At 42.2% G+C, this 57671-nt stretch carries 48 protein-coding genes and 1 riboswitch (1 of these 49 running past the window's edge); of the genes, 2 read left to right on the top strand and 46 right to left on the bottom strand.

Annotated features, from left to right (window positions below; genetic code table 11):
- The 3 genes from BM398_RS15000 to BM398_RS14990 all read right to left on the bottom strand — a co-directional run.
- Positions 1-677 carry the 5' portion of an IS3 family transposase gene (locus tag BM398_RS15000; RefSeq protein ID WP_304528538.1) on the bottom strand. 178 nt of this gene lie to the left of the window's left edge, so 677 of the gene's 855 nt are visible here — the first part of the coding sequence; the start codon lies at positions 675-677; its stop codon lies beyond the left edge, outside the window.
- The gene (locus BM398_RS14995; RefSeq protein ID WP_092336557.1) at positions 641-1210 is read right to left on the bottom strand and encodes a transposase; all 570 of its coding nucleotides are present in this window, start codon (positions 1208-1210) and stop codon (positions 641-643) included. Before BM398_RS14995 ends, BM398_RS15000 begins: the two co-directional genes overlap by 37 nt.
- An 83-nt stretch (positions 1211-1293) precedes the next feature.
- Positions 1294-2604, bottom strand: coding sequence for a sensor histidine kinase (locus tag BM398_RS14990; protein WP_092338806.1), 1311 nt, complete (start codon positions 2602-2604; stop codon positions 1294-1296).
- A 156-nt stretch (positions 2605-2760) separates the two neighbouring features.
- Between BM398_RS14990 and BM398_RS14985 the strand changes: the two genes are divergently transcribed.
- On the top strand, positions 2761-3285 hold the full coding sequence (locus tag BM398_RS14985) for a peptidylprolyl isomerase (protein WP_092338804.1): 525 nt from the start codon (positions 2761-2763) through the stop codon (positions 3283-3285).
- 91 nt (positions 3286-3376) lie between these two features.
- Here the strand turns inward: BM398_RS14985 and BM398_RS14980 are convergent, their stop codons facing one another.
- The 42 genes from BM398_RS14980 to thiW all read right to left on the bottom strand — a co-directional run bounded on the left by BM398_RS14980 (position 3377) and on the right by thiW (position 54642).
- Positions 3377-4411, bottom strand: a complete 1035-nt coding sequence (locus BM398_RS14980; protein WP_092338802.1) for a hypothetical protein — start codon at positions 4409-4411, stop codon at positions 3377-3379.
- A 197-nt stretch (positions 4412-4608) separates the two neighbouring features.
- Entirely contained in the window at positions 4609-5391 is a 783-nt protein-coding gene (locus BM398_RS14975) for a tetratricopeptide repeat protein (protein ID WP_175531974.1), read from the bottom strand.
- Positions 5392-5393: 2 nt separating this feature from the next.
- Positions 5394-6350, bottom strand: a complete 957-nt coding sequence (locus BM398_RS14970; RefSeq protein WP_175531973.1) for a vWA domain-containing protein — start codon at positions 6348-6350, stop codon at positions 5394-5396.
- The gene (locus tag BM398_RS14965) at positions 6347-7456 is read right to left on the bottom strand and encodes a vWA domain-containing protein (RefSeq protein ID WP_092338796.1); all 1110 of its coding nucleotides are present in this window, start codon (positions 7454-7456) and stop codon (positions 6347-6349) included. The genes BM398_RS14970 and BM398_RS14965 overlap by 4 nt, the downstream gene beginning before the upstream one ends.
- A complete protein-coding gene (locus BM398_RS14960; RefSeq protein WP_092338794.1) occupies positions 7447-7947 on the bottom strand; it encodes a hypothetical protein in 501 nt (166 codons plus the stop codon). The genes BM398_RS14965 and BM398_RS14960 overlap by 10 nt, the downstream gene beginning before the upstream one ends.
- On the bottom strand, positions 7913-8812 hold the full coding sequence (locus tag BM398_RS14955) for a DUF58 domain-containing protein (RefSeq protein WP_092338792.1): 900 nt from the start codon (positions 8810-8812) through the stop codon (positions 7913-7915). The genes BM398_RS14960 and BM398_RS14955 overlap by 35 nt, the downstream gene beginning before the upstream one ends.
- Before the next feature lie 12 nt (positions 8813-8824).
- Entirely contained in the window at positions 8825-9865 is a 1041-nt protein-coding gene (locus BM398_RS14950) for an AAA family ATPase (protein WP_081670741.1), read from the bottom strand.
- 18 nt (positions 9866-9883) lie between these two features.
- A complete protein-coding gene (gene metF, locus BM398_RS14945) occupies positions 9884-10747 on the bottom strand; it encodes a methylenetetrahydrofolate reductase [NAD(P)H] (RefSeq protein WP_092338790.1) in 864 nt (287 codons plus the stop codon).
- 17 nt (positions 10748-10764) lie between these two features.
- Complete coding sequence (purB, locus tag BM398_RS14940; RefSeq protein WP_092338788.1) at positions 10765-12198, bottom strand: adenylosuccinate lyase; 1434 nt, start codon at positions 12196-12198, stop codon at positions 10765-10767.
- Positions 12199-12307: 109 nt separating this feature from the next.
- Positions 12308-13753, bottom strand: coding sequence for an amidophosphoribosyltransferase (gene purF / locus BM398_RS14935; RefSeq protein ID WP_092338786.1), 1446 nt, complete (start codon positions 13751-13753; stop codon positions 12308-12310).
- Between the two features lie 395 nt (positions 13754-14148).
- The gene (locus BM398_RS14930) at positions 14149-16413 is read right to left on the bottom strand and encodes a DUF2339 domain-containing protein (protein ID WP_092338784.1); all 2265 of its coding nucleotides are present in this window, start codon (positions 16411-16413) and stop codon (positions 14149-14151) included.
- Between the two features lie 291 nt (positions 16414-16704).
- Positions 16705-17268 (bottom strand): SprT-like domain-containing protein, encoded by a 564-nt coding sequence (locus BM398_RS14925; protein ID WP_092338782.1) that lies wholly within the window; start codon positions 17266-17268, stop codon positions 16705-16707.
- Between the two features lie 456 nt (positions 17269-17724).
- Complete coding sequence (locus BM398_RS14920) at positions 17725-18912, bottom strand: hypothetical protein (RefSeq protein ID WP_092338780.1); 1188 nt, start codon at positions 18910-18912, stop codon at positions 17725-17727.
- 82 nt (positions 18913-18994) lie between these two features.
- Positions 18995-19849 (bottom strand): hypothetical protein, encoded by an 855-nt coding sequence (locus BM398_RS14915; protein ID WP_092338778.1) that lies wholly within the window; start codon positions 19847-19849, stop codon positions 18995-18997.
- An 18-nt stretch (positions 19850-19867) separates the two neighbouring features.
- Positions 19868-21166, bottom strand: a complete 1299-nt coding sequence (locus BM398_RS14910) for a DUF5716 family protein (protein ID WP_092338776.1) — start codon at positions 21164-21166, stop codon at positions 19868-19870.
- 14 nt (positions 21167-21180) lie between these two features.
- The gene (locus BM398_RS14905) at positions 21181-24780 is read right to left on the bottom strand and encodes a DUF5717 family protein (protein WP_139233835.1); all 3600 of its coding nucleotides are present in this window, start codon (positions 24778-24780) and stop codon (positions 21181-21183) included.
- A gap of 152 nt (positions 24781-24932) precedes the next feature.
- A complete protein-coding gene (locus BM398_RS14900; protein ID WP_092338772.1) occupies positions 24933-26153 on the bottom strand; it encodes an ABC transporter permease in 1221 nt (406 codons plus the stop codon).
- A 4-nt stretch (positions 26154-26157) separates the two neighbouring features.
- On the bottom strand, positions 26158-27366 hold the full coding sequence (locus BM398_RS14895) for an ABC transporter permease (protein ID WP_092338770.1): 1209 nt from the start codon (positions 27364-27366) through the stop codon (positions 26158-26160).
- Entirely contained in the window at positions 27359-28906 is a 1548-nt protein-coding gene (locus BM398_RS14890) for an efflux RND transporter periplasmic adaptor subunit (RefSeq protein ID WP_092338768.1), read from the bottom strand. The genes BM398_RS14895 and BM398_RS14890 overlap by 8 nt, the downstream gene beginning before the upstream one ends.
- A gap of 12 nt (positions 28907-28918) precedes the next feature.
- Entirely contained in the window at positions 28919-29620 is a 702-nt protein-coding gene (locus tag BM398_RS14885; RefSeq protein WP_092338766.1) for an ABC transporter ATP-binding protein, read from the bottom strand.
- 228 nt (positions 29621-29848) lie between these two features.
- Positions 29849-30697, bottom strand: a complete 849-nt coding sequence (locus tag BM398_RS14880) for a carbohydrate ABC transporter permease (protein WP_092338763.1) — start codon at positions 30695-30697, stop codon at positions 29849-29851.
- Positions 30698-30716: 19 nt separating this feature from the next.
- On the bottom strand, positions 30717-31640 hold the full coding sequence (locus BM398_RS14875; protein WP_242949828.1) for a carbohydrate ABC transporter permease: 924 nt from the start codon (positions 31638-31640) through the stop codon (positions 30717-30719).
- Between the two features lie 3 nt (positions 31641-31643).
- Positions 31644-33050, bottom strand: coding sequence for an ABC transporter substrate-binding protein (locus tag BM398_RS14870; RefSeq protein ID WP_092338761.1), 1407 nt, complete (start codon positions 33048-33050; stop codon positions 31644-31646).
- 191 nt (positions 33051-33241) lie between these two features.
- Positions 33242-34423 (bottom strand): esterase/lipase family protein, encoded by a 1182-nt coding sequence (locus BM398_RS14865; RefSeq protein WP_092338759.1) that lies wholly within the window; start codon positions 34421-34423, stop codon positions 33242-33244.
- Between the two features lie 41 nt (positions 34424-34464).
- Positions 34465-36540, bottom strand: a complete 2076-nt coding sequence (htpG, locus tag BM398_RS14860; protein ID WP_092338757.1) for a molecular chaperone HtpG — start codon at positions 36538-36540, stop codon at positions 34465-34467.
- Between the two features lie 813 nt (positions 36541-37353).
- A complete protein-coding gene (locus BM398_RS14855) occupies positions 37354-38115 on the bottom strand; it encodes a response regulator (protein ID WP_092338755.1) in 762 nt (253 codons plus the stop codon).
- A complete protein-coding gene (locus BM398_RS14850; RefSeq protein WP_175531972.1) occupies positions 38099-39880 on the bottom strand; it encodes a cache domain-containing sensor histidine kinase in 1782 nt (593 codons plus the stop codon). The genes BM398_RS14855 and BM398_RS14850 overlap by 17 nt, the downstream gene beginning before the upstream one ends.
- A 157-nt stretch (positions 39881-40037) precedes the next feature.
- Positions 40038-40865 (bottom strand): carbohydrate ABC transporter permease, encoded by an 828-nt coding sequence (locus BM398_RS14845; RefSeq protein WP_092338751.1) that lies wholly within the window; start codon positions 40863-40865, stop codon positions 40038-40040.
- Positions 40865-41779, bottom strand: a complete 915-nt coding sequence (locus BM398_RS14840) for a carbohydrate ABC transporter permease (RefSeq protein ID WP_051199223.1) — start codon at positions 41777-41779, stop codon at positions 40865-40867. Before BM398_RS14840 ends, BM398_RS14845 begins: the two co-directional genes overlap by 1 nt.
- 107 nt (positions 41780-41886) lie before the next feature.
- Positions 41887-43257 carry an ABC transporter substrate-binding protein gene (locus BM398_RS14835; RefSeq protein WP_092338749.1) on the bottom strand — a complete coding sequence of 457 codons (1371 nt, stop codon included), beginning with the start codon at positions 43255-43257 and terminating at the stop codon, positions 41887-41889.
- Between the two features lie 78 nt (positions 43258-43335).
- Entirely contained in the window at positions 43336-43917 is a 582-nt protein-coding gene (locus BM398_RS14830; protein ID WP_092338747.1) for a hypothetical protein, read from the bottom strand.
- Between the two features lie 254 nt (positions 43918-44171).
- Positions 44172-45269 (bottom strand): peptidylprolyl isomerase, encoded by a 1098-nt coding sequence (locus BM398_RS14825; protein WP_242949827.1) that lies wholly within the window; start codon positions 45267-45269, stop codon positions 44172-44174.
- 21 nt (positions 45270-45290) lie between these two features.
- Positions 45291-47285, bottom strand: coding sequence for a 2-isopropylmalate synthase (locus tag BM398_RS14820; protein WP_092338745.1), 1995 nt, complete (start codon positions 47283-47285; stop codon positions 45291-45293).
- Between the two features lie 188 nt (positions 47286-47473).
- On the bottom strand, positions 47474-48781 hold the full coding sequence (thiC, locus tag BM398_RS14815) for a phosphomethylpyrimidine synthase ThiC (protein ID WP_092338743.1): 1308 nt from the start codon (positions 48779-48781) through the stop codon (positions 47474-47476).
- Between the two features lie 56 nt (positions 48782-48837).
- Complete coding sequence (gene thiH, locus BM398_RS14810; RefSeq protein ID WP_092338741.1) at positions 48838-50091, bottom strand: 2-iminoacetate synthase ThiH; 1254 nt, start codon at positions 50089-50091, stop codon at positions 48838-48840.
- Positions 50092-50101: 10 nt separating this feature from the next.
- Positions 50102-50869, bottom strand: coding sequence for a thiazole synthase (locus BM398_RS14805; RefSeq protein ID WP_092338739.1), 768 nt, complete (start codon positions 50867-50869; stop codon positions 50102-50104).
- A 27-nt stretch (positions 50870-50896) separates the two neighbouring features.
- A complete protein-coding gene (gene thiF, locus BM398_RS14800; RefSeq protein ID WP_092338737.1) occupies positions 50897-51532 on the bottom strand; it encodes a thiamine biosynthesis protein ThiF in 636 nt (211 codons plus the stop codon).
- Position 51533: 1 nt separating this feature from the next.
- Positions 51534-51728 (bottom strand): sulfur carrier protein ThiS, encoded by a 195-nt coding sequence (thiS, locus tag BM398_RS14795; protein WP_092338735.1) that lies wholly within the window; start codon positions 51726-51728, stop codon positions 51534-51536.
- Between the two features lie 23 nt (positions 51729-51751).
- A complete protein-coding gene (gene thiD / locus BM398_RS14790) occupies positions 51752-52531 on the bottom strand; it encodes a bifunctional hydroxymethylpyrimidine kinase/phosphomethylpyrimidine kinase (protein WP_092338733.1) in 780 nt (259 codons plus the stop codon).
- Between the two features lie 89 nt (positions 52532-52620).
- Entirely contained in the window at positions 52621-53253 is a 633-nt protein-coding gene (gene thiE / locus BM398_RS14785) for a thiamine phosphate synthase (protein ID WP_092338731.1), read from the bottom strand.
- Entirely contained in the window at positions 53244-54029 is a 786-nt protein-coding gene (gene thiM, locus BM398_RS14780; RefSeq protein ID WP_092338729.1) for a hydroxyethylthiazole kinase, read from the bottom strand. The genes thiE and thiM overlap by 10 nt, the downstream gene beginning before the upstream one ends.
- Positions 54010-54642, bottom strand: coding sequence for an energy coupling factor transporter S component ThiW (gene thiW / locus BM398_RS14775; protein WP_092338727.1), 633 nt, complete (start codon positions 54640-54642; stop codon positions 54010-54012). Before thiW ends, thiM begins: the two co-directional genes overlap by 20 nt.
- Positions 54643-54763: 121 nt before the next feature.
- Positions 54764-54866: riboswitch (TPP riboswitch) on the bottom strand.
- A 212-nt stretch (positions 54867-55078) separates the two neighbouring features.
- On the opposite strand from thiW, the gene BM398_RS14770 reads away from it, so the two are divergent.
- A complete protein-coding gene (locus BM398_RS14770) occupies positions 55079-55987 on the top strand; it encodes a PD-(D/E)XK nuclease family transposase (RefSeq protein ID WP_092338725.1) in 909 nt (302 codons plus the stop codon).
- 177 nt (positions 55988-56164) lie between these two features.
- Here the strand turns inward: BM398_RS14770 and BM398_RS14765 are convergent, their stop codons facing one another.
- Complete coding sequence (locus tag BM398_RS14765; protein WP_026655762.1) at positions 56165-57484, bottom strand: IS4 family transposase; 1320 nt, start codon at positions 57482-57484, stop codon at positions 56165-56167.
- Positions 57485-57671: the final 187 nt, after the last annotated feature.

The following is a 57671-nucleotide window of genomic DNA, read 5'->3' as shown; positions in this document are numbered from 1 at the left end:
AAAGTCTCCATAATACAATTGTCATAACAGTTACCTTTTCGAGACATGGATTGAATAATTCCATGTTCTTGTAAAGCAGTTCTATAATAAATATGTTGATACTGCCAGCCTTGATCAGAATGGAATATAAGGCCGCTGAGATTAGGAAATTTATCAAATGCTCTATTTAACATTCTGGATATCTGCTCAAGATTAGGGCTCTTAGATAAGTCATAGGAAATGATTTCATTTGTATTCATATCTAAAATTGGCGATAGATAACACTTACCCCATGAAAAATTAAACTGAGATACATCCGTTGTCCATTTTTGTAAAGGCGCAGTTGTACTGAAATCTCTATCTATCACGTTATCAGCAATTTTTCCCACTTCACCCTTATAAGAATGATATTTTTCTTTTGGTCGTTTCCCAACTAATCCAGCTTCATGCATAAGACGCTGAACTCGCTTATGATTTATCTTATATCCACGGTTTATCAATTCATGATGGACTCGTCTGACCCCATACCTGTTCTTGTTTGACTCAAAAATACTTTGTATTTCTTTCAGTATTTCTTGATTACGTTCAGCAACAACATCTTTCTTATTAATCTCAAAATAGTAAGTTGATTTGGCCATATTCATAGCCTTAAGGAGATATTTTAATTGGAATCCGTTTTCTCGGAGTTCCTTGATGATTGCTGCTTTTTCGCCTTGAGTCGCGCAGCTTCCTTTTCTTCTCTCAAGGCGATCTCTTTTTTTATTACTTCGATTTCAGCTTTCATGTATGCATTTTCAGCTCTTAATCGGATTAGTTCTTCATATTCAGACTCATTAGGTTTTGGTGGCTTTCTTGTTCCTACTTTTTTCATGTTGGAATTCTTTGATTTACGCCCTTTCTGTTTTGGGATAAGACCATTGTAACCATAAATCTTATATTTGCGAACCCAATTTCTTAATATTGAATCCTTAACTCCATTAGAAAGAGCAACTGCTAGATATGAACTTCCAGCTAAAACTTGGCATACCAATTCATATTTTTCTTCTGTCGACCATTTCTTTTGAATATGTCTAGGTTTTAATGCCTCTGGCCCTAGAGCATCTTCAATTCTAGCCCACTCGCGAACTTTGTTCCTGAAGCAGGCTTGTGAAATTCCATCGGGAGTATTGGGATAGACACCTGTTCTAAACAAATCAACACATTTTCTCTTAAAATCATAATCATAACGCATAAAAAATACCCTCCTTACTGGTTTGTCCAGTAAAGAGGGTACATATCACCAACAATGGATGCCACATCCTCTTTATTTATCTTTCACACCGGAATAATAATCTCCACCGTAGTACCCCTTCCGGGATACGACTTAACATGCATCTCGGCGTTTTCCATTATGCGCAGGCGTTCCTCTACGTTCTTTAAGCCATGCATTTCCGATTCATAATCGGGATTGTCCGTGATCTCACCCGTATCAAAGCCTACTCCGTTGTCTTTTACCTCGATCTTGATATATCCGTTTCCACGTAAAGTGCTTATCTTTATAATTCCCTTGGTTCCGGGTGCAAGCTTTCTTATGCCGTGTCTTACTGCGTTTTCAACGACGGGTTGAAGCGTAAGTGCAGGCAGCTCAAAGTCTTTTTCCCTTATGTCATACTCTACTTCAAAAGCATCTTCAAGCACAGCCTTCTCAATCTCAAGAAACGTCATTGTGTGATCGAGCTCGCCCGAAAACATGATCATCTCATCTTTTTCAGAAAAACCCTTATTGCCTTTAATATACTCAGACAACCATGAAACAAGGTCTTTTGCCCTCTTGGGATCTCGCTCGCACAGTTCCTTCGTATAATCAAGCGTCGAATAGATAAACTGCGGCCTTATCTGGGACAGTGCGATCTTGTTCCTTAAATTGGACAATTCGCTTTCCTTGGTGCTTATCATCACCTGCTGTTTCAATAAATTCTTGGAATTATCTTGTATTGCCTGAGCAAGCATGAATAGTGCGCTCGCAAGGCAGGCCATATTATATAAAGAATAGCCGTAAACAAACACCTGCAGTCCAGCCGCAAGAATCGGAAGAAGTATAAAACAGAACACCGCAATAAACCTGCATTTTTCAACCTTCTTGCGCTTGTATGTCAGATACAAAATGCATATCAAAGCTTCAGACATATTTACGAAAGTCCACAGCGGGAATCCGGGACCTCTCTCGTATAAATTTGTATCGGGATTGATTCTGTAGATATATCCGCTTCTCTGCGAAAAAAGGAACATAATCTCAGCGAATATCGCAATAACGGCGATTGCATAAAAGATCGTGTAATCTTTTTTCCCTTCATACACAGAAAGGATCACATAGATTGAGACAAATATCGGGATTACGGGATTCATCAAAAAAGTCACAAAATTAGACCCGATGACCATTCCGCGCGCAAATTCCCCCGGAACGCCTCTGTAATACCACGCAAGACCGTCGGAAAACAGCAAGATTCCGACAGTAAGCTCAAGTATGGAAAGAGCTCTATACTCTTTTTTGATAACTGTGCGGCCCAAAAATAAGTAAACAGATGCCAGCATACAGAACATCGCGCCCCACAATTCCGCATCGGTAAAGAAATATTTAAGTTCCACTCACTCATCTCCTCTTAACAGGTTATGATTTTATTATATCCATTTATTCACGAAATATCATCTATATTTTCCCTGCATTTTCACTTTTCTTCCCTTTATGTTATACTTGCAGAAGTGTTTAATTCTAACACAATAACATTTTTCAGGAGGAAAAAAATGGCACAGAATCCTATTGTTACAATCACAATGGAAAACGGTGATGTCATAAAGGCTGAACTCTATCCGGAGATCGCACCTAACACTGTAAATAACTTCGTTTCACTTATCAAAAAGAATTTCTACGACGGACTTATCTTCCACAGAGTAATCAAGGGCTTCATGCTTCAGGGCGGAGATCCCGAAGGAAGCGGAATGGGCGGCCCCGGCTACGGAATAAAGGGTGAATTTTCATCAAACGGATTTAAGAACGATCTTAAGCACACTGAGGGTGTTCTTTCAATGGCAAGATCAATGATGCCCAACTCAGCAGGCTCACAGTTCTTTATCATGCACAAGACTTCTCCTCACCTTGACGGCGACTACGCTGCATTCGGTAAGGTTACAGAGGGAATGGACGTTGTAAATAAGATTGCCGAGACTGAGACAGACTGGAACGATCGTCCAAAGGCGCCTCAGGTTATGAAGACAGTTACTGTTGAGACTTTCGGAGTAGATTATCCCGAACCTGAGAAATCACGCTAAACTGTATTTATTGCAATAAAGAAAAAGAAATCCCTGCTTACAATATTTACTGTAAGCAGGGAATTTTTTTACCCAAATTATCTTCTATATATTACCACTCAGGAGAAACCGATAATGCATGATTATATCCGTCAGATCCTGTTGCAAGAGTAACCACTACTCTCTTGTCTTCCATAAGGAACGGAATGTTGTTGAATGCCGTGTTTGTATCAAGTCTTATCTCCATTGTTCCTTCTTTGGTTGAAAGATAAAGCGTACTCTCTTTTGTCTTGTCCTTGATTCTGCCTGTAACGGTAGCCTTGGATCTTTCATCAACAGTAACCGTAGCTGACGGACTGTCATTCTCATTTACGACTTTTGAAACATGGTTCCAAGCATCATTTCCTCTGTAGAAGTACACAGTAACATTAGTTCCGGGGAAAATAGCTCTTCCTTCCGATGCATCTGTATTGCCGTCGATCGCAAATTCCATCTTACCTTCAGAAGTCTTGATAACAAGCTTGTTTGAAGTAGTCTGGTCTGTTACGGTTCCTCTTACTCCGCTTCCGTACTTTGCAACATTTGCACTTGATAAAGCATTGGTTGCTTTGTCCTTCACAGATACCGCATGCATATATGCATCACTGCCTCTTGCACATACTATCTCAACTTCTCTGCCGATCATAATGCATTTTACACCGCTAAGATCGGTCTCGGGATCAAGCTTGATCTCCATTGTTCCGTCATTAGTCTTAAGGTAGATCATCTCTTTTGTTGTTCCTTTTGCGATCTTACCTTTTACGTTAGATGTTTTGTTCGAATCAACTTCGGCCTTTCCGGGCTTCACCTCACTCTTGATTGAAGTTGCGTGCCAGTAACCGTCACTTCCTGTAGAACAAGTAACAGAAACCTTGGTTCCCGGGAAGAAAAACTTAGCCTCACTGTTATCTGTTGAATCATCGATTTTAATTTCTACTGTTCCACCGGATGTAGAAAGATACATCTTCTCAGCTGTAGTCCTGTCGTCAATCTTGCCTGTAAATGTCATCTCTGAAGCCTTCGCAGTCACAGGAAAAGCAAGCGCTCCGGCCATTACGACAATAAGCGTCAACGCAACACCTAAGATAGCCGATATGCTCTTTTTCATATTTTTTATCCCCTTTCGCAATACTTTTTCACTACAAAATATTCCAAATTACAGTAACATTATACATCATCTTGTACATTTATGTATGTTTCTTTTGTTAAAAATAACATTTTAAGGGCTAAAATATGCAAAAAATCCTAAATTAATTAAGTTAAGGGGATGCTGATTTAAATCAACATCCCCCAAAAAGGTCCAATTTACCACTGTTTTATGTTTTGCGGTGCGCCTTCTCCGCCCTGTCCGCCGGCTGCGCCTTCCTGCCCTTCTTTCTCTTGGGCTTTCTTCTCACCGTCGGCGCTTTGTTGGGCTTCCTGTCGCTCTTTCATAGCACCTTCTTTACTCTTTTGAAGCTCATCCTGCTGCCGCTTCTCTTTTGAACTACTCTTGTTATCGTCGCTTGAAGAATCCTCCTTTTCCTGTTCGGAAGACTCTTCGTTATCCTGCTGATCGTCGCCTGAATTCTCAGGATCCTCAAGCTTCTCAAGCATTTTATCAATGTCCTCTTTAAGTTGCTGGGCATCGGCATCCCTAAAGTTATCGCCTTCTTCAACCGCCCATCCGTTCTCAAGAAGCGTATCCCTCGCCTTATAAAGAACATAAATAGCCGTATCGATCTTATCCTGACTTGAAAGGTCCGAAAAATCTATCGTGTAGCAGAGCGAAAGAGCAAGATTTATCCTTATAGAACACTCTTTTTCTTCGGGAGGATACATTTTGAGCGCTTCAGTAAAGTAGCTTGCAGCCTCCGAATAGCATTCCTGCTTGTAATACGCATCTCCGAGATTGTAGAAAGGAGTGTAACTCTCAGGAAAGTTCAGAAGCAAAAGTTTTTCCTCAAGCTTAGTATCATAGTTCCCTGCGTTATATCTTTTTACAAAAACCTTGTTAGCCAAAACCCTTGTAACTATCGAAGCACCTGCGATGCAGATAATAAGCGAAAATACCAACAAAAAGATATATCTAAGAGGTGTTTTTTTCATACTCATAACCTCCCTTTTATGCTAAATATGCACAGTTCCGCAATGAGCGCCAAAACGAGCGGTATGGCAAACCAGAAGTAAAGATCGACATACTTCTCCATCCCATCCTCTTTCTCGGTTATGGTCTTTGAAGTCTCTTTTATCACATTAATCGTATTATTAAGTCCTTTACTTCCGCTGTTCATATTGTGATATTCAACCCCGAGGTTGCCCGCAATGCTCTTAAGATTATCCTCATTGAGGTAAGAAACGGCTTCTTTTCCCTCGGCATCATCATAGATGTACGTATTGTCAATCTTCATCTTTCCGCCGTTTGCAGAGCCGTATCCGAGAACTGCGCCCGAATCCACATATTGCTTCAAAGCCTCATAAGACGTAAGCTCATTGCCGTTTGTAATCTCACCGTCGCTCATAAACAGAACTATGCTTTTCCTATTTTCTTTCCTTGAAGAAGAAAGAAGCAGCGACTCAAGATCCTTGTAGGGCAAAGACATATCGCTTCCGCCCGCGTATTCATATCCGGGAGGCGCAAGCGTATCCAAAAGAGTCTTAACATGCTCCATATCCTGTGTGCACGGCGAAATAACATGAGACTGATCGTCAAACGTCACAAGCGCAAAGTTACTTCCCGCAAGCTCGTCTATGATCTGCTTTGCATCCTTCTTTGCACCGTCTATCCTGTTGCCGGCGTAATAATCTTCCGCCCACATACTGATCGTGGTATCCACAACAAAGATAACATCGAGATTCCTTGTGGAAAACTCGTATTCCTCATCCGCAGTCATGGGCCTTAACCCGATAATAAGCACCAGGATGTATATAATTCCGAGCCTAAGCACGGTAAATATTTTGTCTTTTCTTTCGACACTCGTTCTGACAACTCCCCAGACCGTTATCGCGATCAATACCGCAAAGATTATGAGGAGGAACGCTATCGGTAAAATAGGTCTTATAATCATTTTTGCAACACCCATCCTGCTCCGCAGAACACGACAATTCCCAAAAGAAGCAATATAAATGCAGCTTCCGGTATATCAACATTTTCTCTTGATGAAACAACTTTTACCATCATTGCTTCCTGCTTCTGGATATCCTGAACGATCTCGGAAACAGGATGCTCGTCCGTTCTTACATAGAACTTTCCGCCGGTATTCTCAACCGCGCTCTGAAATTCCGAAGAGCATGCCTTGTAGCTGTATTCCTCAGGCAGATAGAACTTATCCTCCGAAGGGAAAATTCCAAATACTGTAGTCTTATTATTCTTGCACGCCTCTGATGCGTCCTTAAGATTCATTATCTCAGGATAGTACGAATTCAGCTCGTTATCGGTACACATGATGATAACGCGGGTTCTGTCCGATTCTCCTATATAGGGAAAAGAATAAAGCGCAGAGCCAAGCCCTTCTCCTATAAGCGACGATCCCTTTGTGTCGGAACGGTACAAAGTTCCCGCCTCGTAGTAGGAAAGCTTCTCATCAAGCTCATAGAACTTCTCTTTTTCCTCTTCCGTCATGTCCGTAAGATACTGATATTTATTGTAAAAATTGTCGTACATATCCTTCTGAAGCTTAAAATACTCATCAAGCTCATCGAGCTTTTGCACAACATAATCATAATCATCCGTAAGAGGAACATATGTAACAGATGAAGTATTAAAAATGCTCACTCCTATCCTGTCGCCTTCAAGTCCCTTTACCACGCCTTTTATATACTCTGTGATCTCTGAGTTGAGGTCATAGAGCGAATAAGATACGTCAAGGCAAATTATGATATCTCTTTTCTTCACACCGTTGACAACTTCTTTTGACTTAAACGGTCTTGAAATAAGAATAAAAGACGAAAGCATGCATATTATAAGTCCCGCTATCAGAACTGTCCTGATTATGCGGTACTGTTTAAACAACTCAATATATAACTCACTGGATCTGATTCTCTGGGTATTGGCGGCTCGTAGCCCACCGTTAAATTCATTCGTTATCTTCTTGCTGTATTTATAAAGCAAAAAACATATTCCGGCGATTACCAAGACTCCCAAAACGATGACCCATTTATGCATTATGTCCATGTTCTGATCACTCCCATTGCCGTTTCACAGGATTCCGAAAGTTCCTTGGATATCGGTCTTCCGTCCTCCGCAAATTCCGGAACGTAATACTCTTCCATAAGCTTATCCAAATGCTTGATACCAAGTTTTTTTACATCACGGATAGTCGCCGTTTCAACATTGATTCCCGTAACATCGTGTATAAAACCTCTGATCAAAAGACTGAGCCTCTGAAAGCCTTCTCTCTGGCTCACCTTGCCGTTATTATAATCATTCTTAAGCATCTGGATCTGCGCGATATACTTTTGTTTCATTATGTACTGATAACCGCTGCTGATGCTGAAACGATTGTCTTTTTTAGCAGAAGGATCGCTCTGGTTTCTCTCGATTCCAAGTATTCTTAAAAGCACCCAAATAAACACAAAAAGAAAGGCCGCAAAAATAACGATTCCGACCAGCAAAACCCAAAGACTATATTCAAATGGTGGTCTTAATGTAACCGTAGTTTCCATGTCTGTGCCTTTCAAATAAAACTATTGTCTTATCGATTATCTCATCCGAACCCGAAAGCGAGATAACCGATGTTCTGCTCTGCTTACTGCTGCTTGCTATGCTGTTTGCCGCAGCTTCCCTGTACTCAAGCTCCTGCTTCCTGAGCTTCTCATTATGAGAAAGAAACCATTTCTCATAGTGCCCAAGTTCGTTGTCAAACACGTTATCCCCTGTCAGCATGGCGTCTTCAACGCACATAGCCATAAGGTCGTTGTTGCAGGCAACCGCCTTGAGCGTACTCTCACTTACTGATGTGAGCCCCTCAATATCGGTAATGAGGATAACGATCATCCTCTTGTGTACGCAGTTAAGGACGTTTTTTATGCACTGTTCAAAAGAAATACTGCTGTCCTTATCAATATATTTCTCATACTCGTAAATGAGTCTCTCGATATGCTCGGTTCCCGCCTTGAACATACTAATCTCCGATGTATCCCCTTTGGGAAATGCCATAGAAAAATCAGCTCCGTTCTTATCTGTAAGATATGCGACCGTTCCGAAAGTAAGAAGCGCAACTTCTTTTTTTGACTCACCTCGCGGAGTATCGCCCGTCATCTTTTTGCCGCAGTCGCACACAAACATTACATTGTGCCTTCTGTCGGTCATATACCTTCTAACAAGCGTCTTTCCCATTCTTGAAGAAGACTTCCAGTCGATATCGTGAACCTCATCGCCGAGTGCATACTCTTTAAGATCTTCAAACTCCATACTTCTTCCCTTATGAATGGAGTGAAAATCACCGTCCAGAATATTTGAAGTTTTCTTGTTTGTATAAAGAGCTACCGCTCTCCTTATCTTAGATAAGTATTCGTAATCAATATTCATAGCCGCACTCTATCACGGAGTCTTAACAGAATTTACGATTCCGTCAATTACCGTCTCAACAGAAATATTGTCTGCAACAGCCGAATAGTTAAGACCGATCCTGTGTCTTAATACCTGATGTCTTACCACCTTTACATCCTCAGGTGTTACGTAAGTTCTTCCCATCATAAGAGCGGCAGCCTTAGCCATCTTAAGGAACGCAATAGATGCACGCGGACTTACACCGATTCTCACATATTTACCAAGTTCAAATCCGGGTATCTGGTTTGCTCTTCTGCTGGCAACAACAATACTTGAAATGTACCACTTCACTGCTTCGTCAACATATACCTGATCAGCAATGTCCTGAACTTTATTTATATCCTGAATTGTAAGTACCGGATCTGTTTTCTCCGATATTACTCCGGATTCTATTCTCTTTAAAATCTCTACTTCCTCAGCAGCTGTAGGATATGTAATAACCTCTTTTATCAAAAATCTGTCCGTCTGCGCCTCAGAAAGAGGATATGTTCCCTCCTGCTCAATAGGGTTCTGAGTTGCAATGACAATAAAAATGTCCTCCGGCATGTTGTAAGTCTTTCCGCCGATAGTAACATGTTTCTCCTGCATGGCTTCGAGCATTGCAGACTGAGTCTTTGCACTTGAACGGTTGACCTCATCAAGGAGGACAAAGTTGGCAAATACAGGTCCAAGCATAGTCTCGAACTTGCAAGTTGCCTGATTATAGATTTGTGTTCCGATGATATCTGCCGGAAGAAGATCCGGAGTGCACTGAATTCTCGCAAACTTTCCGTCTACGGCATCAGAAATAGCCTTAGCCGCAGTAGTTTTCGCAAGACCGGGAACGGACTCGATAAGAATGTGTCCGTCCGCCAGAATAGATGCGATAAGAGAAAATTTAAGCTGTTTCTGTCCGACTACTTTCTCATCAAAGTAATCGGACATTTTTCTGATAACTTCCTGTGAATAAGCAAAGTCAATTTCATTTATATTATTCTTTGAAGGAGTCTTTCTTGAAAGCTCCTCAGTAGTGTTATGTACATTTCCGTCCATCACTATACTCCCCTTTTATTATTTTATGATTGTCGCAAGATTACGCATTATACCTGCCGCAATATCAGGCTTGTTCATTGAATAAACATGTATGTGGCTAACCCCGTTAGAAATGAGATCTATTATCTGATCGCAGGCATAGATTATACCTGCCTCTTTCATCTTCTCAGGGTCATCTGCGAACCTATCAACCATTATCTTCATCTTCTGCGGAATGGTTGAACCTGAAAGAGCTACACTTCTTGCCACCTGTCTTGCATTAGTTATCGGCATGATTCCCGGAAGAACAGGAACATCAATGCCTTTTTCCCTGATCCTGTAAAGGAACTGGTACAACGTAGAGTTGTCAAAAAACATCTGGGTTGTAAGGAAATCACATCCCGCATCCACTTTTTCTTTTAGATGGATGATATCCTCAGATTGTCTTGCGCACTCTACATGTCCTTCGGGATAGCACGCTCCGCCGATACATATATTTTCATCAAGCGACTTAATATCGCTTATAAGCTGTGTCGCATGATCATAATCATAGCAAACTCGTCCTTCTTTCGGAATGTCCCCCCTAAGTGCCATGATATTCTCGATTCCTTTTTCCTTGTAAACGGAAATCATGGACTTAACATCCTCTTTTGTAGACGATACACATGTAAGATGTGACAGCACGGTAACTCCGTACTTATCCTGAAGATCAGCCGAAATATTGGCCGTATTCTTACTTGTTCCACCGCCTGCTCCGTAAGTAACGCTCATAAAGTCAGGCTTTAACGCAGCGATCTCTGCCGAAGCCTTCTCGACATCAGCGTACTTATCGTCTGTCTTTGGCGGAAAAACTTCAAAAGACAAGGTCACATCTTTACTGTTTAATATGTCTTTTATTTTCATATTGTCTCCGATCGGTATCAAACATTGATCTCAGCTGTAAGGCCGAGGTCTTCCTTGTTTGCTTCCAATATAGGTTTAACAACTTCAGCAAGGAACTTATCTACCTGATGAGCACTGCATCCAACGTACTTTGTAGGATCCATCGATGCTTTAAGTTCCTCGATTGTAAGAGGGAATGCGGGATCTTCAGCAATAAGTTCAAGAAGATTATTGTCTTTTCCCTCAACCTTAACGGTCTTACCTGCTTCCATAGAGAGCTCACGGATCTTCTCATGAAGTTCCTGTCTGTCTCCGCCTGCCTTAACAGCATCCATCATGATGTTCTCTGTAGCCATGAAAGGAAGCTCAGACATAAGGCGCTTCTCAATAACCTTAGGATAAACAACAAGACCGTCAACTACATTTATACATAAATCAAGTATACCATCTGTTGCAAGGAATCCTTCAGGAATTGAAATTCTTTTATTTGCAGAATCGTCGAGAGTTCTCTCAAACCACTGTGAAACCTCTGTGATAGCGGGATTAAGAGTATCGATGATCACGTATCTTGCAAGTGAGCAGATTCTTTCACTTCTCATAGGATTTCTCTTGTATGCCATTGCAGATGAACCAATCTGGCTCTTCTCAAAAGGCTCTTCAACTTCTTTAAGGTGCTGAAGAAGTCTGATATCCTGTGCCATCTTTGTTGCAGAAGAAGCAATTCCTGCAAGGACATTGAGTACCTTCATGTCAATCTTACGGCTGTATGTCTGACCTGAAACTGCCATGCATCCCTTGAATCCAAGCTTTTCTGCAAGCATGGGATCAAGCTTATCAACCTTTGAAAGGTCTCCGTCAAAGAGTTCAAGGAAAGAAGCCTGTGTTCCTGTTGTTCCCTTTGAACCCAAAAGTTTCATATTATCAAGAACATAATCAAGGTCCTCAAGATCGATCGTGAAATCCTGAAGCCAGAGTGTTGCTCTTTTTCCTACTGTTGTAGGCTGTGCAGGCTGGAAATGAGTAAAGCCGAGTGTAGGCTGTGCCTTATATTCCTCCGCAAACTTTGAAAGCTCTGCGATAACGTTAACGAGCTTCTTTCTTACAAGCTTAAGTCCCTCAGTCATTACGATGATATCTGTGTTATCACCAACGTAGCAGCTTGTTGCGCCAAGGTGGATAATTCCCTTAGCCTTGGGGCACTGCTGGCCGTATGCGTAAACATGGCTCATTACATCGTGACGAACTTCTTTTTCTCTTGCCTTTGCAACATCATAGTTGATGTCATCCTGGTGAGCCTTGAGCTCATCGATCTGCTCCTGAGTGATGTTAAGACCGAGGTCTTTCTCAATCTCAGCAAGGGCGATCCAAAGCTTTCTCCATGTCTTGAACTTCATATCCTGTGAAAAGATATATTGCATTTCTTTACTTGCATAACGCTCCGATAAGGGGCTTGTATAACGATCTGTACTCATTTCATTCCTCCTGAAACTATATCTGTATTGCTGACACTTATGTTTATATCCAATTTAATAGCGAATCTTTTCTGCTAATTTCCAACATAGAACGCTACCGCCGGATTTTTTACTTCTCAAATTCTCCTCTGATATCCTCTGTAGGTGGTGTAACGGGATAAGAACCTGTAAAGCATCCCTTACAGATGCCGAGGTTTCCGCCAACCATCTCTTCAAGTCTCTCTATTCCGAGATAAGCAAGTGAATCCGCTCCGATTATCTTGCAGATATCATCGACATTTCTATTATAAGCGATAAGCTGGTCTCTTGCAGGAACGTCGGTTCCAAAATAGCAGGGCCACAAGAACGGAGGTGAACTTACTCTCATATGTACTTCTTTTGCACCGGCATCGCGAAGCATTCTTACGATACGGTCTGAAGTTGTTCCTCTTACGATAGAGTCATCGATCATGATGATTCTTTTGCCCTCAACCGCACTTCCGAGTGCATTGAGCTTAACCTGAACGCTTGATTCTCTGTTCTTCTGCTTGGGCTTAATGAATGTTCTTCCTATATAAGAGTTCTTTACAAATGCCTGTCCGTAAGGAATTCCTGACTGCATTGCATATCCGAGTGCCGCAACATTACCTGACTCGGGAACGCCTACAACGAGATCCGCATCGATAGGTGAATCCATTGCAAGGAATCTACCTGCAGCAATTCTGGCGTCGTATACGCTGATGTTGTCGATTGTGCTGTCGGGACGGGCAAAATAAATATATTCAAAAATACATCTTGCATGTTTTTCCTTTGGAATGCACATGCTCTTGTCGGACTGAATTCCGAATTCCGGAGAAATAGTAACTATCTCACCCGGTTCAACATCACGGATAAAAGTAGCTCCGACTGTGTCAAGCGCGCATGTCTCGGAAGCAAGTATGTAGCAGTTCTCTCTTCTTCCTATAACAAGGGGCTTAAATCCGTAAGGATCTCTTGCACCGATAAGTTTTCTCGGTGACATGATAACAAGGCTATACGCTCCCTTTATCTTGAGCATAGCCTTTCCAACTGCCTCTTCTACAGACTTTGTCGCAAGTCTCTCTCTGGCAATATGATATGCAATTACTTCTGAATCGATTGTTGTCTGAAAGATCGCACCTGTGTATTCGAGCTCATGACGAAGCTCCGGTGCATTGACAAGGTTACCGTTATGTGCAAGTGCCAAGGTGCCTTTTACGTAGTTTAGAACAAGCGGCTGCGCATTCTCACGTGTGCTGCTGCCTGCAGTTGAGTATCTTACGTGGCCTACTCCGATGTCTCCCTTTAAAGTGTCCAATATCTCCGGGGTAAAAGCTTCATTTACAAGTCCCATATCCTTATGGCTTGTCACTTTTCCCTTCGGTCCGTTCGTGTCGCTAACGGCAATACCGCAGCTTTCCTGTCCTCTGTGCTGAAGTGAAACGAGTCCGTAGTATATAGAGCCGGCTACATCACCACCGTCAAAATCATACATACCAAAAACTCCGCATTCTTCACCAAGACGCTTGTAATTCTCAGTCCTACCTTCGTAATTCATTTGTTCTCCTTGTTTTTAAAGAAAAAAATAACCTCAAACACCGAACATTTTAACATTATATCAAGCCCGATTCAATCAGAACTTATTGGCTTTATACATTGTCAGGCAGGAGCTAAATTTGTGCTATGAATTGCGCTGTGGGCATATAAGGGCGGTTTTTTAGTTATTTCGTATTTTGACATTCAAGGTATAAAAAATTAAAGGTGTTTATTCCTCGTTCCAAACTCGCCCGCAAGCGGGCTCAAACAGTGGAACGAAAACGGAATAAACGCCTTTAATTTTTTATACTCTTGAATGAAACAAAATACTCAAATACTAAAAAACCGCCCTTATATGCCCACAGCGTAGATTATGGCAAAATTTACAGTACATTTTTCCTCTTGAAAGCAATCTCCTTAGTCTTGGCCTTGTTTTTCGAAATGGTTGTAGAGTGCACTGATTGCAAAGCACAGTATTCCACTGATGAGGAAGCTTATTGCGCGTCCGATTGTATTTTCATAAGTAATATCGATCATGATGAACTTAACAACACATATCATAGACAGAACAAGTCCATATATTCGGAGCTCTTTTGCCCCAAAGATCTTGTTGAATCCAATAAATATGCACAGTATTGCAAAGGCCAGAGTTGCAACGCTGATGATATATCCAGCCGCATCATAAGCGATAAGTGAAAACAGCAGAATGATTCCAAACTTGATTCCCGCGTAAAGTTTTTCGCCACTGCTTCCTGCAAAATGTCTGCGAATATTAATGCAAGCCAATGCTGTCGTAAAGGCAATATTTATTCCCTGAGGAAGAGCCCCGTCAATCTCAATAATGTTATAAAGTCCTACCAGTATCCCTATCGCATTTATAACATCGAGCCCCAGCAGAACCGACTTGTTGCTTATTCCGTTGTCGTCCCTGTCAAACTTAAGCACTCGCATAAGCGCGTTAAATATTCCCATTGGAATTATTGTAAACATAAGCCTGAATTCACTGTCATAATGCGTGTATTTGTCCGAAACAGTGCAAAAGAGAAGCGCGATACATACCTGAACATAGATAAAATAAATGGTTTTATAATAAACAGACTTATTGACAATAAATCCTTCCATTGCCACAACAATAATCGCATAAACCAGTGCTACCGAGCAGAAAACAATATTCAGTTTATCCGCTACTTCCAACGCCGTCATCAGTGCTGCCAATATAAGCGCCTGATTTCTAAACAGATTGTGTTCCTTCTTTGCGCCATAAACAGCCAACGGAAGAAGTGCAACGAAAAGAGCTCCGGTGTTGAAAAAATCATTATATAAAATAAAAGTAGCAAACTCGGCAACGGCGAACCAGGCAATTATCCAAATGTTTTTCAAAAGTAATACTGTATCGTCCTCGACTTCGCTCCGCTGCATAAAAGCTACAACTTCCGCAATAACCGCAACCGCAAAGAACACCGTAAGGCTGATCCATTTTGGCAAATCTAAGCAATCCGCAAGTAGAAGGTATGAAACATAGAATACAACCGCACTTACAGGAGCAAAAAAGAATCTATTCTTATCTTTTATCAGCTTTTCTCCATAAATTGAACATGCAAAATATACAGCACTTATAACCACAATAAGAATTGCAGAAACAGTAAGCGGAACGCATTTTTCAACATTATTTCCGATCCTTGTTGCAAAATAAAGTATAATTCCCATATTTATGCAACTTTGCACTATTCGCTGTCCGTAGCTCTTCCTGAAATTATACTGGAAAGCAGCACCCATAACGATAAGGTAAATCAAAATAGGTAGAACCATGGCCTTATCTTCCATATTCCATGCAAGAAGCGCAGAAATAATGTAGCCCGAATTGCCGATAGCCTGAAAGAGTCTGCTCTCTTTTTTGCCCATGTTCAGAATAACTCCTCCCCAGACAAGCAAGAGGACGTACATGATAACGTCACTGATAGCTTTGAAGTAAATTCTGGTCACGAGTATCGACAGATAGCTGCAACCAAGTCCACATGCGAGCAAGGCCGTAAAAAAGGTATTATCCGGCCGCTTTTTGTGCTCATAAAATGCAAAGCTTGTAAGCGCAATACTAACCGTAAACATCATTCCAATTTTGACAGCATCGTTAAGGTAAGGAATTATGAGACTTGCAAACAAAATAAGTGCTATGAAAACCAATACACTTGCAAGAACTCCCATCAAATGCTTACCAATCCACGACTCTGTAGAATTTTTCTTTCCGGCCGCATAATTCTGAAATGGCTGTTGAGGCTGTATAGATTGATTCGCAAATTGTGCCTGCGACTGATTCTGCATTGGTTGATTTGCGAATTGTGCCTGCGGCTGATTCTGTATAGGTTGATTTGCAAATTGTGCCTGCGACTGATTCTGCATTGGCTGAGGTGTAATCTGACTCTGCACCCGCTGATATTGATACTGCACTCCCTGTGACTGCATATTTGTTTGCGCCTGTTGCGGTTGTATATTTGCTTGCATCTGCTGCTGATGCTGCATAGATCTTATTTGCATATTCGCCTGCTGCAACTGCTGATGCATTCCGTTCTGTTCCGCTTTAACATCCGCAACAACATGCGATACCCGGGATAAAGCAAGTTGAATCTGCCCAACCTGATACTTGATCGACTCAAGTTCTCTCTCCAATTCTTCTATTTGTCCCATAAAATAATCTCCTTTTATTCTGCAAGTATATCCGAAAAAGCTGATCAAAGTTAGCGGTGGGCAATCGCACTAATTAGTGCGGCAGCCTTTCCTTACACTTTCAATCAATGTTTTCTTAAATAAAACACCGCCTGAAACGATTCTTCGATCCGGACGGTGTAATAGTATTTCTGTCATTTATGTTTCCTATTTTCTTGATATAGGCAGTTGCTTCTCACTTCTGCTCATTGTAAAACTTTATCTAAATAAGCAGTCTATGAGCAATTAAATCTCTCACAACCTCTTACATTCCTATTCCTGTGGCCTAATCATATTTATATATGAAGCCACCTCAGATGCGCTTGAATTCACAGTCTTCCTCGACCATGCTACGGCTCCGCACTTGGCACAGCCGTAGTGCCGATAGTTCCTTGTAAACTTGCTGTCGCGCTTGCGATAGATTGTGGCGCCGCAACCTCTGCAGGTGAACACGTACTTTACCGCCATTTCTGAAACTTTATGATTCTCAACGCCTTTCTCACAGCCTTCGGTCACTCGTTTTATATTATAACCATAAGCACGATTCATAAGTTCGGCATACTGCTTCCATCTTCCCGTATGCCGCATGCAACCTTTGCAGGTATGAAGAAGCTCATGAATGATTGTTTCCTTGCAGGCTTTTTCCGAAATCCTGTCATCAACGAGCAAGCACTCTGCAATTTCTATCTCATAACTTCCGTCCCTCTTTAACCTGCACAATCCCCAGCGAGTCTTAGCTCTTCTGTTTACAGACCACAAGGCAATCTTGCCAAGCTCTATACCAAGGCAAGTAACCTCTTGAATGCATTGTTCCCTTAAATAATCAAAATCTTTCATAATCAAAAATACCAATAACCGTTAAATAAAATAGCCTGAATTATTCATGACAACTTAATCTTGAAAAAATACCCTATATGACTTTTCTTATTTATTTCATTCAAAAAGGTCATGCTTTTCTCTTTCTCACCAAGGATTCTTCCCGAATTCATATGACTTTTTTAGCTTCTTCCCTCAAAAAAAGTCATATATTTCTCTTTCTCATCAGAGATTATTCCCGAATTCATATGACCTTTTTAGCTTCTTCCTTCAAAAAAAGTCATATATTTCTCTTTCTCACCAAGGATTCTTCCTAAATTCATATGACTTTTTTAGCTTCTCCCATCAAAAAAGTCATATCCTTCTTTTTCTTGCCACCAATTATCCTCCGCTTTCGCCCAAAGGCCCTCAATCTCGCAACGAGTTCCCTATCTAATTACCTCTTACCACCTCGTCCCCCCGTGCACCTCTCCTACATCACTCCTTATCCTCATACTTAGAAACCATATCGAGGATTTCCTGGGCGTACTCGGGGTACTGGCGTGCCATGTCTTCGACTTCGTTCTTGGCGTTGCCGGCGACGATGTCCCTGTTGTATTCCATGCGCTTTCTAAGTGACTGGCGGCGCACGTTGAGGCTGTGTCTTATCTCGACCTCTTCATTGTGGCTAAGAAGCGCCTCGGCCTGGTGAATCCAGATCTCGGGGTCACGCACCCTGAAATGCCTCAGCATGTAGATAAGATCCTTCTGATTTGAATCAAGGAGCCTTCTCGCATCATCGATTTTCTCGCGTTCCTTGCGCTCCCTAAGGTACTTGTTGTAGAGCTCCGTAAGTTCCGTTGAGCTCATAACCCTGTATTTCATGCGAAGATAATCAAGAAGATTTGTGTTGTTTACGTATCTGACCTTAACCTGATTCTGCAGCATGATAAGCCTTGATATAGACTTCTTAACGTTCTTTAGCTCAACCTGTGCGTTGGTACTCTGCACATAGAGCACGGTTATCGCAATCGCCGCAAGAAGAATAAGCATCATATAGCCGTAGATAACATTAAGCTTTAACGCAAATTGGAGTATCAAAAGAAAAACTATCATGACCACGAGAACAACTCCCACAGTCACAGTCAGTTTTTTCGAGTTTTCAATTGTTTCGTTCAGATCGTCTTCTCTGAAAACGTATGCTTCATGCTCAGAATCAAGACGCTTAAGATCGTTCTTTATCTTCTTCTGGAAAGTCTCGGCGTCGAGAAGTTTTTCGGCAGCTTCCTTGGCATTGTCCTTGAGTCTGTCCATTCGTTCAAACTCTTCATCCGTCATTCTGCTCTTTCTCTTGTCAAACTTCTCCTGAAATTCCCTTGCTTCGACAATCTTCCTTGCACAGTCATCAATCTCTTTTCTCTGCTCGGGAGGAAGAGCGTTGATCTCCTCCATATCCCTTAAATGACTTGTGACATCGTTGTACTCAAACTCAAGAGAGTCAAGCTCCCTCGCCGCTTCCTCCATCTGCTGAAGGCAGCTTCCTATATATTCCCTTCGCTGAACCGGATCGTTCATATCGAGGTCTTTTCTCGTATAAACTATATCGCTCCAGTTCTCAAGCTCAGCCTGCTGCTTTTTCCACTCATCATCCACGGACTTACGAAAAATCTTGTCCAGAAAACCCATATCTTACTCCCATTGCCATGTTTGGCAAACAACTTATCCATACCAAGATCGTACACACAATCCATACACTGTCCGAAATTTCTTATCTCCTCGAGCCTACGGTCTTCTCCTTAACCGTCTCTCTGTACTTCGCCTTTATGCTCTCAGTGAGCTCCCCAATCTTCTCATAATACTCGTGCATCTTCCCCTCTGCCTTATATACGCCGAGCGTTCCGATCACGTGGTTGTCATCACTTGCGGCATAAAGATCCGAATATTCATCCATCTTCTTCTCAAGCTCCAAAGAAGCCTCGTAAGCCTGCTTATCCTCAGCAACAAACTTCACGTACTCTTCATCCGTCATTTTCATACGAAGCGCCGCAAGGTACTGCATATAAGACTCTTCATTCTTACCGTCTTCATAAGCCTTCATAAACAGCTCCGCTGCTCTGTCGAAAAGAAAAAGTCTCGCATACATCACACCTTCGTTGTGCTCGATCCTTGCCCTGATGCTAAGATCGATGTCCGGCGTATTCTCAAGCAAAAACTCATATTCCTTAAACGCCATGCTGTATTTCTCGCTCCGCATAAGGAAATCCGCTCTCGCAAGCTTCTTGCTGTAAATATCCATACCCGCGTTTTCACGAAGTATGCTCTCCGTCCGCTCAATCTCCTTGCGCGTGTTATATCCGACATAATCAAGGATCGTTCCCGCAAGAGCCGCAACAGAACACTTTTTTGAAGCCATACCCTTGAGCTCGTCGGCAAGTTTCACCAGCGAGCACTCTTTTTCAATCCATTCAAAAAGATCGTCTCCAAAGCTCTCTTCATCGAGCAAAAAGGCGTTCTGAACGATGCAATAGCACAGCTCTTCTATACAGAAGACATTTCTGCCTATCTTTTCCATATGAAACGGCGTTTGCGCGTATGTTCCTATGCACAATATCGGTTTATTCATATCTGCTGCCCACTTTCATTAAAGTTCTATGATCTGTTCCCATGATTTGCCGGATGAAGGGAAAAGCTCTCCAAATCCCATATCAAGCACCCTCACGTTCACTTCGCTGACAGAATTCATATTCATGAGAATCTTCAGCCTTGTGGTTCCGGGCGGTCTCTTCTCAAGCCCGTCAAGATACAGCTGCACCATCTTGGGCATCTTGCCCGTAAGCGGCGTCACCTGGATATTAAGAATACCGCTCTGATCCATGATAATATCCATTCCCGTCTCAGCTTCGTACCAGTTTATTCCCGCATCAAGAAGTGCACAGTACACTTCAGTTCCGCATTTTAAAAGATTTATTCCAAGATTCGACTTAAGCTTATCTTCGCCAAGGAATACGAACTTTAGTGGCTTTGTGGGTTTAATCCTCTCTCTGGCCGCTATGCTCGCGCCCTTACTGAACATGTTGTTTCCCTGAAAGACTCTTCTGGTCCTGCACAAAAACTCCAAAGATCTCTTTTGCCACTTTTCCCTGAATCCGTCGCCCAAAAGAAATACCGTAGAAATTATCTTCTCACTGCACACCTTCTGCATAACAGTCAGAAACTCATCGTCAAGCCTCTCGCACATCTTGTGATAAGCCGCGCCCTCCTTAGGGAAGCCCTCTGCGGAAAACTTAAGGTCGTCATATGTACTCTCATCAATCGTCGCTACAACAGGCGTCGTGTTATGATTGAGATTCATCTCGTACACACGCAGAGTCTCCATATCAAAATCACAGGCAACGACCGTATGATTCATGAGCTCTTCAGGTTGGTACAACATATAATTGTAGAAACTTTCCTCGTGACTCTGATAAAAAATATTCTCAGTCTTAAACTCAAGTGCCGATGTCACCGCATTGAGAACCTGGATCATCCTGTTATCAAGCGATCTCGTGGTAAACATTATCGCCTCGACATTATCAAGAGAAAGTTCCATTGATAATAGCGATAAACTTCTTTTTATGAACAGGGTCAAAAGAGCTATCGGATCGTATTCTCCGTCTCCGACAACCACGGGCTTTCCCTCTCTTGCGGCACTGACAAGGCCGTAAACCGGAATGCCGTCCTGTTCCTCTATGTGACGAACAGCCTCTTTTCCATAGAACCACTGGTTGACGTCATTTTTTTTGCAAAGAACGGTAGGAATGTTATAAAGTTCGGATCCTGCAAGCACCGATAAGGTTTCCGGCATATCCGCATCGGATGCAAGAAAGCTTATCTGTGAGACCTTCTCTCCCAGATCATATCCAAGTACAAAACGTCTTTCCTCAGAATTTCCAAAAAGCATTTTATATCTTCCTCTTACTCTTTACTGTAACTGTTTTCCTGTATCGGTCTAAAAATACCGTTGCAGACAAAGTTCTTGTTCTGATATTCCGCAAGGAGCTTGTCCACCGTATCATAGTCCTGCAGCGTCTCGCCTATCATGATATCGTTGATGAGACTGTATCTGCTGTTGCTGTCACGCTGATTCTTTGTAATATCACTCTTTTGAATGGTTCCGCTCTCTGTAAGAGCATCCTCATCAGCTTCTTTATCCTCGGTGATATAGTACTGAAGCTGTTCCCCGAAAAAGAGAACAAATGCGCAGACATATATACCCTCGTACATCTCCTGAAGTTCGATGCTGTGGTACTCATTGTCCTCTTCGCCCGCAAGCCTGTAATGAATATGGCAGTGCGTTCCGGGCTCCGTCCTGTACTCAAGCATCGTCTTATCCGCAAAGTGCGAAAGCTCAGGCACGATTTCCGAATACTCAAGATAGAACGGGAAATATATATTGTTTGCCATAAGACTCTTTATGAAAGTCTTGGCTACATCTTTGTTTACCGATTCTTCGGAGCTCTTTTCCGTAGCATAATATCTAAGGTACGCCAGTTTGCACACATCCTGGATCGGAAGCTCCTGAAGTGCCAAAGCCTCTATTCTCTCGAATACATACCTGTCGGTAACGCTTCCGTGTACAAAATAGTCATATGCTCCGAGTGACAAAAACGCCATCTCGATGTCCGCATTTGCTCCGCTTCGTACATAAGACTTGAAAATATCAATCTTTTCACCGATGTACGATCCGCTGAAAAGCATCTGAACAAGCATCCTCTCGGAAAGAGAATAAGTATCTATTCCGAAAGCCTCCGAAGCCTTCCAGATATCCCTCATCTCTTTGACCGTGCCCGTAAAGTTCTTCTCAAGATACTTAAGAAGCTGCTCGTCATACTTGCCGTTTACAAAAGCGTAGTGCGCGATCTCGATCTCTTTTGCCGAGACTCCGAGATCATCCATATCGATAAGCCTGTTGCACATCCTAAGGATCACTTTGGCGTCTATTCCGTACGTTCCGTAAGTGCCCATCCACTCAAGTGCATTGTTGCACAAACCTCCGAGGACCATAAGCTCGATGACCTCGTTTCGCTCATGCCCCGTCATGTCTATGGGATTGATTCCCACAAGATACTCCGTAAGCTGTCTCGTAAAATCATTGTCATAATAGAATCTCACAAGACTACTCTGTATCTCGTTTCTGTATTCCTTCTTTACAAATTCGGATTCCGCAAGGTCCCTGTACCTTCCGACGTTCTCCATATCTATTGTATACGCGTTTTTGCCAAGGTCGCACAGGAACAGATCAAGATTCTCCCTGCCCTTCTGGATATAAGGAATCGCATAGCCCGAAAGCTTGCCCGGAATCATCATCTTGATGTTTGAATAAGGCACGCTCACCGCATATCTGTTATCGTCATGGTCAACCAAAAGAACTGTATAATCGCTTCCGTAGAGAGGCACAAATGCACGTCCGCCGCTCATCGGATAGCGCATCTCTTTGGCACACTTATCGTAAATGACACAAACTCCGCACATCTGCTGATTGTCGGTCTTGATCTCAGATGTATAAAGAACCGAAAGCACCTTGGACGCATTCGATGCATCAACCATCTGCTTGGTCAAAAGATTCTTATACAGATAGCCAAGGTCTTTGCCCACACGTCCTTTATCAAGCTGAGCCATCAGATATTTCTCGATCTGAGGCACATATGTATCGTAAAGTTCAGGATATTCCTGCCTTCTTTCATGAATATATCTGTAAAGGATCGCATTTTTGTCATACTCAAGAGTGCTCTGATATGAGAAATACATGAGAACCATCTTGCTGATCTCGCAAGGAAGCTGTCCATCCTCTTTTACATAAATGGACATCATGTAGTACTCGTAGAGCCTTGTAATCCTAAGCTCTCTCTCAACACCCTTTTCATACCACTCAAATGCAAACTTGCCGGTCTCTCCGCCCTTTATCAAAAGAGATACGATAGCTTCAAGCACATCATCGCTGCCCTTTATCTTGTAGCAGGCCTTGAGTATTCTAAAGAGTCTCTTGTCGAAGTTTCTGACTCTTGCCGACAAATACACGATCTGATCTATAAGGTTGAGGCTTAAGATTTCTTTTTTTGCCCCATATTCAAGAACACTCAGTTCCTGACTGTCAAGTCTTGCAAGGATGGAAGGCGCTTCGTTCAAAATATTCATTCCTTCGAGGTACAGTATCGGGCTCATGCAGCCATGTGAAAGCTGCTCTCCGATCATCATCCATTTTCTCTGGCCGCTCATCACATGCTCTTCGCTCACATACTGAAGAAGCCATGCTATACGCCAGTTGTCGGGATTTCTTCTAAAGATTCCCTCAAGCCTCTCGGAGACGTCATTTATTATCCTGTCCTCTTTGCTGCAAAGAGAAGTCAGATACAGATGATAGCTGTACAGCACATCACCCGGTGCATTCTCAACATCCATGGCAACCTGATCGAGTATCCACTTACCTTCATTGACTCTGCCCGCAGTAATGTAGTACTGAGCCGTATAAAGTCTGAACTCAATATCTTTATCATCAAGAGCGTTCATCTTGGAAATAATCTTACCCGTTTCCGAAACCCACACTCTTGAAGTTATTTTTTTGCATCTGAAACTCTCGTATGTCTTAACGAGCTGAACTACGAGTTTCTTCTTCTCCTGATAAGCGGCGGAAGGATGCTTTCCGGTAAGATTTACCGACACCGTCACAGGAAGCTCTGCCTTGAAGAAGGCATTGTAAAAGACAATCTTTCCAAAATTATTGCCGCTGTGAAGCTTCTCTGTTCTAAGGCGAAGCTTGAGATGGCAACTGCTTCCGGTAAAATCATCCTCAGTAATCTCGTATTTATCAAGCATGATGAAGTCGCCTTCAATCTGTGCTTTTAATTTGCTGTATCCCCAGCCGTTCCTTGTTATGAGAATGCCGTTGTCATGCGGAAGTCCCGTATAATCAATGACAAGTTCTTTTTGATCAAGCAAAAAATTCATCGGGCGCTTCTTACTGATCGCAATAAGAAATTCCTCGACGTTCTGCTCATTGCCCGGCACATAAGAAAGTCCTCTGTAAAGACTCTCATACTGCTCGTCATTTCCCTTGAATATGGAAATAAAGTCACTTGAATAAAAGAGGTCAATCGCCTCTTCCCAGTCAGTCTTTGCAAGGTTTGCAAAATGAAACAGATTCTTGATGTCACCGAGACTTGACGCTATCTGCTCATGTCTCACAGTGACTACGAAAGGAAGAACATACTCTCCCTGATTTGATACTATTCTAAAATTTCCCTGGAGCACATCACCCTGCGATAGTCCAACGGAATTAAATCTATAAGATACTTCATAAGGAGAACCGGAAAAATTCTCTGTGAGCACCTCCATCCTTATCTCGGTGGAGCTAACTTTGCCGGTCACTAATCTTTCTTCAGGTCCGAATATGGTAAAAGAACCTTCGGAAGTCTCACCGGGACTAACCAAAAGTTCGATACGCGGAGTTGAAAAATCTAATTTCTTCTCGGCATACTCATATTTTCCCTGCAAAATTCTCTCAACTATCTCTCTCACGCCGCACCCCATAATACTTTCATACAAATAAGTATACCACGATAATGCGGCGCATTCATTGTTACAATTTGCTTAATTACCTATCGTAAATATTTTTTCAAGAAACAAAAACAGCTCTGAGGAAATCTATCCTCAGAGCCAAAAGATCAATATTATTCACTTCGAAGTGCGTCGATAGGGTTGAGCTTGGCGGCACGCCTTGCGGGGTATATGCCGAAGAACAGGCCTATTCCGGTTGAGATTGCTACGACGCCTGCTACAAGGACAGGGTTTACTACGAATCCGAATCCAACCGCCATGCAGGCAAGCTTGGCAAACAAAAGTCCTAAGATTATGCCTATGATTCCTCCGATGGAAGTAAGGATTGATGCCTCAGCAAGGAACTGCGTGAGGATTGAGGATGTCTTTGCACCCAGCGATTTCCTTATTCCGATCTCTCTTGTTCTCTCGGTAACGGATACTGTCATGATATTCATAACGCCGATTCCGCCTACAAGAAGAGAAATGCTCGCGATAAGACTTACAACCGATGTTATTACATTGAGAATGGTCTCAGATACGGCATCCATTCCCTCGGTCGATTTAACTTTGATGGCACTTTCACCTCGAAGCCCCATGACATTCTCTACTACGCTCTTTGTCTTAGCCTCGACTGCATCTTTATTGTCTTTGTACACATATACAGATGCCGAAGTAAACATGTTATTTACGTCTTTGTCACACATATCGGCAACGACCGTGTAAGGCGTATCAGGCATAAACATCGGGTCGTTTCCATACTGACCGGCATACGCCTTATCCTGCGAAGTATCTTCTCTGATACCGACTACAGTAAATTCCTTTGTCTTTTCACCGACAGTTGCTTCAAACGTCTCTCCTACAGCCTCTTCATATCCAAACAATGCAATTGCTGCCCCTTGGCTTATAACGCACACATAATTACATTCATCAACATCATCACGAGTAAAATAGCGACCGTGCACAATCTTATTTCCGGCGGTAAGCCTCTTTACATCACTTACTCCGGTAAAATACAGATCGTAATCATCTTTTTTACCCTTAGTTGTTCCGTACATGGTGACGCTCGGTCCAAAGCCGTATATGGAACTCCCCATACTGCGCTCGACGGCAGCCATATATTCAGGCGTAAAGCACTTATCGGTCTTGCTCGCATCGACAGAAACGTCAATCGTCAAAACATCCATATTTTCCAATTCTCCGTTGGCGGTAGCCTTTAGGCCGTCTCCGATAACGAGAACCGTAAGCACCGACGCTATTCCTATTATGATTCCAAGCATCGTAAGAAGCGATCTTCCCTTATTATTTCGTATGCTTGCAATCGCACTTTTTAAGTATTCTCCTGCTGTTCCCATATTTTTACACTCTCAATGCATCTATCGGTTTCATTTTTGCAGCCTTTCTTGCAGGATAAAGTCCGAAGATAAGGCCTACCATTATTGAAAACAATGCTGCTCCCACTATCGATGTTGGCGGGATAATAAGCGGCATATTGATCATCTTGCACATTACTTTCGCAAGAACAATTCCCAGTATGATTCCAAGAATTCCACCTGAAAGCGTAAGAATCGCCGCTTCAGACAAAAACTGCATGGTTATGGCTCCCGTTCTTGCACCGATGGATTTCCTTATTCCAATTTCCCTTGTTCTCTCTGTTACAGACACGAGCATGATGTTCATAATGCCGATTCCACCGACTACAAGCGATATAAACGCAACCAGAATAAGGAACTTGGACGCTCCGCCCATAATTGTATCAATTTCGCCCGTCATATCTGCCATACTGTAAGAGGAAATCGCATTTGCTCCTCTGAGTCCATGCGCATTTGTAAGTATAACCTTTGCTTCATCACATCTTTTCTGTAAGACATCCTGATCTGTGAAAAGAATGAGCTGATACCATTTGCCTATGTCATACCCGTAATCAGAGGCAAATGATGTATACGGAGCCTCAAGAGTCACGGAATAATCCATATCCTGTGTAAAGAAATTATATAACTCATTTGTGTTTTCTCTGATGCCTACAACCGTGTAAGTGGCTGATTTTCCGTTTATTGAAAGTTCAATTTCTTTTCCCAAACATTCATCGGTTCCAAAGAGCTTTTTAGCATCGTTCTGCAGCATTACACATACTCTTTGCCCCGATTCAACCTGCTGCCGGGTGAAATAACTTCCCTTGATCAGTTTATTTCCAAATGCATATTGAAGCGCTTCCGATCCGCTCTGTACAGTTGCAAGAAACGTTCCTCTCGGTCCCTTTGCCTTTCCTTCGCCGTAATCATTAGGCGATGCGCCTTTTATATCAGGTAACTCTTCCTCGAGCAAAGAAATATCATCCGGGGTAAAAAAGTCGGTAGTTTTCGATGTATCAATCATGACAATACCGTAATTACCGGCAATTCCGTTGATCTGATCTTTAACGTACTGCTTCATTCCGTTACCGAGAGCAACCACCGCAATTACGGCCGCTATGCCGATGACAATACCAAGCATTGTCATAAGCGTTCTGTAGCCGTTATGCTTCATCTGCTTTATAGCACTTTTTATGTACTCACCTAATTTACTCATTCTTTGCTTCCATAGTCGCTACTGCCATTCCGTCAGTAAGCGTATCAAGATTTGTTGTTATTACTTTGTCGTTTTCTGAAAGTCCTTCTATAATCTGAGCGTCTGTACTTGTAGAGATACCGATCTTAACTGCTTTTCTTACAGCTGTATTGTTCTCAAGTACGAATACATAATCGCCCTCTGCATCTGTTTGCACATACTCATAAGGAAGTACGATCGTATTGTCAGCCTTCTCGGCATGAATCTTGTTGTTTGCCTCTACTCCGAGGATAATCTCACTGTCAGGGTTTGTAACCTTGATCTTGGTATCTACGACAGCTACACCGTTTGCATTCTTTGTTGCAGAACCTGAGATCTGTGTAACTTCACCTGTATACTCCTTACCGTTGATTGTGATATCAACCTTCTGGCCTACAGCAATTTTGGGAAGGTCTGTCTTTGATACCTGAACACTTACCTGAACATCATCAAGGTTTGCAAGTGTTACCATCTTTGTTCCGGCTGCAACTGTAGCACCTTCAACCACTTCAACTTCTGTAACTACACCGTTAAAGTCAGCCTTTACGCCATCCTTCGCTGCCTGGATCTTAGAAATTGTATCTCCCTGAGTGAGCTGCTGTGTATCCAAAGTTGCCTTTGTTGACTGAACCTGTCCGCCATTTACCTGTGAAGCTTTTGCTGTTGAAAGATGAGACTGCTCTTCTTTAAGATTTGTTATCTGATCGTTCCAGCCCTTTATCTCAGAATCATGAGCGATCGCATAATTTACATCCGCGATTGCCTCATTCAAAGCAAGTGCAACCTGCTCGTCATTTTCTCTTCTCTCGTTATAATCAAAATCTTCTTCCGTACCGTCAAGCACACCGTCCTGGTCAAGGTCGAGCTTTGTTTTGTTAAGGTCTGAAAGAGTTTTTTCCATACGGTTTGTCTTCTCTGTGATCTTGTCATTCAAAGCATTGATCTCAGCTGTGATCGCATCGATTCTGTCATTGATCTGCTGTGCATTCATACCCTCAGCGTACTTTCTGTCAGCCGCTGCAGTTTCAGGGAAAAGAGCATTGTAGCTACCCTTAGCCTGCTTAATTGCAAGCTGTGCTGTCTTCTCTGCAAGATTGAGCTCTTTCTCGTTGTAGGTATAAAGCACATCTCCGTTCGCAACCTTGTCGCCGACCTTTACATTGAGCTTTTCAACAGGTGCCGCAACATCTGAGAAGTAGCTCTTTGACTCTGCGCTTTCAACGGTTCCCGATACAGAAAGAACGTTTTCAATGCTTCCCTTTGCAACATCAACAGTTTCAACCATCGTTACAGCATTCTTTGATGCTGTGATTCCTCTTACGACAAGGAAGATAACAAGAATCGCCACTATGCCGAGTACTATCCATTTTTTCTTTATCTTTTTCTTGGGCTTATTTGTTACTTCCAATTCATCTTCATCATACTCATCGTAGATTTCAACAGTGCTTCCCGTTGTCTCTTTGATCTCGTTTTTGTCATCCGCGATGGGGGTTGTTTTCTCTAATTCTTTATTGTCTGCCATTTTTCCAGCTCCTTAGTCTTCTTTATAATCAGGATTTATAATATCACTCTGAATCATTCCGTCAGAGATTGTAATGATTCGCTTTGCCTGTGCGGCAATACCGGGATCGTGGGTAATTATTATTACCGTTCTTCCCTCTGAATATAGTCTCTTTATTATCTTCATTATTTCCCTGCTCGAAGCCGAATCAAGGTTACCCGTGGGCTCATCGGCAAGAAGTATCGGCGGCGCCTGTGCTATCGCTCTTGCAATCGCAACTCTCTGCTGCTGTCCACCCGACATTTCGTTAGGTCTGTGTGTTTTTCTCTTTTCAAGTCCGACGCTGTTTAGAGCGGCATCCGCAAGGCGTTCTCTTTCTCTTTTGCCCACTCCTCTGTAGATAAGCGGCAGTTCAACATTCTCCATAGCCGTAAGCGACTGGATAAGGTTAAACCCCTGGAAGATGAATCCTATCTCCCTGTTTCTGATGTCCGACTGCTCATCATCCGTCATATGTGATACATCATGTCCGTGAAGGAAATATTTGCCGCTTGTGGGAGTATCGAGACAACCAAGCATATTCATAAGCGTTGATTTACCCGATCCCGACTGTCCGATTATTGCAACAAGCTCGCCTTCACCGATGGTCAGATTTATGTGATTCAGCGCTCTGACCTCATTTTCTCCGGGATTGTATATCTTGCATACATCCTTGATCTCAACAAGTTTTTTCATAAAAGATCTATCCTTTTTTTTGCTGTTCTATAATTACTACGTTCGACGTACCTTATCTGTCGTAGTATAAATTACTACGTCTGCCGAAGTATGTCAAGTATGTTTACGAAAAAAAGAATTATCGCAACTTATTTTATATTACTGGAAAAAGTCTTTTTATGGTATAGAAAAATGCTTATCTTACTAAATTGTAAGATAAGCATTCCAAACATTTATTTGCGTTACAACTCATCCTTTAACCGCACCGGACGTCATTCCCGAGATAAAATACCTGTTAAACATTATGTATATCGTTATCATGGGTATCAACGATATTGCGGTTCCCGCAAGCATAAAATTCCATGAAGACGCCGCGTCACCGGATGATTTTAAGTGCATGATTCCGACAACAAGCGGCATACGCCGTGGATCTGTCATCGTAAACACCATAGGAAGCATGTAATCATTCCATGCACTTCGAAACGATAATATTCCAACCGTCGCTATAAGCGGCTTACAAAGCGGAAAGATGATCCTGTAATATATCCCTGCAAATGAACAGCCGTCTATCTTAGCGGCTTCATCTATTTCTTTTGGTACGGAATTTATGAATCCCCTTGCAATAAACAGGTTCGTGACATTCATTCCAAAGACACGTATGATGACAACACCCCAAAGCGACTTATTCAGATGAAATACCTTCATGATCATAAGAAGCGGGTAAAGCGTCAGTGTCCCAAGTGATACAAACATCGACGAGATCATGAAATAAAAGATAATCTCTTTTCCCTTAAAAGCCGCTCTCGAAAAGACATAGCCGCATATCGTACTTGAAAAAACAGTTCCCACAACACAGAAGAACGCAAGAAATATGCTGTTCCCCGTGTAGGTCTTAAAATCCGCCAGTTGCCATGCCTTTACATAGTTATCTACTACGAACTCCTTTGGAATAAGCAGATTTCCCGTTGTCAGTATGTCCATGTTGCTCTTAAACGATGACATGAACGTGTAGAACACGGGAAAAAAACTTATTACAAAAAATAAACACAGAACAAGATATACAGGGATCTCTCCCAAATATTTCTTAATATGCGCCATGCTGCTCTCTCCTTTTTGTCTACACTATCTCTTTAAGCTTTTTGGTAGCTCTCAGATAAACAACGGTAACCAAACCGAGAAAAACAGCGGTAACGAGCGACATTGCAGATGCATAACCGACTTCGATATTTCTGCCCGACTTGCCAAAGAAGGACTTGTATATGTAGGTCATTACTACTTCCGTAGTTCCTCCCGGCTGACCGTTTGTGCAAGCTATTACAAGGTCGCATATCTTAAGGCTTCCAACAATCGCAACCAGAAGTATCGACTGGAATATCGGCGCGATTACAGGAAATATCACGTAGAAGAATCCCTTAATCCCCTTAGCTCCGTCGATACTTGCGCAGTCATACAACTCCTGCGGAATACTCTGAAGCGCCATAAGGAAAAATATCATGTTTATCCCGTAGTTCTGCCAGACCGATGCAAGTCCCAGGATAAACATCGCTTTCCACTTGGTATTAAACCAGTTTATTGGCTTTGCGATCAGCCCTGCATTCATAAGAATGGCATTTATCATTCCGTTATGAGATGCAAACAGAAGCGAAAATATAAGTCCTATTATTACCGCAGATATTATCGACGGCAGAAAAAGTGTCACTCTGAAAAAATTCATTCCGCGTATCTTGCGGTTAAGAAGCACCGCAAGCCCAAGTGCCAGCGGAATCTCAACCGCAAGTTTACCCGCAGCAAGCAAAAAAGCATTAAGAAGAGACTGCCAGAAATCCGGATCTCTTTTTATTATCCTGACAAAGTTCGCAATTCCCGTGAACTTACATTCACCAAAACCGCCAAAATCCGTAAATGCATATCTCAAAATGTAAATGATGGGAACATAGCCGAATAATATAAACCCGATAAGGAACGGAGCTATCATCAGCATTGCCTGAACATTGTCACTTTTCATGTGCTTATTAGCAGCTTTATCCCCTTGTGTCATCATATTTTAATCTCTTTCGACTTTATAGTTCGGAGGTGCAACATACTCATTTATGATCTCATCGTCAAGCTGAGCCAGCCCACCGTTTAGCCTCTCATCCAGGTCTTGCAGCACTGTCGCCGCATCTTCCGAATACCCTCCGGAAAAGAGCTTTGTAAGCGTCTCCCTCGCCGAAAGTCCCTCATAGGATATAACACCCTTAGGGTCTGCCATTCGGATGATAAACTGATTTCCCTGGAACGTAGCAAATTCTTTCCAGCCTTTTACCTCAGAATCCGCTGCCATATCGAGCACTTCTTTTCTGTAAGGAAGGTACATTCCCTTCTCATACATTTCAACAAGATTTTCATCCGCATAGAACCACTCAAGAACGCGGGCAATCTTTGAAGTATCTTTTGCATCGAGCGATTTCTTTGCAACAGCCAAAAGATCTACCGGCGTTACCATCTCTTTGTACCCATATCCCGAACTGTCAATTGCCGGCGGATCACATACAACCCAATTGCATTCTGCGGGGAACTGCTCTGTATATACCGCAACGTCAAAACTTGCCGCCATAGCGATGCCGACCTTGCCTTCAGCGAACTGCGCTCTTGCAGTATCCGCATCCATATTTTCATATCCGGGGAAAACACTTCCGTCCTCGATCATTCCGAGAATGTTCTCGATAATGGGAAGACCGTCGGAATATCTGTATGTTCCGCTTACGGCATCATATCCAAAATGTCCCAAAGACGCAGACGCAACACTGTAAATATAATGATCGAGCGTCCATCCGCTCTGAAGTGCGAGAAAATATCCATATGCATCGCCGTTTGAAGCATCCGTGATCAGCTTTGCATCTTTTCTTACATCATCCCATGTCTTGGGATACACGTTTATTCCGGCTTTATCAAAAAGATCTTTATTTATGATCATCTTATATGACTGAAGGCTGTAAGGAAGCGTATATACTTTGCCTCCAAATATCTGATCGCCTATAAGAAGATCATCCTCATCATACTTTGAAAGAAGCGAGTCGCTCCCCTTAAGTTCGGATATAGGAACGGCATATCCCGCGCTCACATACTTGGCAAAAGTGTTGGATGAAGGTCTGAACAGATCCGGTCCGTCATTTGCCATAAGCGCTACATTGATAACATCGGAATAGTCCGATCCGTACACCGTATAATCAATCCTGATGCCTTCCTGCTTACCTATCGTATTGTTGAACTCCTCGATCTGAGCATCTCTCACAGACTGTTCATGAGCATTGTCACTCCACACAGTGACTACCTGAACGTCCTCTGCTGCGGCGTTTTCCCCTTCGGAACTTTTTTTAAGCATAGTATTAGCCACATTTCCGCTACATCCGGCAATAAGACCTGCTGTCATCGCCAATGTAAGCATTAACCCCATCGCATTTCTTTTCATAAGCCTGTCCTCCGTATGAATATAAAAAAGATGTGAAAAAAACCATTGAACAATGATAAAAAGAACGAAAAACAAAATCTTATTAGTATTATATTCCGTTTTTTCTTTTATGAACAGTCGAAATATTGCTTTAGACAAGGAAAAGCCGAGCTTTTACGCCCGGCTTTTCGCTATATGAATATAGGATTGTTTTAAAATCCTTTTAATCTCAGATCCTCTACGAGGTTTACATAGAATTCCCTGACATCGAAATCCTTAATGTTTTCGCGGTTAAGGTCAATCATATCACCATGAGATATTCCTCTTTTTCCTTTTGGTTCAAGCATCTTGAAATCACTGCCCCAGGGAAAAGAACTCTCTCCCACAAGTCCGTCGTTTTTTCCGTCAAAAAACTTAACCAGAAGATATGACATATTAAGCGGAAATCTGCCTGCCGTCGGTCTTGTTTGAATCGATCCCACAGACTGATAGTAAACTTCTTCTCTATCGGGAAGTTCCTCATTTCGCTTCTCGCAAGCCTTATGAGTAAGGTCTGTAACAGCACCGATAAAATCGGGATTCACATCACCGAATGTGGCGGCACCTGCATTATAGGCTCTTGCAACGGTAAGCTTTTGTGCTTCGGGGATCTTCTCAAGAAGGCAATCCGCAAATTCGCATCCTCTGTGAGGAGTATTGATAGTTGTAAGAGATGCCACATCCTCATATGCCCCGCACTTCGTGATGGCATATCTCATATCAAGTCCGCCCTTTGAATGAGCGATGACATTGACCTTCTCACATCCTGTCTGCGCCTTTATCTCCTTGATCCTCTTTGCCAGTTCTTCGCCGCTCTTTTCGACAGTAGACGCACTGTTGTGCTCACCGTAAAAAATGGTCGCACCGTTATCAATAAGCTCCTGCGGTACTCTTCCCCAGTAATTAAGATGTTCAAAATCTCTGAAGAACACTCCGTGAACCATCAGAATCGGATACTTTGTCTTACATATCTTATCGTCTTTTCTCTCAAGGTTAAGCTTTATCTTTTTAGTCTCAAACTTAACTTCATCATCTGCGGTCTTAATAATCTTACCCAGCATTATCAGATTGAGTATCGGTACCATTCCAAAGATAATACCGAGAGCTCTCCATTTAATTCCAAGCTGCTTACAGTTTAGATAAACCGTAATTATTCCTACCCAGAAAAGAATTGATTCGACAATGACTATAAGAAGTACCTTGACGATAAACATCGAAGGATCTTCCCTAAATCCGCTAAAACCAAACGGACTTTGAAAGAGGTCCTTCAAATAGTAGCAAGCAAAGGCAAGCGTACTGAGCAAAAAAATCTTGAGAATAGTGTTTCCAGTCTTACAAGCGCGAATTCTTTTCATATGTAATCCCCTTACAAAACTTGTGCCGATTAACAGTTACCTTATTTTGCAAGGATCATCATAATCTCATTGCTTCTTTCAACAAATTTGGTCATTGACTCTGCATCAAGAGGAGCGTTCTGGATTCTTGCAAGATCGTAGAGCTGCTCACAGATCATCTCTGTATTCTTCTCATCCTTATTATCCATCACATACTGAACAAGAGGATGGTTTGCGTTAAGAATAAGTGTCTGACCTTCCGATGCGCCGAAATCTCCCATAGACATTCCGTTCATTGCATACATCTTCATCATATCCGCAAGACGTCTTGATTCCTCAGAGACAGTGAGCATTGAAGACATCTTCTTATCCTTGAGCTTCTCAAGCTTAACGTTAAGCTTGTCGTTCTTAAGGACTTTCTTAAGCTTCTCTGCGAGCTCTTTTTCCTTCTCTTCAAGCTCTGCCGCAACCTTCTTTGATGTCTTACTCTTGAATGTATCTGTAAGATCGGCATCGATTCTCTTAAAGCTGATGCCTTCATTCTTGCTCTCAAGCTGCTGCATGAAAGGAGTATCGATGTTGTGCTTCATAACGAAAGCTTCCATCTTCTGAGCCTTGAACATCTTGATGTACTGACTCTGCTGCTGCTCGTCTGTTACGTAGTAGATTGTACGAGGCTCTTTTTCCTCTTTCTCATCCTTCTTGTCTTCGGACTTATCGTCAACAACTTCAGCCTCAACTTTATTGCCGTTTTCATCCACAGCATCTGCCTTAGCAGCCTCTTCCTCTGCCTCCTTGTTAATCTGAAGGGCTTCGGGAAGCGTGAGGTACTTACCGTCAAGGTTCTTAAAGAGGATGTAATCGTTCATCTTCTCGCAGAACTTATCGTCCTTAAGGCAACCGTATTTGATGAAAGGACTGATGTCATCCCAGTATTTGTCATAGTTTTCTTTATCTGTCTTGCAAAGTCCGGCAAGCTTCTCAGCTACCTTCTTGCTGATGTACTCAGAAATCTTTTTAACAAATCCGTCGTTCTGAAGCGCACTTCTTGAAACGTTAAGCGGAAGATCGGGACAGTCGATCACACCCTTTAAGAGCATGAGGTACTCAGGAATAACTTCCTTGATGTTGTCCGCGATAAATACCTGGTTATTGTAAAGCTTGATTGTTCCCTCGATTGACTCAAACTCCATGTTGATCTTAGGGAAATAAAGGATACCCTTTAAGTTAAACGGATAATCCATGTTGAGGTGAATCCAGAAAAGAGGCTCCTTATAATCGCGGAACACCTTTCTGTAGAAATCAAGATACTCCTCATTTGTACAATCCTTGGGAGTCTTAGCCCAAAGAGGATGTGTATCGTTAAGAAGCTGAGGTCTTCTCTTAATCTTGTACTCGAGCTCAGGCTCTTTGTCCTCGCCCTCTTTCTTCTCGGGGTGAACTTCTTCAATGACAACGTCGGAATCAAGCTTCTCGCTTGCCTTGATTGTCTCTGTTCCCTCCTCGTTTTCTCTTGAAAGATATATATCATAAGGCATGAATGAGCAGTATTTTTCTATAACTTCTCTTGCCTTGTACTCGTTGCAGAACTCAAGGCAGTCATCCGACAGATGTAAGGTAATTGTTGTTCCTACCTCTTTCTTCTCTCCGTCAGACATCTCAAAATCAGAACCGCCGTCGCATGTCCAATGAACAGACGCTGCATCTGACTTATATGAAAGTGTATCGATATCAACAGAATCAGATACCATAAATGTTGAGTAGAAACCAAGTCCGAAATGTCCTATGATCTGATCTGCATTAGCTTTATCTTTATACTTGTTAAGGAAATCGGTAGCTCCCGAAAAAGCCACCTGATTGATATACTCTTCAACTTCCTCGGCTGTCATACCGATTCCGTTATCCGTAATCTTAATAGTCTTCTCTTTATCATTGAGCACCACATCAACACGGGGCTTAAAACCTTCAGGAAGTTCATACTCGCCCATCATATCCATCTTGCGGATCTTCGTAACCGCATCGCAGGCATTTGAAATTACTTCCCTGTAAAAAATGTCATGATCCGAATAAAGCCATTTCTTTATTATCGGAAACATATTCTCGCTATTGATTGAAAGATTACCTTTTTTTGAAGCCATAACTCTCACTCCTTTGCATCATTTCAGTATATGCACGGTCTCAGTCTACCACCACCGTACAAATAAAAGTTTAATTCCCCCACTCGCAAAAGTCAATAAAAAATTAGCACTCACCAAACATGAGTGCTAACAAGCCTGCATCGATTCAATCCCCGCCATTTACAGCCTACCACACAGGCACCGCCACACAGATGCATGGCCGAGCTGCTCCGTCGCTTGATTTCATGGGGCTCCCAAATCTGCTCTGCAATTCCATCGGCTCAAAACTCCATTCGGTCCGCCCGATAGCCGGAGCCATAGGCTTATGTTTTTGAGCATTTCACGAGAGGCCACATTTTTATGGGGTTCCGACCGTTTTTCCTGCGCATGTTGAGACGTTGTTTGAGCATCCGGACGCATTTATAAGAATTATAATAGCCCGCCTACGCGGGCGTATAAAAATAAACAAAACCACTCTCGCAAACTTCTAAGCTTGCAGAGATGGTTTTGTTTATTTTTATAGCTGCAAAGCAGCTTATTATAATTCTTATAAATGTGTCCGGATGCGAGTTTAGTCGAAACATGCGCCATAAAAGAAAAACGGTCGGAACCCCATAAAAATGTGAGCCGGAGTGATTGCGAAAAAACATAAGCCTATGGCTCCGGCTATCGGGCGGATCGAATGTCAAACAATGAGCCTAAAAGCGGAATTGCAGAGCAGATTTGGGAGCCGCATGAAATCCTAAGCCCTCTCGCAATGCTCGGCCATGCATCTGTGCGGCGGTGCCTGTGTGGTAGGCTGTAAACGGCGACGCTGTGAACGATGCACTAAGTTTATTCGTATTTGGAGGAGACGTACTCGGAGTAGCTCATTCCGGCGTATTTTTTGAAGCAGCGGCTGAAGTAGTTGGGATCGGGAATGCCGACTTCGGCGGCAGCCTGATACATCTTCACGTTGGCTCTGGCTATCTGCATGGCTTTTTTCATGCGAAGATTTGTGAGGTATTCGATGAAGTTGCTGCCGGTCTCCTGCTTGAATTTTCGTGAGAGGTAACTTGCACTAAAGCCGAAGTGTTGTGCTATGTATGCGAGGTTTAGCTTTGAATCGGCAAAATTGTCCTCAACATATTTTTTTATCAGTTCTGTTGTATTGTTCTCTTCTGCAGACGATACAGCGGGCTCGCTCTTTGGCTCTTCCCAGGTATCGTTTGATGCATCAAGCATCTTTTTTGCCCTCTCAAGAACCTTTGTGATCTCTGTTCTAACCATAGGCTTAAGCATATAGTCAAAGACCGGAAGACTCACACATCTCCTTGCGTACTCGAACTGGTTGATTGCTGTCATTATTATTATTACAAGATTCGGATATCTGTCCGTTGCGGTCTGCGTAAATTCAATGCCGTCCATGAAAGGCATTGAAATATCAACAAATGCTATATCCGGCTTAAGATCGTCAATAACGTTTATTGCTTCTATGCCGCTGGCTGCCTCACCGACAACTTCCATGCCGAGCTCTCCCCAATTTATCGCTGCGCGCATAAGTTTACGAGCCGACTCCTCATCATCTATTATCATAACCCTATACTTTCTGTCCATCACTTACGCCCCTTATTGCCATTTCTTCCGAAATAATAAACTCTATCTCAGTGTATTCCCCTACTTCGCTGTCAATCCTGACAACATCGTTGCTTCCGCAATAAATCCTGATCCTTTCAATGGTTCCCCACAGTCCGAAACTCTCGCCCTCAATCTCTCCTTTAAAATTTCTGTCTGAGTGCAAGATCTTGTCGATCTGATCCTGTGTCATTCCAACACCTGTGTCACGGACTTTCAAATGAAGAAAACCATCTTCAAGCTTAGAACTTATTTTAATACTTCCCTTCTCACCTTTCATCCTGATGCCATGATATATACTGTTTTCCACAAGCGGCTGAAGTATCAGCTTTGGCAGGATAAACTTATTTGTCTTTTCATCTATATCATACTCATCTTCAAAAATATCTCCGTAGCGCAACTTCTGAAGCGCCAGGTAATCCTTAACTATCTGCACTTCCCTTGAAAGAGGTATTACCCTGTCTCCCTTGCTTAGGAAATTCCTGTAAAAACTTCCGAGTACCTCAAGTGAATCATGCACCTTGACCGCTCCCGCATCAAGTGCAAGAAAACCTATTGTTTCAAGAGAATTGTACAAAAAATGCGGCTTGATCTGTTCCTGCAAGACTCTCATCTCAGCTCGTTGAAGAGTCTTTTCCTTTTCGATCAAAGTACCGATAAGCTCGTTGACGTGATCGATAAGATTATTGTAATCGTCCTTAAGCATTTCAAGCTCGCTTGAAGGCATATCAATATCAATGGTCTTAAGGTCACCCGTCCTCTTATTTTTTTCCATTGATTCGGAAAGCTTGTATATGGGATCCGTTATATCGGTCTTGATAAAGATTCCCATGTGAATCGCCAAAACAACAAACACGAGCAAAAGAACCATCAGCACATACAAGATTCCATACGGTATGCCCTCGGTTCCATACTTCGATACTCTCATTATAACGATCGGATAATTATCAACACAGCATGCCGATAAAAGCATGCGCTTGTTATCTACTTTGATATTCTTATTCTTTATCCCGCCAACCGCAAAACCGGGACTGTAATAATTCAAATATCCCTCGTTTCCTGCGATAAAACATCCATCTGCGCCAAGGATACAAATATTATCATAACGAAGCTTATTGAGCATATCCTGAAAAACATTTGACGATATGTTCATCATCATTATTCCGATACGCTTCTGTGAATTGATGTCATTTATTGCCCTCTCAATCGTAACCAGCGGCTTATCGTCGATTCTCCTCGCAACACCGCCACAATTCAGAGTAACGGTTGCTCTTCCTTCGTTGGAATATATGGTATCTCTCCACTCCCTCGAATTCATAAGCGTATCATCATACTCATAGGAAATTCTGTTGGTTGAGACCATTTTCTCGTCTTCTCTAAATGCCATAACAGAATCCACGCCTTCTGCCGCGTTCAATATATCCATCATTCCGTATCTGGCATCATTTGTCATATTTTCATCGACAGCACTTAAATCCGCTTTAAGAAAGGTGACAAGTCTTCTGTCCGTTATAACAAGCCTCGAAACATCCATATAGTTCTTAAGATCGGAACTTATATTATTGGAAAGAGCTTTAAGCACACTTTCTGATTCTCTTATTACATATGCTTTGCGTTCTTTTTCCGTAATGATATATGTCGAGATCAAAAAAGACACAAAAACTATCATTACAATGCCAATCATGGTGCTTCTAAAGCTTGACGAAAGCGTAGTTTTTTTTAACTTATCCCCAACCTGATCGATCATATTTTTTCCCATACCAATATTAATAATTTCATATTGAAAAATATAAATATCAATAAACGCTCTATAAAAAGATACCATTTTTTCGTTCTATTAGCAAAAAGACTCGCCATCATAAGATGCCGAGTCTCGAAATTCAATATTAAATTATAAGCTCACATCAACCCTTAACCGCGCCGGCAATGAAGCTGTCCTGAATCCTTCTGCTTAAGAATACATAAGCAATAAGTGTCGGGAATGTTGCGATTACAAGAGCCGCACCGATTGGGCCCCAATCAGTTGTGTACGCACCTGACAAAGCCTTAATACCTACAGGCAATGTTCTGTGCTTCTGATCTGAAATGAATACGTTCGCAAACATGAACTCGTTCCAGCACTGAAGGTATGCATAGATACCTACTGTTGAAAGAGCGGGCTTCATAAGCGGCATGATGATCTTAAAGAATGTTCCGAAAAGACCACATCCGTCGATAATCGCAGCCTCATCAAGGTCATACGGAATATCTACCATGAATCCCGTACAAATAAGAATCGACATTGAAAGTGTAAAAGCTGAGTAAGGAACAATAAGTGTTGAATACTTATTGAGCCAGTGAAGCTTTGAAAGCACTACGTATACAGGAACGATTGAAGCCTGAAGCGGAATTGTAAGTCCAAGCATAAAGAATGCATTTGTGATCTTACTGAGTTTCCACTTAATACGTGTAAGCGCATATGTTGCCATCATTGCGGCAATAATTGAAATACCTATTGAAATCGCTGTAACAAGTAAACTGTTTACAAAGTACAACGCCATATTTCCGGTGCCCAAAGCTGAGCTATAGTTGGACCACAACCAATGCTTGGGAAGTCCTATGATATTTTCTCCGAAAATCTCATCATTTCCCTTAAGAGAGAATGTAAACATGAAATATATCGGGAATAAATTGATTATCGACCAGATAACCAAGAGTATATATACAAATGTTTTTTTCTTACCTACCATCATTACTTATCCTTTTCCTTAAATGCAGCACTAATTAGTAACGCAAACGCGAAGCACAGAGCAATAAGCATTACAGAGATCGTACTTCCCATTCCGTATCTGTTTCTCAAGAACAACATATATTCGAGCAATGTACTCGGAACTTCGGTTGTCTGATAAGGGCCTCCGTCTGTCAGGATACGAACAAGGTCGTATGTCTTAAGTGAACCTGTAACAGCGAAGATAACACTTACTCTGATAATAGGCTTAATGATCGGGATAACAATGAATCTGTCTGTCTGCCACTTTGTAGCGCCGTCAATCATTGCTGCTTCTCTAAGGTCGGGTGAAACACCTTTAACTCCCGCATACATAAGAAGCATGTGATAACCAACATACTGCCAGATTGTGGGAACAACGATACTTCCAAGAGCAGTCTTGGGATCACCGACCCAAATATGCTGCAAACTCTCCAAATGGATTGCTCCAAGGAATCTGTTCAAAATGCCGTAATCAGGGTTGTAAATCTTAAGCCAGAGCTGACCGATAACAACCGTTGAAATAAGCACGGGCATAAAGAAAACTGTAAGGTAAAAACGCTCGCCCTTCGGTTTTCTTCCAAGTATAAGTGCAAGCAACAATGCAAGCGGTAACTGTATAAATACTGAAAATAGTGCCAATATAAGCGAGTTCTTCAATGAGATCATGAATTTAATAGATCCGTTGGTGAACAACTCTTGATAGTTGGCTAATCCTATGAATGTTCCTTCCGTAAACCCATTCCAGTCAAACAAACTTTTGTACAAAGAAACTGCAATGGGAGCAATTAAAATACTAACGAATAAAAGTAATCCGGGAAGCAGAAATACAAAGACTGCCAGTCCCTTTTTCAACTCCTTATTCCTCTTCTGATTTAACGCACTCTTATCTCTTTCCATACAAAATAACCTTCCAACAAAATACGGTTCCCCCTATGCTTCCCATTGGAAGCACAGGAAGAACCAAAATAAAATCAATTTAGATTAACAAACTCTTCAAAAAAGAATTACTTAATATCCTTAGCAAGACCTTCGATGAATCCTTTTCCATCAATCTGGCATCCATAAACCTGATCAACATATGAAAGGTATGTCTGAGCCTTATCTGCTGCCATAGCTGTATCTCCGAAGAGAACCATGTAATCAGACTTCTGAACGATATCTGCAACAGCCTGTGTAAGAGGATTTACAGAACTTGTGTCACCGTAAGGTGTCCATGCAGGAAGTCCGCAACCATCAAGGTAACCGTAGTGGCAGATAAGCTTACCAAGCTCGAATGTGTAATCAGCAGCTGCTGCAGCGTTAGGTGATGAAGCTGCAACTGCAAGTGTATCAGAAGGTCCACCGATGAGCTGGCCAAGCTTTGACTTGTCAGCGTTGATTACAGGGAACTCACCAACCTTAACCTTAGGTAAGAATTCTGCATTTGCTGCAAAGTCTGCACAGTTCCATGTACCATTCATGTAGAATGCATACTTGCCTGCCATGAAGTTAGCCTTAACTTCGTCGTTTGAAAGACCGATTCCTGAAGGATCGAAGTATCCGTCTTTGATGAGCTTCTGGAATGTATCAACGGCATCAGCAACGTCCTGATTGTTCCATGAATCAGTTCCTGCGAAGATAGCATCAAGTGTAGAAGCACCTGCACTCTTCTCGATGATAGACTCAAGATACTCAGTTACGCACCATGTTTCCTTACCTGCACATCCGAAAGGAATCTTGCCCTTAGCCTTAAGAGCATCACAGCACTTAATGAAATCTTCATAAGTTCCGGGAATCTCATCATATCCTGCTTCTTTGAGGATATCCATGTTAGCGAAAAGACCTACAATATTCATTGTAAGCGGAACACCATAGTGCTTTCCGTCAAATGTTGTGTTCTTAAGCATAGCTTCAGGAAGCTCGTTCTTATACTTCTCGTATGCTTCGTCAAGGCACTGTACCTTTCCTGCGCTTACGAAATCACCAAGGAATGCACATGACCATGTAAAGAAAATGTCAGGCATTTCGTTTGCTGATACTGCAGCTTTGATCTTTGTCTTGTAAGACTCGTTCTCAAAAGCTTCCCAATTAAGAGTTACATTAGGATGATTTGTCTCCATATCCTTAATAGCATTCTCGTAAGACTTACGGTTTGAATCACTCTCTGTAGCAATACACCACATGTTAAGAGTAATAGGTGTGCTGTCATCCAATCCAGCACCTGCTGCACTTGCTTCTGCTCCTGCATCTGCTCCTGCGTCTGCTCCTGCCTCTGTTGCTGCAGCTGCACCGTTGTCACCTGATTCTGCAGGTGCTGAAGCTGTATCTCCGCATCCAACAAGAGAAAGAGTCATTACGCCCGCCAATAACATTGAAACTAAACGCTTCTTCTCCATTTCATACCTCTCCTTCTTAATAATGGTTTTTGGCAGTCTTACTGCCATGATCTATCGTAAACGCGCCATGCGTTTCGATTACGTTGTACCCTCATCCTTCTTGGTCGTGTCTTTCTCCTGAGTCTTAACTAAAGGCCAGGGATAATCGATTGTAAGTTTCTTGCCGTCCAAAGAATAATAGAAAGTCGCATCCGGAATAGGTGCATCATACATAAGTTTCACACTGGAATTTGCTTCATCCACTGAATAGTGGCCGTAGAAAGCATCCTCCTCGCTAAACTCCAACTTAGGCGCAGGTAAAAATCTGAAAACATTGTTACCGCATGCCCAATTCCCAACAATTCCATCAGGATCCCCTTCATCCTGATAGTCATAAACCGATGCTATATAAAAAACCATTTTTTCATTATCCATGTAGTATCTGTGCTCTATCGAATTACCATCCTTATCGGTAAGGGTGATGCTGTCATCATCCTTCACATATGTATAATTCTTACCTTCGCAAACAGCCTTTCCGTTATCATAAAGAGCAAGATACTCTTCACTTGGCTCATAGTCCTTTGCCCAGGATTCGATTTTGTTTGCGGAGCCGCAACCGGTGGGGATAAGCATCACCATAATCAAAGCAAGTATAATATAAGTCTTTTTTAAATTTTTCATGCTTACCATCACCTCGGTGTAATTTTGATACTACTGATAATAATATAAACGATTAAGTAAATATTCTGAACATATTTTTTTTACTTCATCAAGCACTTTTTTTACTTCTTGACCATAAATCATAGAATTTTCATGTTTTATTTGTGCATATTGCCATTGGTAGCGCTTCCATTTTGTCTAAAGTGGATAAAAATAGACGTATGATTCTTACCAAAGTAAAAATCATACGTCATTTTGACATCTCTGTTAAATTATCACTTTTTCGGAAAATATTTCTGATAGACTTCCATAAGTCCCTTTGCGGTAACTTCAGGATCCTTTCCTACAGTTACGCTACTCCAAAGCTTTTCGTTGAGCTGTTTGTTTAAAGTTGCGACAAAACTGTCATACTTCTCACCGAAAACTTCACGCTTTCTCTCCTGAACGATCTTAACCTTGTTGGCTTCAGTCTCCTCAAGATTGAATTTACTGATACACTTGATTATCGCATAGCCTTCGCTTGTCGCAAAGACACTACTAATCTCTCCGCCTCCGAGATTAAACGCAACACTCTCATAATCAGGCTGTTCGCCGCCTTTTCCAAAAGAGAGCTCCGATTTATCGGACTCGTTATATTCCAGCATGAGCTCTTCGAAACTTGCTCCCTCATCTTTAAGCTGTCTGTATATTTTGTCAGCTTTTGACTTGGCAGCCGCCTTGTCAGACTCATTGAATTCCACCTTGTTTCCGTTAGCATCAAGCGAATACGTCTTTATCAAAATCTGCTCAATCGTTATCGTTCTGGCTTCGTCATCGCTTATCTCGGGATTTATATCTTTGATGATGTCGTTGTAAAGCTTGTCTGCAAGAGCCTGATCCTTGTATATACCCGCAATGTCTTCCTGCGTTATACCATCCATAGCCGCAATATCGGCTTCTGAAAGTGTGGCATAATACTCAGCCGCTGCTTCTTCAGCTTTTTTGTTCTCTTTGTCATCAAGTACAATTCCATTATCCGCTGCCAAAATATCCATTGTCTTGATCTGAGCAATCTTCGCAAGAACAGAGTCTTTTAACCTGTCCTCAACTGTCTCGCTTCCGGTCTCGCGCCCCCATATCTCTTCTCCAAAACTTGCCTCATAACCCTCCTGGGTATTTATGAGATACGCCTTGGCCTCCTTGAGAGTGCACACCGAATCTTCTATCCTGAATACTTCATCCTTTGCAAAACCCGTGGTAAAAACTATCTTTACAGGCTTTTCGGATGATCCGCATCCTGTTATAAAAACAAAGGAACAGGCGGCGACCATTGCCGCAATTCTTTTTGCAATTTTTTTATTGTTAAGTCTACCGCTCTGCCTTTTGTTTTCCACTCTTTTTCCCTGATCCGATCTTTATTTTTCGCTGCAACGATACTGAACGGGAGTCATTCCGAATCTCTCTTTAAAGAGACGATTAAAATGTTCAACGTTCTGGTATCCAGATGCCTCAGCTACTTTCTCGACCTTCATGTTTCCGTTTCTCAAAAGAGTACTTGCCTTGTTAAGTCTTATCTGCTTTACATTCTCACCGAAAGTCATTCCCGACTTGTCTTTGATGAACTTGGACAAATAAGGCTTTGAAAGGAAGAACTGCTTGGACAGATCTTCAAGTGTGATCGTGAGGTAATTCTCCTGAATATAATTCATGATAGCGTTGATCCTCACATCTCTCACATCCTTGTTGTTCTTAACGGCATCGAGCTGGTTAACGGCAACAACAAGAGCGTTTATTGAAGATTTGATAATGTCCTCGTCAATTCCAACTCCCCAGTACTTCTTGCCTTCAACGGTGATTCCGACATATGTACATGCCTTGGATGAAGAACCTCTTGAAAGAGCGTGCTCCTCATATGTTGAAAGCTCATATTTTATTCCAAAGTACTGCTTGATGGCATTACTTACAGCGTCGAGACGTCCGTTTCCGTTTGCCTCAACAACCTGCTGGGCGTCAAGATGATCTATCTTAACCTCTGCAAGTATTCCCTCTTTCTGCTTGAAGTGACATTCATCAATCTTAAATACATGATTGTTGTGAACGTACTTATCCTCAAAGATCTGATAAATACGCATGGGAGAAAGCTCCGCATGCTCTCTGTCGGAAATGTCTTTGATCGTGTAGCTGACATCTTCCTGCATTTCTCTGGGAACCATCATACCATAATTATTCTTAAGAATATAGCTTACGCCACCTTTTCCTGACTGACTATTAATTCTGATAACGTCTCCGTCGTACTCTCTTCCGATATCCTTGGGATCGATGGGAAGATAAGGAACCGACCAGATTCCGTTGTCTTTCTTAAGCTCATGCCAGTTGAATCCCTTGGAGATTGCATCCTGGTGAGAACCTGAAAATGCAGTAAAGACAAGCTGCCCTGCATAAGGCTGTCTCTCGTAAATACGCATTCTTGTAAGTTTCTCATATGTCTCACCAACCTGTGGAAGGTGTGAAAAATCAAGCTTAGGATCAACGCCGTGTGAATACATATTAAGGGCAAGTGTAACGATATCAACGTTACCTGTTCTCTCACCGTTTCCGAAAAGAGTTCCCTCAATTCTGTCAGCACCCGCAAGACATCCGAGCTCAGCATCACCGATACCCGTTCCTCTGTCGTTGTGAGGATGAAGTGAAAGCGTTACCGCCTCGCGATATTTAAGCGAGTTATGTATATATTCAACCTGTGTTGCAAACACATGAGGCATAGCATTTTCAACTGTTGTGGGAATATTGATTATTACTTTGTTTTCTTTTGTAGGCTTCCACACATCAAGAACAGCGTTACATACTTCAACAGCGTAATCAACCTCTGTTCCGGGGAAGCTTTCGGGTGAGTATTCAAAAGAGAAGTTTCCTTCAGTCTCTTTTGCAAGCTTATCAAGAAGCTTAGCTCCTTCGATGGCGATCTTCTTTACCTCATCCTTATCTTTTTTGAACACCTGCTCACGCTGTGCTACGGAAGTTGAGTTGTAAAGATGGATGATGGCTCTGGGAGCTCCCTTTACAGCCTCAAATGTTCTCTTGATAATATGCTCTCTGGCCTGTGTAAGAACCTGAACCGTAACATCATCAGGAATCATATTTCTCTCAATCAAAGTTCTCGCAAATTCATATTCTGTAACAGAAGCTGCAGGGAAACCAATCTCAATCTCCTTGAAGCCGAGCTTAACAAGCATTGTGAAGAATTCAAGCTTCTCCTCAAGACTCATAGGCTCAATAAGCGCCTGATTTCCGTCTCTTAAGTCAACACTGCACCAAATGGGCGGAGTCTCGATATGATCCTTTGTTACCCAATTGTATGTTGCCTTAGGAGGCATATAGTACTGACACTGATACTTCTGATAATTATCCATTATTCATCTGCTCCTTGATTTCTTGATATTTTTTATTATTTATAAATTAAAATATCTCAGTTTTGTTGATGGATATTATGATATCACATTTTTTCACAAATAAAACATGGCAAAATTAATCTTTTTTCTTGATGTATTTTGCCATGTTCCATATGTTTTAGCTTAAATAAGCTGTTTTTTAGTTATTTTTATCCCAAAATATCTATATATTCGCCGTTGAGAGCCTTGTTCATACTGCGGACAGCACAGAACTTGCCACACATTGAACAAGTATCGTCATACTCGGGTGATCTGTCATCACGGATTTTCTTGGCTGTCTCGGGGTCAAGCGCGCACTCCCACTGCTTATCCCAGTCAAGCACTCTTCTTGCATCGCCCATTGCATTGTCTTTGTCCATAGCATGAGGAATCTTCTTTGCAATATCAGCTGCATGAGCTGCAATCTTGGAAGCAATGATTCCCTGCTTAACGTCATCGACATTTGGAAGCGCAAGGTGTTCAGCGGGTGTAACATAGCAAAGGAAAGCCGCTCCCGATGCCGCTGCGATGGCTCCTCCGATTGCCGAAGTGATGTGATCGTATCCGGGCGCAATATCCGTAACAAGGGGTCCGAGAACATAGAAAGGAGCTCCCATACAGATTGTGTTCTGAATCTTCATGTTGGCTTCTATCTGATCCATCGGCATGTGTCCGGGACCTTCAACCATTACCTGAACATCTTTTTCCCAAGCTCTCTTGGTAAGTTCTCCGAGCCTTACAAGTTCCTCTATCTGGCAAACATCGCTCGCATCCGCAAGGCATCCGGGTCTGCACGCATCTCCGAGTGAGATGGTAACGTCATACTCTCTGCAGATCTCAAGGATTTCATCATAATACTCATAAAAAGGATTCTCATTTCCGGTCATGCACATCCATGCAAATACGAGGGAACCGCCTCTTGATACGATGTTCATCTTTCTCTTGTGCTTCTTGATCTGGTCGATTGTCTTTCTTGTTATTCCGCAGTGAAGTGTCACGAAATCAACACCGTCCTCTGCGTGAAGCCTTACGACATCAATGAAATCCTTGGCTGTAAGCTCGGCCAAGTCTCTCTGATAGTGGATAACGCTGTCATATACAGGAACCGTTCCGATCATCGCAGGGCATGACTCTGTAAGCTTCTTTCTAAAAGGCTGTGTATTTCCGTGGCTTGAAAGGTCCATGATTGCCTCAGCTCCCATGTTCACCGCAGCCATAACCTTTTCCATCTCGATATCATAATCTTTGCAATCTCTTGATACGCCGAGATTTACGTTGATCTTGGTTCTGAGCATTGAACCGACACCCTCAGGATCGATACATTTGTGATTCTTATTTGCGGGAATCGCAATCTTTCCTTCCGCAACAAGCGCTCTTATAAACTCCGTGTCGCGATACTCTTTTTTGGCAACAGCCTCCATCTCCTTAGTTACGATTCCTTTGCGTGCCGCCTCCATCTGTGTTGAATACTCTCTCATTAAAACCTTCTCCTATTCTGATTTTTATTTTTTATACAATTACCTTTTTCCACATATCACAGGTATACGTAGTCGTTATAAACCGGCTGAAGTCCTTCGCATTCAATATCTTCATACATTCTGTCAAGACTTCGTCCGTCCGATATTTCAAACTGCTCATCTCCGGATTGTTCGCTTTTTTCTTTTCCCGAATATTTCTGCTCGTGGTCGCCTATTCCCGTCGATACTCCCGCAGAAACCTTGGTAGCGGCGATTTTCACTATGCCGTTCCTAAATTCAGCTGTTTCCCTCGAAGAAACCGTTATTCCGCAGAACGGAAGGAATATCCTGTATGCGCAAAGTATCTGGCAAAGCTGCCTTTCTCCAACATCAAGCGGATTTATGGTCTCGTTGTTGATGATGGGACGTAGCCTTGGACAGGACAAAGACATCTCGGCGTAAGGATATTTCCTTTGCAAAAAATACACGTGAAGTGCCGAAGCAAGCGCATCCTTCCTAAAGTCAGAAAGCCCGAGAAGCGCCGAAAAAGCTACGCCTCGCATGCCGCCCATGAGTGCCCTCTCCTGCGCATCAAACCTATACGGCCAAACACGCTTGTTTCCCATAAGATGGAACTGCTCATATTTGACGGTATCGTAAGTCTCCTGAAATACAGTGACATAGTCCACACCGCACTCGTGAAGGTACTTGTAGTCTTTGACATTCACGGGATAAATCTCAACTCCGACCATTCGGAAGTACTTTCTCGCAATCTTGCATGCTTCTCCTATGTACTCAATATCCGAGTTGACGGGACTTTCGCCTGTAAGTATCAGGATTTCCTCCATCCCGCTGTCTGCGATAACCTTCATCTCATGCTCAATCTGCTCATACGAAAGCTTCATTCTCTTTATCCTGTTATAGCAGTTAAATCCGCAGTAAACGCAGTAGTTCTCGCAATAATTTGCGATATATATCGGGGTAAAAAGATATACCGTATTTCCAAAGTGCTTACTCGTCTCGCGCTGTGCCTTCTCTGCCATCTGCTCAAGAAAAGGCTCAGCCGCAGGCGAAAGAAGTGCCTTGAAATCTTCAATAGAACATCTCTCGCTATCAAGCGCTCTTCTTACATCTTTCGCCGTATACTTGCTGTAATCGTAAGACTCAAAGTGTTCCATTACGTTCTTGCAAACATCGGATTCGATTACGTCCATTTCTGGCAGATACGCCATGTGGTCCGTTCTGAAAGAAGGATCGTTCTCAATTCTGTGCTTGCGCTCAAGCCCTGCCTCGGACAATTCATCCGAATCAATCAAAAAATGATTTTCCATGCCGTCCTCCTTAGTGTAAGAACCCCGTCAGAGGATCCGATGCACTTGCTCCGCGTGTCAGAACTCTTCCGACTCCCGCAAGATATGCTTTTCTTCCTGCTTCAATGGCATCTTTAAACGCAGACGCCATAAGTGTCAGATTTCCTGCTGTTGCAAGCGCTGTGTTTGCCATGATAGCCGCAGCTCCCATCTCCATTGCTTCACAAGCCTGCGATGGTCTGCCGATTCCGGCATCCACGATTATAGGAAGATCAATCTCGTCAATAAGAATCTGAATGAAATCCTTGGTTGAAAGGCCTTTGTTGGAGCCTATCGGTGAAGCAAGCGGCATGATTGATGCTGCTCCGACTTCCTTAAGTTCTCTAGCAACATTGAGGTCCGGGTACATATATGGCATTACCACAAATCCTTCTTTTGCAAGTATCTCCGTCGCTTTAATCGTTTCATAATTGTCGGGCAAAAGATATTTTGTATCGCGCATTATCTCGATCTTTACAAAATCACCGCAGCCAAGCTCTCTTGCAAGTCTGGCTATTCTCACTGCCTCTTTTGCATCCCTTGCCCCGCTTGTATTCGGAAGGAGCGTAACATTCTTAGGAATAAAATCCAGAATGTTCTCCTCATCCTTCGTATTGGTTCTTCTTACCGCAAGCGTGATTATCTCAGCGCCCGCATCCCGTGTTGCAGCCTCGATAAGTTTCATCGAGTACTTTCCCGAACCGAGAATGAATCGGGAATTAAATTCTTTTCCTCCGATAATAAGTTTGTCTTCTGCCATTTTCCTTCTCCTACCCAAAATCTTTAGTTAAACCGTTGCCTCTCCCATCAATATGCGAAGTGCCATATGCGCTTCGTGTGCGGCACATACCATCACTCTTGAAGAGAGCAGTCCAATGCCGTCGTTTACGTCACTTACGGAATCCCCCGATAAAAAGAATCTTTTTGAGATCTTTTTTGTCTTAATGAGATTGGCACTTCCAAAGCCCGCCATTCCCGAACTTGATAAAATATACTTTTCGGGTGCATTTTCAAGTATTGCATTTACAAGCATTGCTTTGTTTTCTGCCTTATCAAATGCCTCACAGACTATATCCGCATCTTTCGTAAGTTCGATGACGTTTTCTTCCGTAACTTTTACGTTGTGCGTCTCGATGGTTATATATGGATTTATTTCTTTTAAATTATTTGAAAGCGCTTCAGGCTTAGGCATACCGACCTGATCCGCCTTGTACTGCTGCCTGTGAAGATTGGATATATCAACCTTGTCAAAGTCTATAAGAATCAGCTTTCCAACACCGGCTCTTGCCAGGCATATCGCAATGTTGGAACCAAGCCCGCCAAGTCCGCATATTGCCACGGTTGCCCCGTCGAATTTCTTTTGATTCTCTGCTCCGTGCCGCTCTATAAGCGCGTTGTAGAATTCATCTCTCGTCGGTGTCATATCAGCCGCCTCCGACAAAGCTCACAACTTCTACGATATCTCCGTCCTTAAGAACAGTCGCATCGTAGCATACCTTTGGTACAATCTCTTCATTTATCTCAACGGCAATTCTTGTTTGGTCGTAATTAAGTTCCTCAAGAACTGCAGTCAGTTGCTTGTTGTCGTATTGGTATTCTTCCCCATTTATTTTGACCATATACCCTCCTGCTTACTCCTATTTTATAAATTCACCATGTGATCCAGCGGTCCCGAACCCTTGCCCAGATTAAGTCCCGATGCGATCGCATCAGAGATATATGCTTTTGCATTTCGTATGGAATCTTCGAGGCTCAAACCAAGTGCCAGGTTTGAAGCTATCGCGCTTGAAAGTGTGCATCCCGTTCCGTGAGTGTTGCTGCTCTCAATTCTTTTCCCCTCGAACCACGTGAGCTTCCCATTCTCATAAAGAACATCGCTGGCATCTTCTATGCTGTGACCGCCCTTTAAAAGAACCGCACATCCGCTCTCATTTCCAAGCTCTTCCGCAGCTTTTTCCATATCCTTTCTCGATGTTATCTTAAGTCCCGTAAGTGCCTGAGCTTCAGGTATGTTGGGCGTTATAACACGGCTTATGGGAAAAAGAAGTCTCGCCATAACCTCGGCTGTCGAATCCTTCATAAGACTGCTGCCGCTTGTAGCAACCATCACCGGATCCACAACAAGATTTTTTACCTTATACTTGGTGAGCTTTTCGTGCACCACCTTCACCTGCTCTGCAGACGGAAGCATTCCAATCTTGGCCGCATCGCATGGAATATCGCTCAGACACGCTTCAATCTGCTCTCCGAGAAACTCGGGACTTGCTTCCATAATATCCGTAACCCCTGTTGTATTCTGGGCTGTCAGAGCCGTTATCGCAGTCATCCCGTATACCTTGTGTGCAGTCATTGTCTTAAGATCTGCCTGAATGCCGGCTCCGCCGCTACTGTCGCTTCCTGCTATAGATAAAACTACTTTCATCGAAAACCTCTCCTGATCATATAATCTCTAATATTCAATAATCTGCATATTTCATCGAGAAAAATGCTTTAGTTTGTGTTTCTGTATAATCACAACTCATCAATTGCTTTGATCAGTCCCTGCGCCGCATCCCTTGGTGACTCAGATTTCATGATCGCAGACACTACGCAGATTCCGGCAATCGGAGTGCCTTTTAATACGCCAAGGTTGTCTTTATTTAACCCGCCTATTGCATTTGCCGGAATCGGCACCGCATTGCAAATATCATTTAAAGTTTCAGTTGAAGTAAGAACTGTTTTTACTTTGGTCGTTGTCGGATATATCGCGCCCACACCCAGATAATCCGCACCTGCTTTATACGCTGCAAGCGCCTGCTCGACAGTCTTGGTTGTTGCGCCAACTATCTTGTCTTTTCCCAGAATCTTTCTTGCCGTTTCAACAGGCATATCCTCTCTTCCGACATGTACTCCGTCTGCGCCTGTCGCAAGAACTACATCAACTCTGTCATCAACGATAAGCGGCACATTGTGCTTTCTTGTGATTTCAAGCGCCTTACTCACGAGATTTATATACTCCGCTGTCGACTTATTTTTTTCCCTGATCTGGACAAAGGTAACACCGCCTTCTATCGCCTCTTCAAGAGCTTTAAGGAATTCTTCGTCGCTCTTATCCGTGCTGTCCGTGACAAGGTAGAGCTTAAGCTGCTTTCTGTCTAGTACCATGTAACTTTCTTCCTTTCTTCAATGATGTCGTCATTTATTTCCGCGATGGCGTCAAACAATCGCATCAGGAACATGTTGCCCTCCGCGTTTTCTCCGCTTATTCCAAAAGCAGCCGTCGCATTCACAACCGCTTCAATACTTGTATCTACCGCAAAAAAGCTTGCGCACACGGCTCCGAGCATGCATCCCGTCCCGGTTATGCTACCGAGTTTCTTCGTTCCGTTCTCGATAACTGCCGTTCTGCTGCCGTCTGTTACTATATCTTTTTCTCCGCTTGCAAGAACGATGGCGTTAAGGTTATTTGCAAGTTTCTTGGCAATGTTGATTGTTTCTTCGAATGTGAGCTTCTTATCTGCATCAACACCTGATGATTTATAGTCGTTGTCGAAAAGAGCCCGTATCTCAGAGTAATTTCCTTTTATCAGCATCGGAGCTTTAGGATTTCTTTTACCTGTCATCTTTTTTACGATGCTTCTTCGAAGCTCCGAGCACGAAGCACCCACAGCATCTATCACGACAGGCATCTCTTTTTTCATCGCCTCGTCATAAGATATAGCCATTGCCTCAAGCCTGTCCCTCGTTACGTTTCCGAAATTGAGCAAAAGAGCTTTTGCACTCGCCGTAATCTCGCGAACTTCATCGGGATGCTCCGCCATTATCGGTCTTGCGCCGAGAAGAAGCACGGCGTTGGCACACTGCATTATTGAGATTGGGTTAGTGATGCAGTGAATTAGGGGCGATTGTTCTTTTAGTTGTTTACAGATATTTGTTTTCATATATGTGACCTTTTCGTCTCTTAAACAGCTTTATTCTGTTACTATCGCTTATATCATTCGAATCATTTTTTGTTTTAGATTTTTCTACTCTTACCACTTCATCACTGCCGTTCAGACTGTCCTGTATTTTTCTGAGCATTCCTGTTGCGGACAGTCTCTTCAAAAGAAGGTACGCAATGCTTCCACCTATCAGCGTTCCCATGATAAATGAAGGGACATAGAAGAAAAGTGTTAGCCCGGTTTTGCCCCAAAGGTATGTCATAACAGGATATGAAACGATCGCGCCGATAATTCCCGTTCCGATAATCTCGCCAATAACCGCAGCGATGATCTTGCCTTTTGAAAGCTTATACAAGATTCCCGAAAGAGTTGCTCCAAACACAGCTCCCGTAAGTGCAAGCGGCGGAATCCCCATCGTCGTCATTCTTATCACGCCGATCAAAACCGCACATGTAAAGGCATACACAGGCCCCATAAACACAGCGCATGTAATGTTGATAAGATGTGCCATTGGACACATTCCCTCAACTCTTAAGATCGGAGAAATCACAACTCCGAGCGCGACAAACATCGCAAGCGTAACCATTTTCAGCAGTACTTTTTGATTTTTCATATCAGTCTCCTTTTGACGGGCCTGAAACAAATGCACGATAGTGCTTTAGCATCCGGCGGAGGCATCTTTTTTTGCATCAAAAAAGCGGAAGCTCCCGTCCGGTAAGCTTCCGCATAAATCTCCTATTCCTACAAGGCATCCCTACGTTGGCATTATCCAAATCAGGTTCTCGGTCGAAGGTCACACCTTCCTCTCAGCCTGTAATACAAGCTCCCGTCTGTTTATTTTTTTATAAGTATGGTTATACACTATTATGAGTGGAATTACAATATGGCATTTTCTTATTGTTATCTACAAAAAATCTTAAGAAATTTCGACGGTAAATCTTAAGATTTATCTGCTAACATTGAAAAGTCGGCAGTCTTTCAATGATAATTCTAAGCCGTCATCTTGGCGAATCGCCAAATCTTTTTATTTCTAGAAAGGAATCATCTAAATGTCTAAATCAAAAAACAAATCTCAAACGCTCACCTACGAAACCGCAACAGGAGAAATAGAGTTCACTCTCATGAGTGACATGATGTTCCACTACGTCATGCAACAATCTGAAAAAGCTTTAACTGGTCTTGTTTGTGCCCTAAAAGGAATATCACCCGATTATGTGAAAAACATCCTTGTTGTAAATCCAATTGACCTTAACAATGCAGGTAAAGAAACAATCATGGATATAAAACTCACTCTCAACAACAATGAGATTCTCAATATTGAGCTCCAGGTATATCCCGACAAATATTGGATCTCACGTTCAATACTTTATCTATGTAGGGCATATGACAACATCGGTAACGGTGAAAATTATTCCCTTATCAAACCTACTACTTTATTCTGCATCACCGATAAGGAACTCATTCCAAAAGCGCCAAAAGAATTCTATGCAAAATACCGTCTTACCAATCTCAAAAACCACCACTTATATACTGATAAATTCGGTATAAATGTGCTACAATTAAACCACACAGACCTTGCTACAAAAGAAGATATCAGCAACAATCTTGTGTACTGGGCGAATCTTTTTAAAGCAACCACTTGGGAAGAGTTTAAAAATCTTGCCCAAAATCATCCTGATATCGAGGAGGTGGGAAATTTGATCTTCGAACTTAATTACGACAATCAGGCAAAAGAGATCCTTGAAGGCCAGCGCCGTTATAGAGAACAAATGAATTCTCAATATGCCGCAGGCTATACTGATGCTGAAGAAAAATATGAACCCGAGCTTGCAAGAAAAGATGCACACATTAATGAGCTTCGCAATGAAAAAACAGAACTCCGCCAAAGAAACGCTCAGCTCGAAGATGAAATTACCGAGCTGAAAGCAAAACTATTAGAACTTGAGAAAAATAAATAATTTAAAAAAAGCAATGCGTCATGTACGACCAATGTCATTAAGTTAACATTGGGATAATGCTTTGGATGAGAGAAACGGGAATGAAGATGATAACCTTCATTCCCGTTTCTTCCTTTTTAGGCATAACAAACAGGCGGATCTAAAATCCACCTACTAATCATGTTTTATTTTGATTATTTATGCTACTCTATATAAGAAACTATGAAATACTTTTCCTGTCAGTATTCGTTTACGATGCCTATTAGGTCTAACTGGAATTATATTTCTAGCTATTATAGTTTCTAAATTAGGTGATGTCGTTTTTTCACGCAAGAATAGTCTGCAGACATGAGCAGCAACGGTAAAGTTCGCTTTGTATGTATATTTTCTTTGCTTTTTTTCAATGACTACGTGCGAGGTAATCATTTCCGCAAAGTTATACATTATCAGATGTGCGTATATTTCTTGCTGAATACACATCACCTTTTTTGAATGAAAATCTAGCATTCCAATAGTATATTTTAAATCTCTAAATGAAGTTTCTATCCCCCATCTGGCTGCATATAACTTTTTTAAATTTGTTGGCGTATATTCCTTAGCGTCCAAGTTAGTAATTACGGTTTCATATGTGTCTTCAGTAATCTTGAATCGTACGATTCTAAATTTAAGCTCATAAAAGGCTACTGAATCCTTTTTCCTTAGCTTTGTTGGGAGATAATCAAACGGATGTGAATGTGCAATCAATTTGTAGTGATTCTTGTCCTTCAAAAATAATTCCTTCATTTCCTTTGTTTGTTTACGCGTAAGTTTTAAATCAATATTTACATCAAATTCTTCTTCATCAGGTAGGTCTAATCCATTCTTAATTCCTCGTGTACCATCCTTAATCCTTATGAGATAATACCAACCTTTTTCTTGGATATGTGCCATACTGTGATAAGATTCGTATCCTCTATCAGCAATTACTAATGCTTTGGGAATAGGCGATCTATCTACCATCTCTTGCAATGCAGAGTGCTCATTTGCATCATGCTTTCCTTGAAGTACTACATCAGTATATAAATGATTTTCTAGATTATAGAGTGCATTTAAATGCAACAAATTGTAGGGCTTTTGTCCATTAACACTGGGATAATAAGATTTTTTATCTTCAGAATTAGTTGGAATTTGAATATCAGAACCATCAACTGCAAGAATAGTTAAATCAGAATGCGAATGATTTTGTAGTTTATTTGTAAACCCTTTAAAGATGTCTCTAAAAAATTCGGGCTTAATCTTTTGTCTTTGCTGAACAAAAGCCGAGGCAGATGGCAATGAACTGACATCATGGAAGATATCAATCATCTCATTGGTTATACTCTTGCTTTCCATCTCGATGATAGCTCTGACTATTTTTTCGAATGGAAGCTTACGATTCCTAGTGAAATCTACTTTGGGATTAACAACATAATCCAACATGTTTTGAGTAGTGGTAGTGATTTCAGATAATAAAAGCTTTTTAATGTGTTTTGGTTTCATATGTGACCTCCTTGCAATCAAGTTTTCCTTAATTACAAGGGCCGCTTTCGCTACCTTTAAAACATCAGTAGCGAAAGCGGCCACACATTTACGATAATCTGTCAATACCTTTTAAGAAAAAAAGACCCCTATGTCATTTCTGACATAGAGATCTTTTGGGCTGTCATCTTAACTTAATGACATTGAT

It is taken from the genome of Butyrivibrio sp. M55, from assembly GCF_900116865.1.
Lineage (GTDB): Bacteria > Bacillota > Clostridia > Lachnospirales > Lachnospiraceae > Butyrivibrio.
Note: the sequence above shows the minus strand (reverse complement) of the source record. Positions and strands in the feature narration are given on the sequence as shown.

Bases quoted from the DNA above. Each gene is read 5' to 3' on its own strand.
- BM398_RS14980 (WP_092338802.1), bottom strand. From the start codon at position 4,411: ATGAAAAAGAGCATATCGGCTATCTTAGGTGTTGCGTTGACGCTTATT.
- thiD (WP_092338733.1), bottom strand. From the start codon at position 52,531: ATGAAAGTAGTTTTATCTATAGCAGGAAGCGACAGTAGCGGCGGAGCC.
- BM398_RS14920 (WP_092338780.1), bottom strand. From the start codon at position 18,912: ATGGGTTTTCTGGACAAGATTTTTCGTAAGTCCGTGGATGATGAGTGG.
- thiS (WP_092338735.1), bottom strand. From the start codon at position 51,728: ATGGTCAAAATAAATGGGGAAGAATACCAATACGACAACAAGCAACTG.
- BM398_RS14820 (WP_092338745.1), bottom strand. From the start codon at position 47,285: ATGGATAATTATCAGAAGTATCAGTGTCAGTACTATATGCCTCCTAAG.
- BM398_RS14895 (WP_092338770.1), bottom strand. From the start codon at position 27,366: ATGAGTAAATTAGGTGAGTACATAAAAAGTGCTATAAAGCAGATGAAG.
- BM398_RS14890 (WP_092338768.1), bottom strand. From the start codon at position 28,906: ATGGCAGACAATAAAGAATTAGAGAAAACAACCCCCATCGCGGATGAC.
- BM398_RS14865 (WP_092338759.1), bottom strand. From the start codon at position 34,423: ATGAAAAGAATTCGCGCTTGTAAGACTGGAAACACTATTCTCAAGATT.
- BM398_RS14910 (WP_092338776.1), bottom strand. From the start codon at position 21,166: ATGCTTTTTGGAAATTCTGAGGAAAGACGTTTTGTACTTGGATATGAT.
- BM398_RS14900 (WP_092338772.1), bottom strand. From the start codon at position 26,153: ATGGGAACAGCAGGAGAATACTTAAAAAGTGCGATTGCAAGCATACGA.
- BM398_RS14955 (WP_092338792.1), bottom strand. From the start codon at position 8,812: ATGAATATTGATTACGAATACTTATCTAAGATAAGGAGAGCGGTAGCT.
- BM398_RS14875 (WP_242949828.1), bottom strand. From the start codon at position 31,640: ATGATGACACAAGGGGATAAAGCTGCTAATAAGCACATGAAAAGTGAC.
- thiC (WP_092338743.1), bottom strand. From the start codon at position 48,781: ATGAGAGAGTATTCAACACAGATGGAGGCGGCACGCAAAGGAATCGTA.
- BM398_RS14805 (WP_092338739.1), bottom strand. From the start codon at position 50,869: ATGGCAGAAGACAAACTTATTATCGGAGGAAAAGAATTTAATTCCCGA.
- BM398_RS14880 (WP_092338763.1), bottom strand. From the start codon at position 30,697: ATGGCGCATATTAAGAAATATTTGGGAGAGATCCCTGTATATCTTGTT.
- thiW (WP_092338727.1), bottom strand. From the start codon at position 54,642: ATGAAAAATCAAAAAGTACTGCTGAAAATGGTTACGCTTGCGATGTTT.
- BM398_RS14840 (WP_051199223.1), bottom strand. From the start codon at position 41,779: ATGGAAAGAGATAAGAGTGCGTTAAATCAGAAGAGGAATAAGGAGTTG.
- htpG (WP_092338757.1), bottom strand. From the start codon at position 36,540: ATGGCTTCAAAAAAAGGTAATCTTTCAATCAATAGCGAGAATATGTTT.
- thiH (WP_092338741.1), bottom strand. From the start codon at position 50,091: ATGGAAAATCATTTTTTGATTGATTCGGATGAATTGTCCGAGGCAGGG.
- metF (WP_092338790.1), bottom strand. From the start codon at position 10,747: ATGAAAATAAAAGACATATTAAACAGTAAAGATGTGACCTTGTCTTTT.
- BM398_RS14835 (WP_092338749.1), bottom strand. From the start codon at position 43,257: ATGGAGAAGAAGCGTTTAGTTTCAATGTTATTGGCGGGCGTAATGACT.
- BM398_RS14995 (WP_092336557.1), bottom strand. From the start codon at position 1,210: ATGCGTTATGATTATGATTTTAAGAGAAAATGTGTTGATTTGTTTAGA.
- BM398_RS14885 (WP_092338766.1), bottom strand. From the start codon at position 29,620: ATGAAAAAACTTGTTGAGATCAAGGATGTATGCAAGATATACAATCCC.
- BM398_RS14985 (WP_092338804.1), top strand. From the start codon at position 2,761: ATGGCACAGAATCCTATTGTTACAATCACAATGGAAAACGGTGATGTC.
- BM398_RS14765 (WP_026655762.1), bottom strand. From the start codon at position 57,484: ATGAAACCAAAACACATTAAAAAGCTTTTATTATCTGAAATCACTACC.
- BM398_RS14930 (WP_092338784.1), bottom strand. From the start codon at position 16,413: ATGGGACAAATAGAAGAATTGGAGAGAGAACTTGAGTCGATCAAGTAT.
- purB (WP_092338788.1), bottom strand. From the start codon at position 12,198: ATGAGTACAGATCGTTATACAAGCCCCTTATCGGAGCGTTATGCAAGT.
- thiE (WP_092338731.1), bottom strand. From the start codon at position 53,253: ATGGTACTAGACAGAAAGCAGCTTAAGCTCTACCTTGTCACGGACAGC.
- BM398_RS14770 (WP_092338725.1), top strand. From the start codon at position 55,079: ATGTCTAAATCAAAAAACAAATCTCAAACGCTCACCTACGAAACCGCA.
- BM398_RS14850 (WP_175531972.1), bottom strand. From the start codon at position 39,880: ATGATCGATCAGGTTGGGGATAAGTTAAAAAAAACTACGCTTTCGTCA.
- BM398_RS14915 (WP_092338778.1), bottom strand. From the start codon at position 19,849: ATGAATAAACCGATATTGTGCATAGGAACATACGCGCAAACGCCGTTT.
- BM398_RS14830 (WP_092338747.1), bottom strand. From the start codon at position 43,917: ATGAAAAATTTAAAAAAGACTTATATTATACTTGCTTTGATTATGGTG.
- BM398_RS14975 (WP_175531974.1), bottom strand. From the start codon at position 5,391: ATGAAAAAAACACCTCTTAGATATATCTTTTTGTTGGTATTTTCGCTT.
- thiF (WP_092338737.1), bottom strand. From the start codon at position 51,532: ATGACACCGACGAGAGATGAATTCTACAACGCGCTTATAGAGCGGCAC.
- BM398_RS14960 (WP_092338794.1), bottom strand. From the start codon at position 7,947: ATGGAAACTACGGTTACATTAAGACCACCATTTGAATATAGTCTTTGG.
- purF (WP_092338786.1), bottom strand. From the start codon at position 13,753: ATGAATTACGAAGGTAGGACTGAGAATTACAAGCGTCTTGGTGAAGAA.
- BM398_RS14845 (WP_092338751.1), bottom strand. From the start codon at position 40,865: ATGATGGTAGGTAAGAAAAAAACATTTGTATATATACTCTTGGTTATC.
- BM398_RS14855 (WP_092338755.1), bottom strand. From the start codon at position 38,115: ATGGACAGAAAGTATAGGGTTATGATAATAGATGATGAGGAGTCGGCT.
- BM398_RS14925 (WP_092338782.1), bottom strand. From the start codon at position 17,268: ATGAAAGATTTTGATTATTTAAGGGAACAATGCATTCAAGAGGTTACT.
- BM398_RS14870 (WP_092338761.1), bottom strand. From the start codon at position 33,050: ATGAAAAGAAATGCGATGGGGTTAATGCTTACATTGGCGATGACAGCA.
- BM398_RS14965 (WP_092338796.1), bottom strand. From the start codon at position 7,456: ATGGACATAATGCATAAATGGGTCATCGTTTTGGGAGTCTTGGTAATC.
- thiM (WP_092338729.1), bottom strand. From the start codon at position 54,029: ATGAAAACAAATATCTGTAAACAACTAAAAGAACAATCGCCCCTAATT.
- BM398_RS14970 (WP_175531973.1), bottom strand. From the start codon at position 6,350: ATGATTATAAGACCTATTTTACCGATAGCGTTCCTCCTCATAATCTTT.
- BM398_RS14950 (WP_081670741.1), bottom strand. From the start codon at position 9,865: ATGGACGGAAATGTACATAACACTACTGAGGAGCTTTCAAGAAAGACT.